Origin of the sequence: Segetibacter sp. (genome assembly GCF_025963695.1) — a bacterium.
In the GTDB taxonomy this organism is placed as follows: domain Bacteria; phylum Bacteroidota; class Bacteroidia; order Chitinophagales; family Chitinophagaceae; genus Segetibacter.
This window is the reverse complement of sequence record NZ_JAOQAH010000119.1, coordinates 1-57,118: the sequence shown is the minus strand read 5'-3', so window position 1 is coordinate 57,118 and position 57,118 is coordinate 1. Positions and strand designations below refer to the sequence as shown.

Below are 57,118 nucleotides of genomic sequence, written 5' to 3'. Positions count from 1 at the left end.
GCGTCTTCTTTCAAGGCCCACGGCCAGCGTTCAGTTGGCGTTCCATAGGTCATACAACCAAGGCAAATGCGGGATACCTGCAGGCCGGTATTTCCAAAACGAATATATTCCATAGTAGAAATTTTATGAAATGAGAAGGAGTGAAATGTTGCCATTAAACCGAAATATGTTTACTCACTAATTTTGTGCCTCTGCAATAACCCAGGTAAAATGACGCATCCTTAGGAAGATTTACAAATCAATTTTTTAAAAGTACTTTTTGGCTCCCAACAGTTGTACGTTGTGTTCATCATTCTTGCGTCGCACTCTTGTACTGTTGTCTTCTAATCATCCAGCGGCACGCATGCATTCTGTTTATAACAATATGACTTATTTTTCCGTTTCGGCAAATACAGACTGACCTGCATTTTCTTCCTGTTGAAAATTGATCCGTTCTTAATTTTCTGCCCAAACTATTTTTCTATGCGTTTACTTGCCTGCCTTCTTGCATCGGCTGTTTTTACAACAAATATTTCCGGTCTGTTTTTATGTAGCCATGGTCGGGTTACAACAAACGCCGGTATCATTTGTTGCTCTCCCGAAATTACGACGTAGGACCTTAGTTCATAAGTCTATCTACAATTCGACCTACAGCTTTTTCTTAGCTGATTTTTTTATTTGTGAGACCGTAACCTACGCAACAATGAAAAAATAGCAATACTGCAGCACGGGGTCAAAAAAATCGAAAAGCTTTAATTATTTCATTATTCATACAGCGTCGGCAATCTGACGTTTAGAAGGTTTTAACAGGTAATTTTACTGTATTAAATACACAATTAGTAATGATCGATCAATTGAAAGCAGAAGAAGTGATGGGTGCACATAATCTTACTAAATTGTTTGCCCAGGCACCTGCCCCTATTGCTATTTACAAAGGAAGAGAACTTAGATATGTGTTGGCCAACGACGCTTACTTACAAATTTTTAATTACCGAGATATAGTAGGAAAAACAGTTAGAGAGGCGTTTCCAGAACTGGAGGGACAACCTTTCTTTGGCATACTTGAAAACGTTTTTGATACTGGTGACCCTTTTTATGGAAATGAAATACCTGCATTAATAGACATGCATAATAACGGTATTCTAATTACCCGGTATTACAACCTGGTTTATACACCTTACCGTAACGATGATGGAGTAATAGAAGGAGTAATGGCTTTTGGACATGACGTGACTGGCCAGGTGGAGGCGCGCAAAAGAGAAATGGAAAGTGATGTAAGGTTTAGAAACATTGTTGAGCAGTCAACCGATCCGATCCTTATTTTAAAAGGAAAGGATATGGTGCTAGATGTGGCCAATACGGCTCTTTTTGAATTATGGAACGTAGGGAAGGAAGCATTACAAAAACCATTTTTAGAAATACTGCCCGAAATGAAAGGCCAGGGCTTCTACGACTTGCTGCTCGATGTGTATTCAAGTGGAACTACTCATTACGGAGTTGAAGTGCCTGCCACCTTTAAAAGAAGGAATGGAGAAATAGAGACCGTGTACTTCAATTTCATATACGAACCTTACCGGGAAGCAGATGGCAATATAAGCGGTGTTTTAATCCTCGCTACTACTGTAACGGAACAAGTGCTGGCAAAGCAAAAAATGAAACAAAGTGACATTAATTTCCAAAATATGATTTTGCAGGCACCAGTTGCTATGTGTGTTCTTAAAGGACCGGATCATGTAGTTGAAATTGCAAACGATAGAATGCACGAGTTGTGGGGCAAGCCGGAAAAGGATATGTTGGGAAAACCAATTTTTGAAGGACTGCCAGAAGTTAAAGAACAGGGGTTTGAAAAGCTATTGTATGATGTTTATACTTTCGGCAATCGTTTTATTGCAAATGAACGCGTAGTAATGCTGCCGAGGAACGGTAAAATTGAAACAACCTATATCAATTTTGTTTATGAGCCCTTTAGAGAGGGTAACAATACGATATCGGGAATAATAGCGGTTGCCACAGAAGTAACAGAACAAGTACTGGCAAGACAGAAAATTGAATATGCAGAAGAGAATGCAAGGCTTGCCATTGAGTTAGCAGACCTTGGGACCTACGAGATTGATTTACTAACTAACGAAATTATAACTTCAGAACGTGTTTATAATATTTGGGGGTTCGACCGGCATGAGCACTCGCGGACCGCATTTGCTATGCTCATTCATCCCGATGATGCTGAAATAAGGGCGCGGGCACATGAGGAAGCACAGATAACCGGCAATGTGTACTACGAAGTACGAGTAAATCGCAAAGATGGAACACAGCGATGGGTTAGGGTGAAAGGAAAAATTGTACACTACCAGGGAAACCCGGTGCGCTTACTGGGGGTTATACAGGATATAACAGAGCAGAAAATTTTTGCGGAAGAGTTGTCCAAACAAGTTGAAGAAAGAACAGTAGAGCTAAAAGAAGCAAATGAAAGACTTGAGCGGTCTAACGAAGAACTTGAACAGTTTGCTTATGTTACTTCGCACGACCTGCAGGAACCGCTAAGAAAAATTCAGATTTTCAGCAACATGCTGCTTGAGCAACATGACAAAAAGGAAGATGTAAAAAAGTATCTCGACAAGGTAAATGCTTCTGCAAAACGGATGTCTGGTTTAATTAAAGATCTTCTCGAATATTCACGACTTTCAAATAAAACATTACAGCTGGAAGCGGTAGACCTAAACTTGATTTTACAGAGTGTGAAGCTTGATTTTGAGTTGCTGATAAACCAGAAGCAAGCAGTTATTAAGAGCGATCGGCTGCCAACGATACATGCAATTTCTCTGCAAATGAATCAATTACTATACAACCTTGTTGGTAATGCCTTGAAATTTACAAAGCAGCACGTACCCCCGGCAATAACCATTACTTCGAATAAGCTGGCCGAGGATCGAAAAAAAGAGTTTCCACAGTTAATCGGAAATAAAGAATACTGGGAAGTAAAAATTGCAGACAACGGTATCGGATTCAACCAGGACTATGCAGATAAGATTTTTACTATTTTTCAGACTCTTAGCGAAAAAAGTTCTTATGGCGGCTATGGAATAGGCCTGGCCCTGTGCCGTAAAATTGTAACTACACACGGCGGTATTATTTATGCCTCCGTTAACGAGCAAGGCGGCGCTTCATTTACTTTTATATTACCTCAGAACCAGTAGTAATATGCTGTAACAAAAGAAAAACGTTACTTATTCTTCGCTAACTTTTTTTACCTGCTTCGATTGCTTTATACGGTAATTCAGCGTAATATTTACCTGCCTTCTCCTTTGTTGCGAGTTTCCTTCTGTAAAAAAATTAGGGCCAGCAGTTATGTACCGGTTGCGGCGCGAATTAAAAACATCGAGCACATTAAACGTAAGTGTGCCGTTTCCCTTAAAAACATCTTTGTTCATAGAGAGGTCAATATAATAAAGCGCTTTTCTTTTGCCCTGTGCAGTTTTCTGAGGCGCTTCATAATTTCCCCTTAGCTGCATGTCGAAATTTTTAGGGAACATAAACCGCGAAGTTTGCCTTGCAAACCAGCTATAAGTACTGGTCTTGTAACTTTTTATAATGTTGCTTCCATCAATGTCGGCATGAAAGAAATTGAAATTGAAATCTAGTTTCCACCAATTGTAAGGAGTATAGCCGCTGGCGAACTCGGTTCCAAATGCTTTTTCAGACAACAAATTTTCCGGCCTGGTGCTGGAGTTACCTTCTGCATTTACCCTCCTGATGCGATCAATTTTGTCTTTTGTACTGCGGTAATAAATTGATGACGAAAGCGAGCCTTTGTCAAAGTATTTTATATGGCCTATCTCGAAAACATTAGTGAATTCAGGATTCAAATCGGGGTTGCCGCTAAAAAAATTTCGGCTGTCAGAAAAAGTCATATAAGGGCTAAGGTCATCATAAACCGGGCGCCTAACCCTGCGGCTGTAACTTAGTTGAATAGCGTTTTGTTTGGCAAGATCGACCGTTACGTGTGTGCTGGGAAAAAAGTTCATATAACTTCTTGGGTTCACCTGGTTAGTTTCAGCCAGGGTGGTCTTTACGTCGGTCCACTCTGCTCTAAGGCCGGCCTGGTAAGAGACCTTTTTAGTTTTATTGCCTAAAATTCCATAGGCTGCATTTATATTTTCCCGATAGAAAAAATTATTGTCAAGCCCTGCAATGGGAAGAAAATCGCCGGAAGCATTCTTTTCCGTTACCAAATAATCATTCTGCATATTTCTCAAGCTGCTTCTAAGTCCCATTTCAAATTTCCCTTCTTTACTAATTGGTTTGGTATAATCTAGCTGAAACAAATACTGCTTTTCATATTCATCGTTCGGCGATTTTTGTATAATGGCTTTGGCAATATTTTCTGTACCGTTAGCCTGAAAAAAGTGTTGGTTAAACACCTGCCGCGAACTTTCCCAATTATCCAGGTACTTAATCTCCCCAACTAATTCATGACCTTTTTGCCCAAATGATTTTTTATAAATTAATGAATATTCCGAGTTTGACTCTACCTCATCTTCATTTTGTGTACGGGTAGATATACTGGTAAGTTTAGATGCATTGTTTAAATAGTCTTCGTACCTGATGTTGGTTTTCCTGTTGGCATCACTTCTGCGGAACAAATATGAACCGGTGAGAATACTTGTCTCGTTGAAATAATAATCGATGCCTCCGCGAATATTATTGCTAAAGCCGGTAAGCATGCCATTATTGGTTTGCTTTAAAATGAAGGTGGTATCCTTACCGTAAACTTCCTGGTACAACCGCCCCTCGTTTGGCTGCCTTCGGTACGAGATACCATAATTGACAAAGAAGTTTACTTTTTTATGGCGGTAATTGAGATTGGCTGCGCCGCCGAGGTTAGTTGGATAACCTGAGGTAACCTCAAAAGAACCGTTGAATCCTTGCCGTTTATCTTTCTTTAAAACAATATTTATTATACCTGCCATTCCCTCTGCCTCGTAACGGGCGGATGGATTCGTTATTATTTCAACGCGGTCAATCATGCTGGCCTGCAGTTGCTGTAGTCCGCTGCCTCCTTTAAAACTAACCAGGCCTGAAGGTTTACCATCTATTAAAATGCGAACGTTTCCACTTCCACGCAGTTTTACACCTCCCTCGGGATCAACAGAAACAGATGGAATATTTGTGAGAATGTCGGAAGCTGAGCCGCCTGCATTTGCCAGGTCTTTTCCAACATTAAAAATTTTCTTGTCCAGAGAAAGTACCATTGAACTCTTTTCAGATTGTACCACAACTTCCTGTAATGTATTTGCTGAAGGGGTTAATTTGATGATGCCGAAATCGTGTGTTGAATGCTCTTTTGAAAGCGTAAACTCGGCGGACTTGTAGGGTTTGTAACCCATAAAATCAATTTGAGCATAAAAACGTCCATAACTTAATTCAACTAAAAAACTTCCAGCCTCGCTGGCTACGCTTTCGTGTTCTAACTTCTTATCGTTGCTTTTAAATATTTTTATGCCCGAAAAACTCAAACCTGCGAGGGACGAAGAATCAGAAATTTTACCTTTCACGATTGCTTGTCCTGCCGGCTGGGCAGCTAGTTGCAGGGAGGTGAATACAAAAGTTAATAAAACGATATAGGGATTGAATGACCAATGCGGCAAGTACATTTTTTTCATATAGTAATTAAGGCATTAAAAATAATGTGTTTTGAAGGTAAGAATTGAAGTGTTTAGCATTCAATTACTAAAAACATCTAAACTTCGAGCTTAAATAACCATCAAAATGGTAGAAAGCGCAGTAGAATAATAAAAGTTGAAGGGTGTGACACAACGATGTTGAAGAAAAAACACATGCTTGTCAAAAAAAAAATTAAAAGTTAAAACAAGCGCAAATAAAAGCCCCTTTTTACAGGGGCAATTATTATTGAAACTGGGGGGGGCGTTTTATTAAATTTTCAGAAATGCTTTGAAAAAGCAAAAGAACTTATGAAAAGTAATATTATATATTGAGGTACACAACATCATTACACAAAGCCATAACAACAATTCTTTCCACACGTTGCTGTGGATAATTACGGTTTTCCTGGCTTTCAATCCAACCAGGAACCCGTTTATGTCGCCCGCTAACACCAATTGAATTTAGAAGTTTTTAATGTAGGGTCTCTTTGGCATTGTATTTTAACGGGTAGTAAAAAATTATAATGAGATGAAATTATTATCAGCTATAGGAGGAGGATTTGCAGGAGCAGCTACACTTACTTTACTGCATGAAACAATAAGGAGACTGACGAAAAAAGCACCCCGAATGGATCAATTGGGAATGGAAGCTATTGGCAAATCGCTTGTAGCCGTAAAGCTTCCTGTACCAGAAGAGCATACTCTTTTTAAAATTACTATGGCGGGTGATATTATATCTAATTCTCTTTATTATAGCGTTGCAGCTATTGGTGATGAGAAGAAAATTATGCTTCGTGGAATACTATTGGGATTAGCCGCCGGACTTGGTGCTGTTTATTTACCGAAGCCAATGGGATTAAGTGAAAGGTTAAGTAACCGTACTTTAGAAACAAAATTGATGACAGTTGGCTTATACCTTACAGGTGGTGTTGTTGCTTCGTTAGCAAGTAAATTAATAGAGAACAGCAATAAAAATAAATCCGAGGGTTTGTAAAGCTTCACATAGTTATCTTGCATTTTCCTGACGCTGCCTGCCTAAATAATCATTCTTAAACCCACCCAAATTTTGCATGCCTGGTGTCGCAAGTTGCGATGCAAACTTCATACAAAATTTATGTCTGCAACGACTATATGACTTCAATAACTTCTAACAGGGCACACAGGATAGCGGTGTCAGCATTCTTTTTTTTATTTGGATTTGTCTTTGCAAGCTGGGCGTCAAGGATCCCTGCAATTCAAAATAAGCTTCGGTTATCAGAAACAGAGCTGGGTCTGGTACTCTTTTCCCTCCCGGTAGGCTTACTTGTATCACTTCCAATTTCAGGATGGCTGGTAGCAAAAAAGGGAAGCAAAACGGTTGCTTGTATTGCTGCTATTGTTTATAGTTGCTTATTGGTAACGCTAGGTATGGCTTCTACCAAAGTTGAACTAATGGCGGCCCTCTTCGTTTTTGGTCTTGCCGGTAATATGGGCAACATTTCTTTTAATACACAGGCTGTAAACGTGGAGGCTCTTTATAAGAGAAATATTATGGCTTCTTTTCATGGCGTGTGGAGCCTTGCTGGTTTTTCCGGCGCTGCGTTAGGAACTTTTATGACCGGTATTGCGGTTGCCCCTACCTATCATTTTGTGATCGTTCTTGCCGTTGCGATTTCCATTTTTTTAGTTGCCTCCCGTTATCTTGTCGTTAGTGATTTGAAGTCAAAAGAGAATGCGCCATTGTTTGTTATGCCCAATAAGTCATTTCTGACACTTGGCTTAATAGCATTTTGCTCGATGCTTTGTGAAGGCGCGATGTTCGATTGGAGCGGCATATATTTCAAAAATGTGGTAATGGCAAAGCCTTTACTTGTTGGGGCAGGCTATACTGCTTTTATGTGCACCATGGCCATCAGCCGTTTTGTAGCTGATTATTTCACCTTCCGCTTCGGGTTTAAACGTGTTGTGCAAGTAAGTGGATTGATCATCATGTCAGGACTATTGATAGCCGTCGTTTTTCCAACTTTTTATGCCTCTGTTCTGGGCTTTTTGCTGGTGGGGGTAGGCGTATCGTCAATAGTTCCGCTGGTATATAGTGCAGCAGGAAAATCTAAGACATTATCTCCCGGAATAGCGCTCGCCTCAGTATCAACTATTAGCTTTTTTGGATTTCTTATCGGCCCCCCTCTAATAGGATTATTAGCGGGTGTCTCTAGCCTTCGACTGTCTTTTGCAGTAATTGCTTTTATGGGTCTCTGTGTAACCATTCTGGCCAGTATAACGAAAGAGAATTACTGATTATTCTTAAAATCTACATGGTTGCCTAAAGCCCCTGAACACGTACAACAATACCAAACGCCATTCTTAACCTTTATTTATCGGCTTGTTGTGCATTCAGGCATTGTTATAAGAGTAATTTTCAACATTAAAAGAACCTGGTAGTACGATAATTATATTTGTATGTCTAACTATAATTTAATGGCGCCCGCATTTAATAGAGAAAAAAACATTAAAGCTGCTACTTACACTTCTGTTGTTTGTGTATTGCTTTTTATTGTTTTCTTTTTTGTGAAATGGACTTTGCCCCAAATTGCACCTCCGGTGATGGAAGAAGGGATTGAAGTAAACCTGGGAAACAGTGATGAAGGATTAGGAGATGTAGCACCAGAAGTACCAGGTGAGCCTGCTGCGGCTAAAGAAGAAGCTTATTCGCCGCCTGCTCAATCTACACCGGCTCCACCTGTTGCACAGGAAGAGAATATCCAGGGGGATGAAAACGAAACCGACGATGCGCCGGTAGTAAACAAAGATCCCAAACCTGTAGTCAGAAAGACGTTACCTACACCTGTACCGGCAAAACCAAGGGAAATTGATAGACCTGTGGCCAACACCACTCCTGTAAGACCCCGTCCAAATACCCAGCCGGTTGCAAACCCTACCCCTGCACCTCCACAACCTAAAGCGATTTATAAAGGTGGCACTAGCAACGGGGCGGGCGGCAATGGTGCCGACACATATAATGGGGTAAGAAACCAGGGAGTGGCAGGTGGCCGAGGCGACCAGGGAAGTCCAAACGGTAACCCAAATTCAGATAGCTACAAGGGCAATGCGGCCAGCGGCAACAGCGGTGTAAGAATTCGCAGTGGATTAAGCGGCAGACGAGTTACAAGGTATCCGTCATTTGAAGATGACTTTAATGAGAATGCCAAGGTAGCGGTTGATATTAAAGTGGATAAAAGCGGAAATGTTGTGTCAGCAACTGTAAACCCACGTGGCACCACCACTACCAATGGAAATATAAGATCTATTGCCACACGCAAAGCTTTACAATTAAAGCTGAATGCAGGCGATGAAGATGATCAGTCTGGCACTATTCTATTTGATTTTAAATTGAAAGGATAAATTTCGAAAGCAATATTCTTACAAATAAATCTCTCATAACCGTAGCTTTGACAGCTACGGTTTTTTTATGCTCAACTACCAACAAACCATCGACTACCTGTTTCATCGGCTGCCTATGTTTAGTCGTTTAGGGACTGCGGCCTTTAAAGCAGACCTAACTAATACAATTAAACTTTGCCAGGCTTTAGGCAGTCCCGAACAAAGTTTTAAGAGCATACATGTAGCAGGTACCAACGGCAAGGGCTCTACCAGTCACATGCTTGCTGCAACATTGCAAACTGCCGGCTACAAAACGGGATTGTATACTTCACCCCACTTAAAAGATTTCCGCGAAAGAATTAAGGTAAATGGCGAAATGGTTGAGGAGTCGTTTGTGATACAATTTACAGAGCAAATAAAACCCCTGATCGAAGAAATAGAACCCTCGTTTTTTGAGATTACTGTGGCTATGGCTTTTACCTGGTTCGCGCAACAAAAGGTTGACATTGCAGTCATCGAGGTGGGATTGGGTGGCCGGCTTGACAGCACTAATATTATCACTCCCGAGCTTGCCATTATTACCAATATTGGTTACGACCATATGAATTTGTTGGGCGATACACTCCATAAAATTGCAGGTGAAAAAGCGGGCATTATTAAACAAGGGATACCGGTAGTCGTCGGTGAAACCTTACCTGAAACGAAACCTGTTTTTGAGGAAAAAGCTTTTGAATTAAATGCTCCAATTTATTATGCCCATGAAAACAAGTGGGTTGCAGACTGGCACCAGGTGAGCAGTCAATTAAAAGTAAATATTGCAGATAAACGCACAGATGAAAGAAAGGAGTATAGCCTGGAATTAACAGGACTATACCAGGTACAAAACCTGTTAACAGTTTTGGAAGCTATTCACCTGCTTACTAAAATGGGTTGGAAGATTCAGGAGAAACATATTAAGTACGCCCTGGAAAATATAAGAAGACTAACGGGGTTGCACGGACGGTGGGAAGTAATCCACGATCGCCCGTATACTGTTTTAGATGTAGCGCATAACGAAGATGGGATCAAACAGGTAGCGGGTCAATTAGAGCATTGCAATTTTCAAAAACTGCGAATTGTTATTGGAATGGTTAAAGACAAAGACATTTCAGCCGTGCTTTCATTGCTGCCGAAATATGCTCAGTATTATTTTACAAAAGCACAAATACCAAGAGCTTTACCAGAACAAGAGCTGGCATTAAATGCAGCGGACTACGACTTAAAAGGTCATGCTTTTGCAACCGTTATCGAAGCAGTGCAGCATGCTATTGATGATGCACACGAAGATGATATGATACTAATATGCGGAAGTGTTTTTGTTGTCGGCGAGGTAGAGGTAGAACAGTTGAAATGGTAGGCTGTGAAGATGGCGAAGAATTGACTTAGTAAATAATATAAAGTTATGGGAACCATGTATGCAGACATAGAATTGATAAATGCAGTTGATTAGGGAATGGTTCGGCGGCACCAAATGGATACAGATGAAGTCAGTAGAATATGGGTATAATGCGGCTCGACAGCGGAGCGTATATGACGGCCATTAATGCAAGTATATTAAGCCAGTTGGACTTACCGTGATTGAAAAACGAAAGGCGCAAATGGCTGACGGAAGCATTGTAGAATATGATATTGCCGCACCAATAGAAGTACACTTTGCCAATAGAAAGGCGGTATGTAATGCCTTTGTTCTTAAGGGTGACGCAGAACCGCTTTTAGGAACAATCCCTATGGAAGAAATGGATGTTCTTATACACTCCGGCGGCAGGAATTACTTGTAAATCCTGATCATCCAAATTACGCTGTGTTAAAAATGAAATAGATTTAATTAAGTGGAACTTGTAGGCTTTACCGCTGCAACTCTCGTCGGGGCTTGGTCTTATTTTATCGCCTTTACCAACCCTACAGTCCACCTGTTCTTCCTCCGTCAACAGGTAAATTGATACCGTTTATATAAGCTGCTGCCGGCGAACAAAGAAATGCCACGGCAGCCCCAAATTCTGCAGGCTCCCCTACCCTTTTGGCTGGTATTGAGGCAATCGTTTTTTGAAATACATCTTCCTTAGTTAGCCCCTGATCTGATGCCTGTTTGGAAAACAAATAATTCAACCGATCAGTGTTGGTATACCCCGGTAATACATTGTTTACTGTTATGCCATAACCAGCCATTTCGTTTGCCAAGGTCTTTGCCCAATTTGCAACTGCGGCTCTAACAAGGTTGGATATGCCTAAACCATCAATAGGTTGTTTTACGGCAGTTGATACGATATTTACAATTCGCCCAAAGCCTGCCTTTATCATTCCTGCAACGAGTAGTTGTGCCAGTACATGGCTGCTGATTACATGAGTACGAAAAGCTTTTTCCATTTCGGCTGGATCTGTATCTATCATTGGGGCTGAAGGTGGGCCACCTGCATTATTAACAAGTATGTGTATTGTATTTCCTTTCGAAATGAAGGCCATCACAGTTTTCTTTACTTCTTCTGGCTGCGCCAGATCTAAAACCAGGAACTCATGCTTTTGCCCTTTTGAAGTATCTAAGTGCTTTACTGCAGATCTTAATTTATCATCACTTCGGCTAGCGATAATAACACTAGCGCCCAATAGGGCAAGTTCAGTTGCGCAGGCTAGTCCGAGTCCTTGCGAGGCGCCACAAACAAGAGCTGTTTTATTGGTTAAATTAAGATCCATATTTAAAATTTATAATCTTCTCTTTCAGGTAAAAAAACATCTAATAACTCGCATGGCGTTACTGCCCTGCCACCATGCTTAACATTAGGAGGAATTACAGCAACTTTTCCAGGTTCCAACAATTGAGTTTCACCATCTACTGTCAGTTCAAATTTTCCTTTTAAAACAGTTGCAACCTGTTCATGCATATGAGCGTGTTCCGGAATTATAGCACCCTCGTCTACTGTCCAATACATGTACGTCATCGTACCAGTATGCATCGCACGGCCGCTGTATCCGGGTATTATTTCTTTTTCGTTTAAATCGCCGATACTTATAAAAGGCATATTAAAGTTTGATTTGGTTTACCATTAAGTCTGCAAAACCTGCTACAAATTTACCAAAAGAGTATGCATAAAAAATGAAATATCAACTCAGGTATTTGCTGATGACGATAACGGAGCATAAGTCTTGATTAAAAAGCACCATTTGGGGTAGCTTTTTAAGGAAAAACAATTAGTAGCGCCCCAAACGCTGGTGTAAGCAATATCGTTGCTAAAAGACTATATACTACTGTTTGATTAATTTTTCGAAGTATACTGCCTTTTTTATTGCAATCACCACCATATATAAGCCTGACGGCATTTTGCTTGTTTCAGAAATCCTTATCAAATTAGCTCCTTTTTGCAGCTCTACGTTTCTTTCTATCACTAGCTTTCCAGACCCATCCAATATTGAAATATCTGCATGCTGATTTTCTATAGAAGAAATATTGATAGTAAAACCACTAACTACAGGATTTGGATAAACCTTAATTGTTATTGCCTCTTTCTGACTCTTTTTAAAGGAGATGATCTTAGAGTAACTCTTCTGACCACTCTTTGTAGTTTGCTGCACGCGGTAATAAACCACATCAGTATTATATGTGCTTATGTCATCGTCATAAGAGTAAGTCGAAGAAGCTGTATACTTTGGTAGAAACTGGTCGATGGGACTAAAATTAATTCCGTTTTTACTTCTTTCGAGTGTATAGTTTCTCACTTCTTCCTCATTCTCTACTTTCCATTTCAACTTCGCAATATTCTTCTCGAGGATACCTGAAAATTCCAGTATGGGTAGTGGCAAAACATAACTTGCCCTCCAATCACGATCCCCTGACGGGAAAGAACGAATTAATTGAACTGCAGAACCACTCGGAGTAGGTCCGCTCCACCCACCATTTGCACCCATTTGGCTGTTTGTGACATTTTTAAACTTATTTGCTACAGTAAGTGAATTGATGTTTAGAAAATCAAATTGGTCCAACATTCCATCGCCATCCGTATCCAAAGAATTGATATTGGATTGATCAATATTGAATATTCTCGACGCTTCATTAATATCAGCTGCACCATCATTATCGGTATCAAAGTCGATATAATCGGGATCTCCATCGTAGTCATGATCATAAGGTGAAATGCCTGCTCCGCCATAACTATTTATGCTGATATCATAGACATTGGCTAACCCGTCATTGTCTGTATCGGCATCATGGGGAACAACATAACTTCCCGTTGGCTGACCTTCTACATTATCGGAAATGCCGTCATCGTCACTATCAATGTCCATAAAGTCGGGCTGCCCCCGCAAATCAGTATTATTAAGGTTTAAAGCTGAAAGTGAGCTTACACTTGTGGCCCAGCCGTTGGTTTGTGCTCCTGATACCATACCATTGCTTACAGCTACAGAGGCCGGCATCCCCGCCTCTATCACATCGGTTAAGCCATCTCCATCAGAGTCAAGATCATAAGGATTTGGCAAACCGATGCCATCGGTGTTTTTATTAGGATAATTCTGAGGCCTTCCGTTACTTAACACGTCTATACTTGTTTTTAACAACGCACCTGCCATCTCAAAGTCATCACTAAATCCATTACCATTGGCATCAAAGAAACCGTCTACCCGTCCGTCATTGTTTACGTCTGGTGCACATACTTCCACGATATCCGAAATACCATCATTATCGCTATCAAGATCAAGGCGGTTTGCAACCCCATCTCCGTCAAAATCCCAGTTACCCAAACCATTTCCCGAGCCGGCTGCGCCTGTATTACTACCATCCACATTCTGAGAAAGTCCATCAGCATCGGTATCAGTATAACTATCTATAATACCGTCTCCATCAGAGTCGGCGCCCCCCGATTCAACAACGTCTGGTATGCCATCATTATCACTATCACTATCCAGGTAATCCGGTGTTCCGTCGCCATCTGCGTCTAGTATCGCAACAGCTCCATTAGAATTGAGTACACCATATTTAAAATCCTGGTAATTTAAAATACCATCATCATCATTATCGGCTGAAGGGTCGGTGGCGCCTGCAAGGCAACCAAAACCGGTTGCTCCATTGCCACAAATCTCAACTACATCTGGTATACCATCGTTGTCGTCATCAATATCCTTTGTATCCTCTATACCGTCACGGTCAAGGTCTGCTAAAAACTTCAGCGTAACTGATCCAGCGGCTGCTGACGACACACCTGCATCATCAACTGTATAGTAGGTAACGATCACCTTTTTTGTTCCATCAATCGGGTCTACAGCTACTGGCATGGTAGGTTGCCCTGTTACTGTAGCAGTAATAACTACTCCCCCGGGAGGAAATGTTGCACCGGTATAAGGAATGCTATTGATTGTAATTGAAGTTGCGTTATTTGGAAAAGTTGCCAAACGAATGTTCTTAATTATACCGGGGGAAGGATCACTACCAATTCCGGTATTAACAAAAGCGATTGGCGGAACGGGGAAACTGATTGTGCTGCCAGGATTTACTGCTGTAAAAGTACCACTACCAGGGCTGGGGGCTTGTTCAATACCAAAATTAACACCCGTAATATTGAGGCTGCCAGTATTTACTGAAATGGATGAAGTAGGAACACCTGTTTTGTTTCCTGTTCCTGCACCATTACTTGTTCCAAAACCATCACCCACGCTTGCCCATCCTACCGGTAAATCAGCAGAAGCAGGCGCTGTAGCATAAAGTGCGACATTACTGGTAGAAAGCACTAGTTTATACTTTTCAAATACATCAGCAAGTGGAAAAGTATATGCACCAGTAGTGTTATTTACTGTTGTTCTAAACGCAACTTTTCCCAATGTGTCAACGAGGTAAGCATAGAGAGTAGCACCAGCGGGAGAACCAAGGGACGTTCCATTAATTACGCCATCTGTTACACCATTCACATCGTGATATAAGGTACCATTAACAGTGATGCTCTTTTTAGCTATACCAAAATCGAATGGATTTAGACAACTTCCTCCTGTAATGGCCGAGAAATTGTGCTTTGTAATAGTGGTGGTATAGTAATTTGGCAAAACCGAAGCATTTGAAATTGCAGTGATATAACAGATAGGATATTTTAAATAGCTGATCGAAATGTTATCGATATAAACAGTATCAGTATTTCCTACCCCCGGATTGGTTAAAAACCGGATATAAGTATTAGAGGTAGCAAAAGCGGTAATGTCCTGGTTGAACACGTTTACATATTTAGCGTCCCGGGTTCCATCTCCTAAAATTGTATAAACTGTTGCAAATACGCTTCCATCTTTAGAAGCCTGTACAATAATATTTTGCCCGGCTGTAAGGGTGGTTGCGGCTCTTCGGTAAGAAAAGCTTAAAAACGCCGCCGAAGCTCCACTAAGGTTAATAATCCTTGTTGCCGACGCACTTGGATTTTTTAACCTGATCGCATAACTATTGCTTATACCGTCCTTTACTAATTCAACGTTTGTGTTTGCATACGTTTGGGCCGGGTCTACACAAAATCCTACAGATGGATCTCCCTTATCTGTCCACGGTCCTACCCATGGCGTATTTCCATCGTTACCGGTAGCACAGGTGGTTCCACCAGCGCCATTATCAAAATCATCAGCAATCGTTCGTTCGGGATAAGTAATAAACTGATACGAACCAGAATTGTCTACAACCACCGAGTCTGTAATCTCGTTTACATCAATCGTGGCATTGCAGTTTGCATCGGTGTACAGATACACTTTTGTGCCCGGTACACCTAAATTGCCGTCGTTGTTTATCCCGTCTTTACTCCTGTCAAGAAATACCATTCCCGAAATAATATTCTGGTTAGCGGGAGTGGGACAAAATGCGACTTTGATAAAGACAGTTGCAATATCACACTTTATAGGAGAAGGGGTTGAGCATACATTATATTCCAAAGTATCTAATCCCACGAATCCAGCCTCCGGTGTGTATAGCAGAGTACCGTTCGCATTTACAGATACCGTTCCGTGTTTCGGTTGCAACAACCCATCGGTAGTAACTGTAGCAGGGTCTAGCACGGCCAGGAACGAAGCATCATTCTTCAAAACCGGAATTGTTACTGATTTATCAACAAGTGTATACCCGTAGTCATCGTTGGCAAAAATTAGTTTAACGGCACAAAAAGGTTGAATAGTAGTACCCACATCCCAACTTGGATTTGCCGGGTTTGCACTGGCAGGATCTTCTCCATACACAGCAGCGATTTTTGTTCCGTCGCAGGTATACACAGCGAGGCCGCTCTGGTCATTATCCGTGTCGAAAAGTTTTCTGTAGTTTAAAGCATTCAAAGTATAAGCAACATCATACTTTAACCCACAAGGACTAGTAAGAGCTCCGTTCTGAATATCGCCGTTATATCTTACATAAACAGTAGTATTATTTGCAGGCGTTACCCATAGAGGATTATCATTTGTTGTTCCATCAGTTGATCCAGGGGCCCATGCAATGGTGGCAAAGGTGGTTAATCGTGCCTCGGCAATCAGGTTAAAGGCCCAATCAAAGGTGGAACCCTCGTTTTGACCCGCGGCACCTGAATAGCCCGGCGTATAGGAGTCTACAATCTCAATTGCAGTGAACGCCTCCTTAGTTGGGTTTACAAATTTATAAGCAGCCGTTGCAGATAGGCCTAGCGGAAAGCGTTTCACCGTTTTCGCCGGTAGATTTATCACTCCCGTGGTATTATTTCCCCGGGTCCAGGTTATGTTAATAGGACGGCTAAGACTATTATACAACATTACAACAGAAGAATCGGGTGACAAAGTTGTCGGTACCGGCGTATAGTAGACATTTGAATACCAGGTTGCAGGATAAATAGGCACTTCCCTTGAAGAAAAGCCATCGATACCACCAAAATGAAGATCGACCCCTACAAGATCTGTACTTACCAATGTTGCACCTGATAATACGTTTCCATTTACAAGGAGAGACTGCCCTTCGCTTAGTGTGTCGGAGGTTTCAAATGTTCCGTCGTTATCCTTGTCAATGTTGATAATATTATTATTCGATGCAGATCGTACAAACAAGGCAGTATAAGCGAAATCCCTGCTTGGAAAATTCTGACCTGCAGGAATGGTAAAAGCCTGACCAAAATCGGATGTAGATGTTACGTTTGTTTTCATCGCCTGCACTCCTAACCTTGAAGGTTCGCCGCAAACCTGGGTCACAGCAATCTGTCCAGACGACTCGATCTTGTCTCTACCATCGTAGAAAATATTTGCAGGATTCCGAGGAAACGAAGGAATTGTATTGTCAAAAACAATACTTCCGCCGGCAGGTATAATGTCATCGGAGTATCCGGGGGCAATACCGTTATAAGGATTACCATCGCCCCAAACCTGGGTTGTATTCTGGCTTGGATTCAATAAATCCGGTTCATACCCGTCCTCCCAATGATCCCACGAAACAATCATGCTTGGATACGGCATTTTTAGACTAATAATCGTACGGATATTATTACTTGGCATGGGAAGAAACCCCGGAGCGCTGGAGGCTATTAATGCCCTTCGTACATCATCTTCAGGATAGGTAATGTAATACAGGTGGCTCAAATTTGCCTCAGAGCACGGATCGATGAAAAGGGGATTTATGGTAACAACAACCTGTGCTGTGGTACACAGTGCGGTTGGCATGGTGCTGTCGCAAATCTGGTAGGTAATGGTATCATTACCAGCATAAGATCCGTTTGGCACGTACACAAGCAAGCCTTTAGAAACGAACACCGTACCGTTTCTGGGTTCGTCTATAACACGAAGAGATGAGACATTGATGTTATTGTTAGGATCATAGTCGTTTGCAAGTACATCAATCTGTAATGGTGCACCGCCTGCTCCTGTAGCAGAGTCATTTATAGCCACGGGCGGACAAGAAGAACAAAGTGCAAAGTTCATGGCCTGCACACTTGATACGGTGTTTTCAAAACCTTGTTTAGCAGTAGCAGCGAGGTTTATATTGCCCGAAATCATTGGAGTAGTCCAAGCATACTCATACGTTTGAGAACAGCCCGAAGTTGCCACAACGGCAGGGGTAACACTACTTCCGGGAGGCGTAATGGCAAGGGTAAAGCCGGTAATGTCATCTAAACCAAAGGGATTACTTACCGTTGTTCTTACGTAAACAGTATTGCCACTTACCTCGCTAATAATAGGCGTACCGCCGGGATTGGGCACTTTGTAAACAGCCATACCGGTAGTTCCTATGAAGCTTGAAACAGGAAAATCAATTTTAGATGGAGCAACTTTACTATCATACTCTACTTTAAACCCTACACCTGCCTGGTTGGTCGTAAGAGTTAATGATATTGCCTGTCCTGCAGCTATTGTTACGTCAGCAGGAAGGCTTCCCACAAATTTCAAAACTCCGGTCTCACTGTTATATGTGGGATTAGGAAGCTCAATAAGAGTCGTTCCATTATATGAAATATTTGCGGTAATAGTTGGATTAGCCGGCATGGTGCCATTAGCAATAACAAGATAGTTTGTTACCGTTATTGTTCCGGCCTTTACTGTAAGCGGACCACATAAAGCAGGTGCCTGGGTAAACGTAGTGGTTGTAACGATTTTAGAAGGCTTGATGGAAATACCGGCAGCAACCCATGCCTTTGATGATTGATTACCGGCCAGGCCAAAGGTAACGTTTGCATTTCCTGCAGCGCCGGGTTGGGTTGTTCCTGCACCATTAATATTTGTCTGCGTGGTTGTCCAAATGTTTGTACCCGTAGTCGACGTTAAAGCTCCGTTGGCTCCTGCTATCGCAAATACTAATTCATTGGCGGCTGAAGGGACAGACAGTGAAGGATTTGTTTGGCTGCTTTGTGAGCTGGCGGAAGCATAGGTACTAAATGGAGTAGCCTGATCTACGCCAGTGTAAGATGTAACGCCCACTACTACACCACTGATAGCTGTCGGAGCCATATTGACCACCACGTTTGCTACGCCGGAGGCCGGACTTAACAACCGGTAGATAGCCACCGTTTCTGTTCCGTCTGATCTTACTGTTCCTACGAGTGATAATGGCACTCCCCCAAATGTAACTGATTGAATTGCGGGGTTATTTGTGTTTGCATATGAAATACCAACGAGCATTAAACGATCCGTACCTGTACCAACAGTATGGGAGACTGTTACCGAAGCGCCACGCCCCGATCCTGAAGTTGTATAGTCTAAGGCAACTGCGGTATTTGTCGTTGATAAGGTACTGGTTTGGGAGGTAGTCAAGTCATTGGTATTTACAGGATCAACTCTGTCTAAAGCCTGGTTGGGGTCCGACAAGTAGAGTGAGGTGGTTACTTGTGTGGGGTTGATATTAACAATGTGCGTCCCCGAAGAAGGGCCGTTACATCCGGTTGCTGTTGCAGTAATATAAGTACTTCCACTCCAGAGGGCATTAAAAGTAACCGCGCCGGTAGTCGAATTGATTGAATTTCCCGCCAATGTGCTGGATGAGTCAAGAGTATAAGATATCCCGGTACTACTTGTAGCCGATGCGGAGTACGTGGTTGTTCCGGATGAAGCTGTTCGGGCAGAAGTTGCACCAAGCGCAAACACTGGTATCCCAACTGTAGGCGTAATGGTAACTGTATGGGTTGCGTTGGAGGGACCGTTACAACCACTGGCCGCAGCAGAAATTTGGGAAGTGCCGCTCCAGGTAGTATTAAAAGTTACCATTCCTGTTGCAGGATCAATGGTGTTGCCCGCAGCAGTGCTTGCAGCATCGAGGCTATAAGTAATACCGGTAGAATTGGTAGCGGAAGCTGTAAAAGTGACAGCGCCCGATGCCTCGCAAATTGTTGATGTTGCTCCTTTTGCAAAAACAGGCGTTCCAACAGTAGGTGTAATTGTAATTGTATGTACACTTGACGAAGGACCATTACAACCCGCAGCTCTTGCCGTTACCGTAGTTGTTCCTTTCCAACTTGCTGCAAAAACAACAGCACCAGTGTTTACATTTATGGTATTGCCGCCTGTAGAACTGGCTGCATCAATCGTGTAAGTAATACCGGTAGTATTCGAAGCCGAAGCAGTATAAGTAACAGGTCCTGCTCCCTGGCACCGTATTGAGGTTGTACCAGAAGCAAACTCAGGCGAGCCGACTGTAGGGGTAACATTTGCTGAGTGATTGGCAGCTGAAGGACCGTTACAGCCGGTGGCTGTTGCAGTAATAACAGTAACCCCGGTGTAGGAAGCAACATAAGTTACTACACCGGTAGCAGCATTAATGGTATTACCGGCAGCAATGCTTGCATTGTCAATACTGTAAGTAATCCCAGTATTCGTAGTGGCAGTTGCAGTGTAAGTAACTGTTCCCGCGCCCTGGCACCTTGTTGAGTTTGCGCCTAAAGTGAATGCCGGCTTTCCTACAGTGGCAGTCACCGTAACAGTGTGGGTAACGGTCTTTGGTCCGTTACAACCTGCAGCACTTGCAGTTATAATAGAAGTTCCGCTCCAATTGCCCGCGTATGTCACATCGCCGGTAGAAGAGACAATAGTATTACCTGCACCCCGGCTGGTTGCATCTAATGTATAAGTGATGCCTGTTGTATTGGTAGCTGATGCTGAATAGGCGACTGTTCCTGCTCCCTGGCATCTTGTAGAAGTTGTTCCGATAGCAAAAACTGGCGTGCCAACTGTTGGAGTAGTTGTAACGGTGTGGGCACTTGTTACTGGTCCGTTACAACCTGTGGCACTTGCTGTAATCGTGGATGTTCCTGACCAGGCAGCTGCATAAGTTACGGCTCCAGTAGCTGCATTTATAGCATTCCCACCTGTTACGCTGGCGGCATCGAGAGTGTAAGTAATACCAGTGTTTGCCGTTGCGGTTGCGGTGTAAGGTACTGTTGTAGCTCCCTGGCAACGAACTGAAGTTGCGCCTAGTGCAAACACGGGTGTACCAACAGTTGCAGTTACAGTTACGGTATGGACGGCAGTTTTAGGTCCATTACAACCGTCGGCGCTCGCTGTAATTCTTGTCGTACCACTCCAGGTGCTGCTGTAAATTACGGTTCCTGTTGCGGGGTCGATAGTATTACCTCCTGCAAGATTTGCAGCGTCCAGGCTATAAGTAATTCCGGTAGTTGTTGTAGCGGTAGCAGTATAGGTTACTGTACCCGGCCCCTGACACCGTGTTGACGTTGCTCCCATGGCAAATACAGGTGTACCAACTGTAGGCGTAATTGTTACTGTATGTGTAGCTGTCTTTGGTCCGTTACAACCTGCTGCACTTGCCGTGATGGTGGATGTTCCACTCCAGCCTGCGGCGTAGGTAACATCGCCCGTGGAAGCATTAATGCTATTGCCTGCTGTTCTGCTTGCTGCATTTAATGTATAAGTAATACCCGTAGTATGGGTTGCTGTTGCCTTATAGCCTACTACGCCTGCTCCCTGGCATCTTACCGATGTAGACCCAATATCAAATACAGGCACACCTACAGTTGGGGTGATGGTAACAGTATGACTGGCTGTTGAAGGTCCATTACAACCTGTGGCTGTTGCAGTAACAACTGAAGTGCCAATCCATGATGCAGCATAAGTTACTGCACCCGTAGAAGCTACAATGGTATTGCCTGCCGCAAGACTCGAATCGTCCAATGTATAAGTAATACCCGTATTGGTGGTTGCTGTTGCGGTATAAGTAACCGACGGAGATGCCTGGCAAATAGTAGAACTGGCACCTTTTGCAAATACAGGGATTCCTACTGTGGCAGTTACCGTTACTGTATGCGTGGCAGTCTTTGGTCCGTTACAACCTGCTGCACTCGCTGTAATAATTGTTGTTCCGCTCCATGTTGGCGAATAAGTTACATCACCTGTGTTTGCATCTATCGTATTTCCCCCGGCAGTACTGGCGGCATTTAAGGTATAAGTGATACCCGTAGTTGTCGTAGCAGTTGAACTATAATTTATAATCCCCGAAGCCTGGCATATGGTTGATGTTGCTCCCTTTGCAAATACAGGTGTACCTACCGTTGGCGTTATCGTAACTGTATGTGTAGAGGTTTGAGGTCCATAACATCCTGCAGCACTTGCTGTAATCGTTGAAGTTCCACTCCAACCTGCTGCATATGTTACAACACCTGTAGATGCATTAATGCTGTTGCCACCCGTAACACTTGCCCCGTCGAGGCTGTAAGTTATACCGGTGGTATTGGATGCAGAAGCTACATAAGTAACAGCTCCTGATGCCTGGCAAATGGTAGAACCCGCTCCTATTGTGAACACCGGCACTGTTACAGGGGCATTGGTCGTAACTGTATGACTGGAGCTTGATGGTCCGTTACAACCTGTTGCTGTAGCTGTGATTGTTGAGGTACCCAACCAGGCTGCATCATAAGTAACTGTACCCGTTGCAGTATCTATCGTATTACCTGCCGCTGTACTGGCAGCATCTAAACTATAAGTGATACCTGTGTTATTGGTAGCCGATGATGTATAGGTAACTGAACTTCCGGCCTGGCAGCGGCTTGACGTTGCTCCCATGGCAAATACAGGTGTACCAACTGTCGGCGTAATTGTTACTGTGTGTGTAGCTGTCTTTGGTCCGTTACAACCTGCTGCACTTGCCGTAATGGTTGATGTTCCACTCCAGCCTGCGGCGTAGGTAACCTCTCCCGTGGAAGCATTAATACTGTTGCCGCCTGTTGTGCTGGCTGCATCTAAGGTATAAGTGATACCCGTAGTATTGGTGGCCGTTGCATTATACATTACTACGCCTGCTCCCTGGCAACGTACTAATGTAGACCCAGTATCAAATACAGGCACACCTACAGTTGGGGTGATCGTAACAGTATGACTGGCTGTTGTAGGTCCATTACAACCTGCGGCTGTTGCAGTAACAACTGAAGTCCCAATCCATGATGCAGCATAAGTTACTGCACCCGTAGAAGCTACAATGGTATTACCTGCCGCAAGACTTGCATCGTCCAATATATAAGTAACACCGGTTGTATAATTGGCTGATGACGTATAAGTGGTTGTTCCTGCTCCCTGGCAACGAGTTGAAGTTCCTCCCAATGCAAAAACCGGAACCGTAACAATTCCATTAGTAGTGACCGTATGCGTAGACGCTTTCGGACCATTACAACCGGTTGCAGTTGCAGTGATGATTGTCGAACCAACCCAGCTAGCCGTAAATGTTACTTCGCCCGTAGCTGCATTAATAGAGTTGCCGCTACTAATACTGGCAGAGTCAAGGCTATAGGTAATTCCGGTATTGGTGCCGGCAGAGGCACTGTACGTAATTATTTCAGCTCCAATACAACGGGTAGAACTTACTCCCGCTGAAAATACAGGCGTACCTACCGTTGGCGTTATCGTAACTGTATGTGTAGAGGTTTGAGGTCCGCTACATCCTGCAGCACTTGCTGTAATCGTTGAAGTTCCACTCCAACCTGCTGCATATGTTACAACACCTGTAGATGCATTAATGCTGTTGCCACCCGTAACACTTGGCCCGTCGAGGCTGTAAGTTATACCGGTGGTATTGGATGCAGAAGCTACATAAGTAACAGCCCCCGATGCCTGGCAAATGGTAGAACCCGCTCCTTTTACAAACACCGGCACTGTTACCGGTGCTATGGTAGTAACAGTATACGTGGCTGTTGTTGGCCCACTACAACCATTGGCCGTTGCGGTAATGACAGATGGACCAAACCAGGTAGCTGAAAAAGTCACATCTCCCGTAACTGCGTTTATCACATTTCCTCCTGTGGTACTTGTAGCGTCCAAACTATAAGTGATGCCGGTACTATTGGCAGCTGTAGCAGGATAACTAAGTGTACCAATTCCTTCACAACGTGTTGAAGTGGCACCTACACCGAAAACAGGCGGGCCGACATTCGGCGTAATCGTTACTGTCCTGCTACCGGCACCTGTGCTCCAAATATTGTAGACTGTATCTAAAGCACGAATGTAATAAGTACCTGAGCTCGTAACCGTACAGGTGGGCTCAGGTTTAGCAGTGCTGGTGCCGGTCGCAGTAGCCTGCCAATACCAAACTTCGTTGCCTGTAGGTACTCCAGTCCGGGTTAAGGTTACTCCGGGATTAGCACACTGAGGAGAGTTTGATGTAGGATTGGCAGGGTTTGAAGGAATTTTAACTACCAATCCGCTTACAGACACATTATCATTCATCCACGTTGTACCTTTTTTATCTATAGTAAAGACATACAAACGAAAAGTGACGTTGCTAATATTTGTAAAAACACCGGCAGGAAGACTGATATTACTAACGGTAGCTGCATCCTTTACAGTGTTACCCGAACTTATATTAGTTGCATAATTGTCGACACTCGACCGTAATACCCATTGTGATAATACGCCGCCGCCTGGGTCTGCACTTGTTTGATGAGTAAATGACAGGGATGATAACCTCAGAAGGTAACCACTGTTTGCTGTTACTGAAAACTGGTTGTAGTCAGCTAACGATATACTCGCTGTTATATTTAAATCTTTATTTACAAACTCCGACAGCGAGGCAACGCAAGTACCTCCGGCGTTTGTAAAATTGCCAAAACTTACATTAGCAACCTGTCCGCTTGCTGTGTTATTATTATTAGGGCAACTAGCTAGAAGTAGCCCTGTAAAAGGGTAATTACCTAATTGTTGTGCCGATGCATTGGAAATGACAAAACCAACAATGACGGCAATTAAAAAAAAGGCTTTAAAACAAGATTTTTTTTTAGCAAAAGCTGTTTTTACGAAATATTGTACGGCTGTATTTCCTTTTGAGAAAGACTTTATTGCAGATGATATAGAAGGATTGAAGAAGTAGCTTTTAGCTTCGGGGGAGCATAGGAGCTTGTTTGGCAGAAGTGTTCTACAGACGTTTCTCATGATTCAAAAGGATATTTCCAGTTTTTGGAAAAACTGAGTTTTTGTAGAAACGTTATTAAGAAAGGGAATATTGTTTATTTACGTCGCAGATAGAATTATTACCCCCGTTTTTCTCAGTTGAGGTTGGACCCGATGCCGTAAAAGAGCTTTTCTTATAGCCTCCTATGTATTTAATAAATACTAATAATGCATTCGGCTTCCCGGGGCTTAGTGCGCGGGGAAAAATAAAAAGCAGGAAAGATTTTAAAGGAGTTTTTGCGTCTTCTAAAGGTTCAAATCGTTTAATTAGTAGCTAGAATTGAACCCCTTTATGAATACGAAAGAAAGTGAGTTGACCAAACATTGTTGTAATGAAAAGCAGGTAAAACTTAAGTTCGGCCTCTGTTGCCGGCCACTGTTCTGTAATAGTATGTAGAGGGCGAAATATTTTGGAGGAAATATTTGCCATTAAACAAGGCTATGCCTGAACTACCTGAAAGCTTTCAGATCAATTGTAAAAATCAAATTAGAGTTTGCAGGTATACCGTCTCTAGCCCCGCTGCCATAGGCAAGAGAAGGGGGCAGATATAAAGTGATACTACCACCGGTACCGATAAGAGGTATCCCCTCCTGCCAGCCAGTGATAAGGTCAGATAGAGAGAAGACAGCACTCGGACTGCTATCAAAGGTTTGTCCGTTAGTAAACTTACCTACATATGCTACTTGCACGGTTTGACATACTGTTGGCCTGGCAGCAGACCCAGGTGTTGTGATAGTATAGAAAAACCCTCTTGGATCAGCAGTTGCACTAATGTTATTTGCATCGAGGTAGGCTTTCAGTGTAGCTACTTCTGTAGCAGGAGCAGAAACATTTACGGACGGGCAAGCTTCCTCTTTTTTGCTGCAACCTACTATTGTAATTACTACGACAACCAGCAAACTCCATATTTTTTTCATTCTTATCACTTTGGTGATGCAATTTAGGTTATACACGAGTTGAACAAACCAAAAACACAAGTTTGTTGAAACTTTTTTACGAGTTCGCTCCCAATACTTGTACTACCGGAGCCTCTGGCCGTTGTACGTTCGTTTCAAATACCCGCCTTTCTTAAGCGGTTCGCGCTCAATGAGCAAATATCAGCTGTGCGCGATGAGTATTGATAACAAAGTACAAGGGAGTGACACAACAAAAGCTGGATTATGGGCATTAGCTCGTTCAAAAACATTGAAAGCAATGAACAAAATTTTGCTTAGACTAAAACTTTAGGATAACAGCTTCAGAAGGGGGCACTTTAATCTCAATTCCATCATCGATATTTTTTACATGGTAGACCTTATGGGTTGTTAAGTTAGTGAGGGTGTAGGGTTGGTTGCTTCTAAGCTGTAATATTTTTGTTAGCCCATGCGGTAGGACAATTTTTGTTTCAATTGCTTTATTTCTATCGAAATTTGCGACAACCAGCACGCGTTGAGTTGATGTATAACGTATATAAGCATAATTTTTATTGCTAAAACCGGGCTGTGGTAACTCATAAAAATTGCCGGAACGAATGGCATTGGTGGTAGCAGAAACATTGAGGAGTTGGGAATAAAAACGGCGAATCTCCTTTTGCTCGTCTGTTAGCCCCGCCCCATCAAATTTTCCATCATTCATCCACTTCTGGTGATTTGGTACACCCCAGTAGTCGAATATAGTAGTGCGATTATTTTCGCCTGCAAAACCCGCCTTTCCCCTACCCGGCTCTCCTACTTCCTGTCCGGAATAAATCATTACCGGACCGCTTCCCAGTGTTGCTGACACTACCATTGCCGGCTTTGCATAACGTGCATCTTTAGCAAACCCGTCTGATGCAATTCGTTCTTCGTCGTGGTTTTCAAGAAAGCGAAGCATTTGAGATGAGAAGCCGCGGCTTTCCTCTTTCCAAACATGTGTTATGTCCTTTACATCTGCATTTGGTTCATCCTTAATTAACCTTTTGAGTGCGTCGTACAAACCCACCTTGTCGTACAGAAAATCAAATTTACCGGCAGTAAAGTAGTTCTTGAATTGAGCGGGATTATATGCTTCGCCGATAAAAACAATTTTTGGATTTATTTTTTTAACCTGCGGAACAACCCAATTCCAAAACTCTACCGGAACCATTTCGGCTACATCACACCTAAATCCGTCGATATTTTTCTTTGCCCAAAAAGCCAGTATATCTCTCATTTTAATCCAGACCGGTGCCACAGGATTGAAATAAGTTTTCTTACCACCCTGGTAGTCTACGCCATAATTGAGCTTAATTGTTTCGTACCAGTCGTTGATAGAAGGTTTTGGAGAAAATACATCGTTGCCTGTTGCTTTAGCAGGGTTTTCATCAAATTTGCCGTCTTTCATCGGATGGCGAAAATTTAGTCCGCCTGCATCTACACCCTCCGGTACTATAAGATGTTGCGGGGCGATGTAATAGAAATCGTTCGTAGGGAAAAACGGTTTTGTCTTATCATCGTCTTCGCCAAAATCTTTTACCCCGGCAGGTCTTGCATCGGAGTTGTAGGTGCGGGCAACGTGATTAGGAACAAAGTCCATTATAACTTTCAACCCATGTGCATGTGTTCGTTTAATTAATGCCTCGTATTCGAACATCCTGTTTTTTACATCGACCGCCAAATCGGGATCAACATCGTAATAATCTTTTACTGCATACGGAGAGCCGGCCCGGCCTTTTACTATATCAGGGTCATCGTACCTAATACCGAAGGCAGTGTAATCGGTCATGGTAGCATGTTCAATAACGCCGGTGTACCAGATATGAGAAGCGCCAAGCTTTTTGAGCTCATCAAGCGCTTTGTCGTCAATGTCATTAAACTTTCCAACTCCGTTTTCTTCTTTAGAACCGTAAAACTTATTTGTGGCGTTTTTATTTCCAAACAGCCTTACCAACATTTGATAAATGACAAGCTTGTTATCGGTTATTACTTCTTCGGTCGTATTGTCTGAAATCATTTTACGGGAAGTTGATTTTTGAGATATACCATTTATTGAAAACAAAAAAACAGGAGCAATAATAGCTGCGAGGTATATTCTTTTATTTGGTGACATTTAGTTTGACTGATTTTATCGATGCTCTTGAAAATAAGACTTTTCACTGTTTTTGGTAAACCCTAACATAATCCACCTCGAACTTGTTTGGAAATTTTGTATTACTTAAATCACCGCCATTTATACCGCCCATTGCTAAATTTAGCAGCATGTAGTGTGGTTGTTTAAACGGGTTAACTCCTGATCCATCTTTGTTTACAAGTTTAGTTAGCTCCACCTTGTTTAACAGTTGGTCATCCAAATAAAGTGCTATTGCATTTTCGTCCCAATCCATTCGCCAGGTATGAAACTTTGAAGCCCATTTATTGCCACCAACTGAGTCGATTGAAAATGTATTGCTATACCACTCTGCTTTTTTGTCAGGACCAATACAGGCTACGTTGGCCAATAATTTTTTTCTGTAATATTCCATGATGTCTATTTCACCGTTGGCAGGCCAACGTCCGGAAACACCCAGCGTCCACCAGGCAGGCCAAAGACCGGCGCTAATGTCTATTCTTCCTCTCATGATAAAACGACCATATTTCCACGAATGCTTACCTGAAGTATTTATACTTGATGAGGTGTATTCGATGTTCCGGCGGTTCCTTCTCCAGTCATTGCTGCCCGCCTCGTACCTGGGATTAGGCTTTAATTCTTTACGACCTTCTATGATTAATATTCCTTTTTCGCAAATAACATTTTGTTCCTGGTACCATTGCATTTCTTCGTTGCGGGTAAACCCTTTTTCGTATCGCCATCGGGTTGTATCGGGTGCGCCCCGTTGATTAAACTCATCGAACCATACAAGTTTATATCCATCTCTTTCACCTGTTTTTCCTAACTGCGATTGTGTTACGCATCCCGTCAAGGCTAACAAGCATGGAAGCATAAAAACAAGCAGAAATGTTTTAACCTGCATAAATCTCTATTTACGAACTAAAGTATTTATTTCTTTTTGTAGCTAAATAAAAAAACAATTGTACAAGTGTGCGACGCAACGAAAGACGACTTTTTTGCTACTGCTGGCTTCAAAAAAAAATGGCGGAAATCAGAGGGCAAATTACTCGCGGCGATTTTATAGATTTCTGATTTTCACCTGGAGTCTTACGGTAGCCCTATCCTCAACCAAAAATTTGTTTTCGTCGTATGTAGGAGCGCCTGCAAAAGGCAGCTTATTTTTAGAAGCGCCGTAACCTTCCTTTGGAATGCCAATAAAATTTTTATCTATCTTATTATTGCTATTTGCGTCGTGAAAAATAAACAGGGCATATGTACCAGCGGGTACATTAAAGACTGCGTTGGCAGTAAGATTTTTGACAGGTATAGCAATACATTTAAAAGGCTCGCCACTCTCGCCCTTAAAAGATGCAGGGTTATTAAAGAGGCATGCCCTGCACACGCCTTTATCATTTTTAAAATTACTAATCTCGGCCACTATCCGGTTTTGACCCACAGCAACAATAGAAACGAGGCAGAGAATGGCAGTAAAGCAAAGGGGTGTCTTCATATTTCAAAAAATCTATTGAAGTCAAATATTCAAACTTTTAAGCATATAATTTGTTATACTTCCTTGTTACAAAATTAATGGTGATATAAAGAGGAATAATGCAGAACGTTCAGCGCTACCCCAAACCCCTGTTACTTGTGTTTCCATACAACGTGATGGCGCACTACCTGAGGTGTCTGCAGCTTTGTAAATATCTAATGCCGCATTTTGATATTCGGTTTGTTTATTCGGCAAGGTTTCATCCATATATTAAAGATGCAGGTTTTGAAACTTTTGATTGTGCGGCTTTAAATGCTGAAAAGGTGCAAAAGTGTATACAATCATTCAACTTCTCGTGGCTGAATGAAAGCGATTTAAATTTTATATACAACGACCAGGTAAAAGTGCTTCGCGAATTACAACCGGCAGCAGTCTTAGGAGACATGGCTCCAACGTTACGAATGGCCGCTGAAAAAACCGGTGTTTATTACTTCTCAATCATCAACGGCTACATGAGCAAGTATTATGCTTATGTGCGACGAATGCCCAAAAAGTACCGGCTTTACAAACTGTTTAATTTATTACCACCCTCCCTGCTTGAATATTTTACTAACATTGGCGAGCAGTTATTTTTTGAGGACATGCACCGTTCCTTTAACAAGATACGCAGACGGGAAAAGCTATTTGCAAAGCGTTCATATATGGAGGAGTTGGAAGGCAATGCAAACCTGGTGTGTGACCTTCCTGATTTGTTTCCCCAAAAGAATTTGCCCTCAAATTATCTGATCGTACCCCCGCTATTTCATGAGGCAACCAATGACTCAGCTGATATAATAGAAAAGCTGATACCTGGCAGAAAGACTTTGTACGTAAGCATGGGAAGTACAGGTAACTGGAACGAAGTGAGTTTCTTAAATAACGAAGAATATAAAAAATACAATATTGTGACGGCCGGCGATATGGAAAAGATCATCAACGGAACGAACGTGTTCTCGTATTCGTTTATTAACAATAAACGACTATTTGACTTTATTGATCTTGTTATTTGCCATGGTGGTAACGGAACCATTTACCAGGCATTGAGTCATGGTATACCTGTTTTATGTAAAACCTCGCATGTGGAGCAGGAATATAACGTGGATGGTGTAGAAAGGGTGGATTTAGGTAAGAGCCTTGATGAGATTCATAATGCCCCAGATTATTTTGCAGTAATAGAGGAATGGATAGAAAAGAAAAACGCCAAGGAGTTCACTGCTATTAAAAATAGAATACTGGAAGCAAACGCACAATTTGAGACAACGATAGCAGATTTGTTAAACATGCAGTTCTATAAAAACAAAACAGCGGAGAAATTGTTAGACGGTGAGCAGGAAAGAACCCGATGTGAGGAGGAAGAGTTGGTGGTGAGGAATGCTTGAAGAAACGTTCTTTTACCATTTCAATTAACTTTACCAATAATGATTATTATGGCGCAAGTTTAAATAATATAGACAATTATGGAGTTGGTCATTAAAAACATACTTATTACACTGGCAGCTTTTATAGCAATGGAAGCAGTTGCATGGTTTACCCATAAATATATTATGCACGGCCTTTTGTGGAAACTCCATAAAGACCATCATAAAAAGGATTCGTACGGTTTCTTTGAAAGGAACGATTTCTTTTTTTTAATTTTTGCTTTACCGGGAATCACTGCTTTATATTTTGGAATGGAGGACAACTATAGTTTTCTTTTCTTTATCGGACTAGGCATCACGTTATACGGCTTCACTTATTTCCTGGTGCACGAAATATTTATTCACCAGCGGTTCAAATATTTTCGTAATACCAACCATACTTATTTTAAAGCTATTCGCCGCGCACATAAGGTGCACCACAAACATTTGGAAAAGGAAGAGGGTGAATGCTTTGGTATGTTGTGGGTGCCCATGAAGTTTTTCCGGGACACAAAGAGTAAGGTTTCTGCTTAGACTTTCTTGTACTTCTTGCCCATTTCTTTACGGTAATTTCTCCGCTACTTTTATGTTTTTGTTGTAATACTATTCCAAGTCTAAAGAATAGAAAGTTTATACTAACTTTTCGGATTAGGAAGAGAGCACCTCTCTTCCTAATCCGGTTGCGGTATTTACTTTTATTTAAACTGTGCTTTCTAATTCTTTTATTCAATGAATAATAAAAAATCTCTCTTGTTGTTGTTACTTGTCTGTCTAAACAGCTTACTCTCTTACAGAGTCATTGGTCAAATTACTGACACAACGCTTCTTTGCCGTGGAGCTTATTTTACTGAAGCTGAAGGAAAAGCCTCCCTTGAAAGGTTTGCTTCAACATACCATAATAAGAAAACATGGGAAACAAGAGCAGAGCGCATCAGGCAAAAAATTATTACCGGTGCCGGACTTAGTAAATTTCCTAAAAACACCCCTTTAAAACCTGTTGCCAATAGTAAGCGAACATATGATGGTTATACTGTTGAAAATGTATCGTTTGAAAGTTTGCCTGGCTTCTTTGTAACAGGCAATTTGTTTCGTCCCGTTGACACACAAACTTCGTATCCTGCTATCCTTGCTGTTCATGGACACTTTCCTGATGCGCGCTACCAGGAATACGTACAAAAGCGTTGCGCCACCTTAGCCCGGATGGGTGCCGTGGTATTGGCGATTGACATGGTTGGATATGGAGATGCTACACAATCTTCTCATAAACATCCTTACAGCCTTTCGTTGCAAACGCATAATAATATGCGTGCAATTGACTACCTACTTTCGTTGCCCGCAGTGGACAAAAGCAGGATTGCTGTAACTGGAGAATCAGGTGGAGGAACGCAAACAATACTGCTTACAGCGCTTGATAAACGAATTGCTGTTTCAGTACCGGTAGTAATGGTTTCGGCCCATTTTTTTGGAGGTTGTGTATGTGAAAGCGGATTAGCTATCCATAAGAGTAAGGATTTTCAAACCAGCAACGTGGAAATAGCTGCATTAGCTGCTCCACGTCCGATGCTGTTAATCTCGGACGGTAAGGATTGGACAAAAAATAATGCGGTTCTAGAATATCCGTATATCAAAAACATCTATCGTTTTTATGGTAAGGACGGAAATATTGAAAACATTCACCTTGCTGATGAAGGACATGATTATGGTATCAATAAAAGAAAGGGCGCATATACTTTCCTGGCGAAGCATCTGAAACTTTCGCTCGGTAAAGTATCAAACGAAAATGGTGAGATAAATGAAAGTTTTGTAACTGTGGAAACACCTGAAAAATTACAGGTTTTTAATAAGGAACATATTCGTCCTGCTTATGCAATTATTGGTGATGAAGCGGTAACTAAGATGGTTGAGAGTATGCCAGCTGAGAAGTAATGTTAAAACAAGATCCGGCCTTTCGTGAAGCTGGGGCCAGGTAAAAGTAAAAAACTGTAAATGGTGTTAAGTGAAGCTGGCCTATACCCCGATGTCATTTAGTTAAGTACCGAATGCACCGTTTTTGCAAGGAGGAACCACGAAGCAACCTGCTTTAGTAAACAAATGAATTATGTAGGCAGTTGATTGCTTTGTTCCTGGCAATGACGCACTACTTCTTTCTTTCTAAACATCTTAACTAAACACCGTTATCCTAAACCCTGTAGCTTCCAGCTTTTTGAGAAAAATTTGAATTACACTCTCAGGAATATTTTCTTTTTATATAGCACATAAAGAAAAAGCCACTTTATCATTACAATGCACACAGCCATTACTACAGCGTTAAAAGGATTTCCTACCAATTGGTCAAGCCATTTAAAAAATCCATTTGTTGTGTAATTCCAGTTAATGAATTTGCCGGAGATGTAAATGAGGATGGAGTTCATTCCGATTACTTTAAAGAAGAAGGCCCAACTTTTATAGCCCAGTACATCGATGACGTAATAAAACACCGATAATAAAAGCAGACTTAGACCTGTGGTATGCAATACAAACGAGCTTGACCACATATTTTTATTGATAGGAAAATCAAGGTTCCAGAGTTGGGCAAGAATTAATGAAATAACTCCAAAGCCAGCTAGCCAGAGCGCCTTTTTTGATCCGTTTACCTGACTATTTTTCAGGAAACTTCCTGCTAATATTCCGGCCAAAGCGGTGCTGATTGCAGGGATATTATTAAAGAAGCCAACTGTGTCGTGGATGCGTAAAGAAAGTTTTCCGGGCAATATTGTTCTGTCAACATAAGAGGCAAAGTTGCCTTCCATGGTAAGATCACCGGGTAGAAAACCAGGTGCCGAAGTAAGCTTCAGAATTAACCAGTAGCCGACTAGTAGTGCAGCAAACCATATTACCTGGGCCCTTTGTTTTGCATAGAGATAAATAATGTTAGCAAGCATATAGGCAATACCAATTCTACCCAACACACTTGAAATACGGAAGTCGGATAGGGGTCTTATTTGTAACCCGTTATTATAGATCATTCCCAGAATGACGAGTATGAGACCACGCTTTATCACCCTCATCATTAACTGCTGGCGGCTCTTGCCTTTTTCCAATTCACGCCCTACGGAGTAAGGTGTAGATACGCCGGCCAGAAAAAGAAAAAGAGGAAAGATTAAATCATAAATGTGAAAGCCGTTCCATGCGGGATGTGTGAACTGGTTTGATATTGCTCCCCAAAAAGGATACCCTGTTGCCTTTGCAAGCTCATGAAAAATTTCTTCTGCGCCCATAATCCATACCATGTCAAAACCCCGGAGGGCGTCTAACGAATAGAGCCGTTGGGTAACGGCAAGCTCAGGCTTATGTGCAACAGCCGAAGTTGATACTTGTACCGTTTTGATTGGTGCATCTAATGATACTGGCATATATTACTATTTATAGCGAAAAGAACTTTTACCGTTGCGATGGGATGAATAAAGAGAAAACTGTACAAGGGTGCGACGCAACGGCTGCCGGTAAAATTAGTTCCTACTGCCAGGCCCCGACTGTTTACCCCCCTACTTGCAACGGTAATACGATCGTTTGCACCAATTATATTTCCATAACTTTTTGGAGCAAAGCCCCGAAGAATAGCTCCGAAAGAAACAGCGGCGCCGCCTTTAGCTGTATTGCTAATAAAATCTCTGTGCGAATTATTCATAGCTATTTTTTAAAAAATAAACTCCAACTAATAATTTACTTTTCAGCTGTACGTACTTTAAAAATCTGTAAGTGTGCCAGGGCTGTACCAAATATAATATTTTGGCTGCTTGTAAATGGGCAATCATTTTTAAAACAGGATCGTTGTTCATTAAAGATCAAAGCCTTCTCACCAATTTTGAATTACATTTAGATCATCTATTACAATACCCTGTTATAACGATAAACTGCATCTATGTTTAAATACTTGTTTTGTGTTTTCATGCTTTTCGCCCTTAATTCTAATAGCCAGAAAACTAATTATGACATCTGTGTATATGGCGGAACTGCTGCTGGTGTCATAGCTGCTTATACTGCCAAAATGATGGGCAAAACAGTCTTACTGATTGAACCTGGCAAACATGTAGGCGGATTAACAACAGGTGGACTAGGATTTACTGATATAGGTAACAAATACGCTATCTCAGGTTTGTCGCTTGATTTTTACAGAAGGATTGGCAAGCATTACGGAAAATTCGAGCAATGGATCTTCGAGCCCCATGTTGCAGAAGCAATTTTGCTCGATTATATAAAGAGGTCTAATACAACTGTTCTGTACGATCATCGTATTGTATCAGCTAAAAAGGACAAAGGATATATACAGACCATCATCGTTGAGAATTCATCTCAGCCTTCATCCGCCACTAACAAAACCATTAGCGCTAAAATGTTTATTGATTGCTCCTACGAGGGTGACCTAATGGTAAGGGCAGGCGTTAAATATGCTGTAGGCAGAGAAGACAATTCGCTTTATAAAGAGACCTATAATGGTGTACAAATGAGAGAGACCCACCAGTTTCCTGATGGCGTTGATCCTTATAAAATACCGGGTGATCCTGCAAGTGGTCTGTTGTGGGGTATTAGTGCTGACACGTTAGCACCAATAGGTACGGGTGATAAAAAGGTACAGACCTATAATTTCAGGATTTGCCTTACCAGCAAAAAGGAAAATATGATACCGATTACCAAACCCGCTAATTATGATCCTTCAAAATTTGAATTACTGTTAAGATACCTGGCAAAAAAGAAACCGGTAAATCTTAATGACCGCGTGTTAAAGATTGATCACATGCCAAATGGAAAAACCGACATCAATAATAACGGACCATTTTCGACTGACATGATTGGCGTAAACTATAAATATCCTGACGGTGATTATGATACAAGGAAAAAAATTTCACAAGAAAACGAAGATTATATAAAAGAGCTTCTATACTTTTTAGGCCACGATGATCGGGTGCCTGCACACCTGCGAAACGAAATGTTGCAATGGGGTTATCCAAAAGATGAATATACCGACAACAATCACTGGACGCCACAAATGTACGTTCGTGAAGCAAGGCGAATGATTGGAGCCTATGTTATGACGCAGCACAATTGCCAGGGCGAAGAAGTTGTACCTGATGGAATTGGTATGGCAGCTTATACCATGGACTCTCACAATTGCCAGCGGATTGTAGTAAATGGCATGGTTAAAAATGAAGGCGATGTGCAGGTGGGCGGGTTTGGACCCTACCCTATTGCCTATCGTTCACTAATCCCCAAAGCGGAAGAGTGCAAAAATTTGTTGGTTCCCGTTTGCTTATCGGCTACGCATATTGCCTACGGTTCCATCAGAATGGAGCCGGTGTTTATGGCACTGGGTCAGTCTTCTGCAGTAGCCGCCGCACTTGCTATAGATACAAAAAAGCCGGTACAGGAAGTTGATGTGAAAAAGGTGCAGCAGTTGCTTAAACAAAATCCTTTGCTTGATGGTAACGGGCCGGAGTTATTAGTTGATAATGATGATAGCAGGATAATTATTAATGGCAATTGGAAAAAGGAAAAATCGGGCAGCTACGGGCCTTCGAGACTTGCAGCCAACGCTTCAGATACCGCCTCGGGTTTTGTACAATTTATACCTGCTATTTCTAAAAGCGGAAAATATACGGTGTATACTTATTACTCCAAGTCCGATAAAACTGCTGCGGAAACAAGCTACCAGGTTTACGACGGACAAAAACTGAATGAGATTAAGGTTGCAAATGCTTCCGTTGCTATAACAGGCCAAACTTCTGGCCAATGGATTCCCTTGGGTACTTTTGAAATTGAAAAGGATAAGAATGCTTATGTGAAAATTACAAATAAAGGCAGAGAAGGATCAGTGCTGGCCGATGCGGTGTTATGGATTAGGGATAGCGCACATTAAATCGCTATTCGCCTTTGCTTGCGACGCTCCATTCAAAAGTTTAAGTACCTGCGGCTTTTTTCTGTGTTTTATTCGTCCCAGCTTAATCTCGGGTTATGCGGCTCCCGTCTTTAAAAACTGGCTAACACATATTAAACCAGCACTAACCTAAACATTAGCGCTCTTTCTTTTTAATCCGTAATATCCTTTTCTTCTGATCCTGAAGAACCTGTTTTAGGTGGATCCCAAACTATTTGATCAGCCTCTTCTACGCTCAGCCCGGTTTCTGCAAGGTCTTCTTCATCCAGGGGCGGATCTGTGTCTTCAATTTCAGCCTGGGCCTTTTCATTTTTTTCAATTACGTCGGGCGAATTTGTTTCTTCTTCCTGGCTGTATTTAGGAGGGTTGCTATTGTTTTGCAATTGCATAATGTTTTTTTGAAACTACATTTGCAACTTTTGCGCCAGCAGAACCAAATGGTTTTCGGATAAAACACGGTAATGGTAACAATCATTTTTATAGCTGAAGACGGTAATCCGGTAAGCCTTCGGTTTAGCCGAAACGAGGATTTGAATACCAGTCATCAATACGGCAAATGGAATTTGGACAATAATGCAATTGAACTAAACGACGCCGGATGGCTGATTTTTGAAATGCACAGAAAGGAAATAAGAAAACTAAAGCCGCTACTCGAATTGTTAGAAAAGTCAGCCGTTTGATTTCTATTTCACTCTGGTTCAGTTTTTTTAGTAAGTCTTTTATTATCATACCATTAATGACAACAAACACGGTAAGACCACGGATCGTAATTGTAGGCGGAGGATTTGGAGGCTTAGAATTAGCAAAGAGTCTAAAAAACCAACCTGTTGAAGTTTTAATGCTCGATAGGCACAACTACCATACTTTTCAACCACTCCTTTACCAGGTGGCAACAGGTGCGCTCGATGCCGAAACAATTACATTCCCTCTCAGAAGAATTTTTCAAAATCAAAAGAACTTCTCTTTTTCACTTGCTGAAGTCTCTAAAATAAATCCTGAGAAGAATAGTATTGAAACAGCCATTGGTGAAATTAGTTACGACTACCTCGTGCTTGCTACCGGGGCTGACACAAACTTTTTTGGAAACAAGCAGCTGGAACACTTTGCTATGGGGATGAAATCGGTGCCGGAAGCCCTGAATATTAGAAGCATGATTTTGCAAAGCTTTGAGGCAGCGTTAAGTGAAAAAGATCCCGTAGAAAAAGAAGAATTGATGACGTTTGTTATCGTAGGCGGAGGTCCGACAGGGGTAGAACTTGCAGGTGCTTTGGCAGAATTTAGAAGTCATATACTAGAGAAAGATTACCCAAAGCTTGATGACTGTGACATGAGGGTTTTTGTTGTTGAAGGCAAGCCGCAAGTGTTAGGCGTTATGTCGGAAGAAGCTTCATCTAAGGCGCAAAAGTATTTGCAGGATATGGGTGTCGTGATTTACAATGACGTGCATGTAAAAAGCTTTGATGGTGAGTTGCTCACTATAGACGATGGAAGGACGTTGCGGACAAGAAATGTATTGTGGGCAGCAGGGGTTGTGGGTCAGTTTCCCGAAGGGATAAGCGCGGAAAATATCGTAAAGGGGCGACGCATACAAACCAATGAAATAAACAAGGTTAAGGGATACTCCAACATTTTTGCAATAGGGGATGTAGCTGCAGTTACTTCAACTGATACTCCCAATGGTTATCCCGGAGTAGCGCAGGTTGCCCTGCAACAAGGCAAACATCTTTCAAAAAACTTAATGGCAATAATTGAGGGTAAAGAAACAAGCCCATTTAAGTATAAAGACATGGGCTCTATGGCAACTATAGGCAGAAATAAAGCAGTTGCAGACTTAGGCAAGTTTAAGTTCTCCGGCTTTTTCGCGTGGTTGTTATGGTGTTTCGTGCATGTGTTTTCCTTAGTGGGCAATCAAAATAAGATCACTGTCTTCATCCGCTGGTCAGGACGATACTTTTCTTATAACGGACCAACGCGAATTATCGTAAGACCCTTTAGCCGTGAGTCAATGACAGAAAATACAGCTGCTAAATAAAAGAAAAGCGCCCCCGCAAACTCCTAACTGCTTTTCTTATAACCGGTACTAAATCGTCAAATTCGTTATTATTGCCTCAAAGCTTTTAAAGCTTCTGTCCATTTTTCCAACTCTTTAAGCATAACTTCTGCTGACTTGACTATAACCTCATCAGCTGTAAATATTCCTTCACCATTAATATACTTTCCAAAAAAAGGTATGTTAACCTGGTCTACTACCGGCATCATGTGAATTGCTGTAACAACTTGTTTTAGCATTTGTGTTGATCGCAAACCTCCCGACACACCGCCATAACTTACAAAAGCTATCGGTTTGTGCATCCATTCGGCATACAAATAATCGATAGCGTTTTTTATCGGAGCCGGAAAACCAAAGTTATATTCTGCTAATACTATAATAAAAGCATCTGCTTCATTTATTGTTGCACTCCACTTTTTTGTATGCTCGTGTTGATACTGTTTAAGACGAGGATGGCTTGGCTCATCCATAAAGGGTAAATTTATTACCGCCAGGTCCAAAAGCTCCACATTATACTTATTGCCCTGCTTAACAAGTTCCGTAATCCAATTTGCAACAGCGATACCCTTTCTTCCCTCTCTTGTAGTGGAGGTGATAATTTTAATGTTATTCATGGCGTTTCTCAATTGCACTTGTGCAAATTTATTTTTGATTGATAGGTGTTTCAATAACAAGGAATTGAGCACCTGCATCACAATGAATAGGCACAGTATTGGCTTCCCAAACACCCATCGCGTCCCGTTCGTTTATATCGGTTCCATCTACGTTTATTTTTCCTTCGATGGTAAAGATGAACAGGCATTTATTGCTGGGGTTAAGCTGATACGTTACTTCTTGTGCAGTATCAAACTGCCCAAGGGAAAGCTTTGCATTCTGATTAATCCAGCAGTGTTCTAATCCTTCTTCATTTGATATGATTGTCTGGAGCTTATTTTTTCTTTTTTCTAATGGAAAGCTTCTTTGTTGGTATCGGGGAGTTATGTTTTGAAGTTTCGGTTGAATCCATATCTGCAGGAAGTTTACTTCATCGTCGCCTATGTTATACTCTTCGTGCCTTAATCCGCTTCCGGCACTCATAATTTGTACACCGCCTTCTTCAATTGTTGTACTATATCCTATGGAGTCTATGTGGTTCATCTTTCCATTTAGAAGTATAGAAACAATTTCCATATTGGTATGAGGGTGAATACCGAAACCTTTACCGGCTTCAACAAAATCGTCATTAAAAGCTAAGAGGGTTCCAAACGCACTTTTTAATGGATGATAATAGTCACTGAAGCTGAAATAAAAATTACTCTTTAACCAACCAATGTTTTTAATACCTCTTTCTTCTTTTCTAAATACCTGTGATTTCATTTGTTTTAATTTTACTGCCCTTGTTATTCATGCAAAATGATAAAAATGGAAATGGTCAGTGTCACCAACGTTAGCCAAAGTGGGCAGCTTTGATGTTCGTTGTAACCCGCCCCAGTCGTTGCGAAAAACAAAGGGATCTGCTTTCCGAATTTAAGGGCCTTTTATTGGTATCGAGCAGATTGCTTCGTCGTTCATCCTCGCAATGACGCGACTTTTGTTAATTAAATTCCAGCTTTAGTTAATGGCATTAGGAATATAGTTATGAGTTAACGATTAAGCCTTGAAAACAAGCTTATTTGCGTTTTCAATTTCGTCCTCGTTAATAGTATGGCCCATGTTGTCGTAAACTTTTTCGGTAACGGAAGCATTCATACCCTTCAAAAACTTCGTTGTGTCATAAACTCTTTCAACCGGAATATGCGGATCAGGATTACTTGAGCCAATAAAAACAGGCGTGTTTTGAAAATCACCTGCATAGCGCTCGTTGTATATCTTATCTCCAATTAATCCACCGGTAAATGCTGCTACTCCGCCATATTTATTGGCATTCCTTGTTACAAACTCTAATGTTAAACACGCGCCCTGGGAAAAACCAGTGAAGTAAATATTTTCGGAAGGGATGCCCTTACTATATAAATCCTCTACCAAGTCCTTCAGCAACTGCAGCGCCGAGGAGAGCCAGGGTTCATTTTGCGAAGGAGGTGCAAGAAAGGAATAAGGATACCATGTATTATTAGTTGCCTGTAAAGCAATCAGTGAAAAATCTTTAACATGTAAGTGAGTGGAGAAATCTAAAATATCCTGAGCCGTTCCGCCCCTGCCATGTAACATGATTAAGACTTTACTTGTTGCACTTAATTCCTTTCCTTCTGTGACTATGTTTTTTTTATGCATAACTGTTATTAATTAAACTAACAAAAATTTACTTGTAATTGCTATTGCAGTAAGGGTAATGCCTGTTCTATCTCCTTTCGGCTTTCTTCATATTGTTTCGGCAGTTTCAAAGATGTGCCCAGTTCAGCCAACGGCTCATCTCTTGTAAAGCCAGGATTATCGGTAGCCAATTCAAATAACACACCACCTGGTTCTCTGAAGTACAATGAGAAAAAATAATCTCTGTCGATTTTGGGAGTAATGCTTAAACCTTTACTTGCTATCTTCTCCCTGAATTCCATTAAGATATTGTCGTCTTTTACACGAAAAGCCACATGATGATTGGTACCTGCAGCACCTTTGCCGGGAGCTAGATTTGACGTTTCTATAATGTCGACAACAGCGGCATTGTCAATTGCATCGGTAATAAACCTGTACCGGTTTCCTTCCTGCTGTAGCAATTTGTAACCAAGTAAGTCTGTAAGAATTTTAGCAGTTGGGGCAACGTTTCTTACCGTTAAGGTAATGCTGTGAAAACCCCTGGTTGCTACCTCAGCGGTCACCTCTTTCGTCTCCCAGCCTTTCCTGTTGTCAGCAGTTGGTGAAACAATAAGGTCAAATTTTAAACCGTCAGGGTCTTGAAAAGAAAGATACTGTTCGCTAAATCTTTGGTCTACGTTTTCGTGTTTTACGTTAAACTGTGTAAAGCGGTCAGCCCAAAAATCCAGACTGCCTTCAGGTACTGAATAACCTATGTTCGTCGCCATGCCACTACCTATCTTGCCCTGCCCTATCCCTTCCCAGGGAAAAAAAGTCAGAATCGTTCCGGCAGCGCCTGTTTCATCGCCGTAGTAAAAATGGTATGTGCCGGGGTCGTCAAAGTTTACCGTCTTTTTTACCAGCCTTAGCCCTAATACTTTAGTGTAGAAATTATAATTACGCTGTGCATTGTCGGCTATTGCGGTAATATGGTGAAGACCTAGTATCCTGTTTTCCATAATATTTATTTAATAACGCAAAGCTACTATAGCAAAGGGGGTGCTACCATTGAGTTAGCGCATTAAATATGCGTGACATACATCACATTATTTACGGTCAGCCAATTGTCTGCGTACCCTGCTAAGTGTTTCGCGGGTAACGCCAAGGTAAGAAGCCACCATATGTTGCGATACGCGTTGTACGCATTCAGGGTAAGTAGCGAGAAACCTGTTATACTTTTCTTCTGCTGTTTCGGCTAAAGATTGTAACAATCTTTTTTGCGTGGCAACAAGGTGATTTTGTATTATAATTCTGAAGTAGTGTTCTAATGCAGGTATTTTTTGCATAGCGTGTTCCCACAAAGGTTTAGTTATAAGCAAAAGTTCCACTTCTTCCAGTGCATCAACATTTAAGAATGATGGTTCATTAGTAAGGTAGCTTGACAGGTCGGCCATCCACCAGCCTTCTGAAGCAAATTGTAGAATATGTTCGCTGCCTTTTTCGTCAACGGTATAAGAACGAAGGAGTCCTTGCTCAACGAAAGCCTGGTATTTGCAAATGTCACCCTCTTGCAAAAAATATTGCCGCTTCCGTAATTTCTTTTGAACGAATAAGGTTTTGAAATAGTCAAAATCTTCTTCGTTGACAGAAGTTACGGCACTAATTTTTTTGTGAAGCAGCTCAAACATCGTAGGGGGTTAGGTGTGAAGGTAATAACTATGGAACTGAATATCCCTGGCTCAACGTCGTTTAGTTAACGTTTAAATTACCACGAAACTGTAAAATTTAATTTCCTATTCAAATGGAAGCCTTCCCGGCTTAAAATCAACTACCACTGTCGCAGGCTGCGGCTTTTGGGATAAACCCATAAGTTATTTCGAGACGAAGACGGGCTGTTGACCAACCTGTTTGCAGAGAAAAATCGCCAACCTAAGATGGCTGGCAGGCACTATATCTATTTCGTCTCTGCCGGAAAGGGATCGTGAGGTCTGATTTATTTTATACCAACATCTCGTTCCCTACGGGACTATTAAAGGCATAGCCGAAATACATAGTTGCGGCCGCGGCGCCGTTTCTAAGTTACACTAAACAAATACCCTTTTAATGTAGCCAAAGTGTAGGACCTGCACCCGATATTTGCCTTTTGCTCGTCTAATACCCATTCTTAACATCCTCTAAACGCTACTTTACTTAATTTGGATATCAATAAGACCAGAGTTTATGAAGAAGATTTGTACGCTAATAACAGGAGTAATTATAGGCCTGTCAGGATATAGCCAAACTATACCAAAATATGTAGAAAAGCAGATCCAGGATCCGCAGCGCAGAGCAAATGCAGGTAAGGCTGATGCAATTATTTCAAAGAAGAAAAACATCTTTGACAGTACTACATTTAATAACAATACTACTGAAGCCAGCAATAATAAAACGGCAAAAGCAAGTATTAGAAAGAAGTATTGCGGTAATAAAACAAAACAAAGTAGTAAATCAGGTGCGTCAAGAAAAAGTGCTTAAACTGTTTTAAGTGGCAAGCCATTCCAGCGTTTTGACTATTGTTCCCTAAATATGTTTTAAAGCTCGCTCCGCGGCTGTTTGATGAGTTTTATTACACCGAACAAAATTATTGATCCTTAGCTAAGAACCGGACCCACTGCCTATGCTGCTATGAAAAACTGCATGAGAACCGAGCGTGGCAACGATGATGCTATGAAAATCCGGAGCGCGTTACATAAAAAATACTATTAAACAAAAGAGGCTGTGCGGCGACAACCTCTTTCGTTTTTATAAAACTCCTTATAATTAATGAAGACCCCTAGTGTCGATTGTTCCTTTAAATTCTCTCTGGGACAGGGTATTGTTAACGGCCTGAATAGCCGGATCTGCACCCACATGCTCGCTGTCGATAGTGCGAAATGCACCCGAAGAGAAGCCATTTAAAATAGAAGATAGAGCCGCCTCGCTTCTATCGCCCCAGTCTTTATCTACTCCGTCAGAGGCTCGATTGGTTGGAGCAAGTCCGTTAAAATAACTGCCTTCACCGTTTTTATTTACAGTACGGAAAGAGACAGGGAATATATACCACTCGCCAACGGGGATAGGAAAGAACCCAACGGGCTTACCGGTTGTATTTGACGGACCCACAAGCCTTACATCCATATATGCTTTTAGGTTATTAATAAGAAGCTCGCTTGCCGAAGCTGTACTGCTACTGGCAATAAAAAATATGCGGTTGAGATTTAAAGATCCCAGTTTTTTAAACCTGGTCGTACTATTATATCCCGAGTTCTTATCGTTGAATTTTTCAGTCATCATCACCTGCCCGTTGTAAGCGGCGTTAACAAGGTAATTGGCAAGCCTTTCCTGTACTGTTACATAGCCGCCTCCGTTATATCGAAGATCAATGATTACCTCGTTCACCCCTTCGCGACTAAAGCGACTGAAGACGCGGCTGAAGTCGTTGTAGATTTGGGTAGTGTCGCCGAGGAAAGAGTTAAAAACAAGGTAGCCCACTTTTTTGCTGCCGGCAGCATAAACAGAGTCAACCACTATGGGGTGCTCGTTATAAGCATTGGCATTTAGTGTAACATTTACAGTTGTGCCATCAGGCTTTTGAAAAGTAAAAGTGCTGCTGGCACTTTCGTACACACCGCTTATAATTTGAGTGGCATTCCCTGTAGTTATGTTGGTGCTGCCGTTAAGCTTTGTGATCCTCCAGCCGCGATGGACGGCGGCTTTGCCTGCTGCGGACTCGGGTTCTACGTTTGCTACCCGAAGGTCGCCTTCTGTACGAAAGAAAACAGTCAGCCCCAGGTCGGCGCTACCTTCTGCCGTCTGCTGCACATGGCCCGAACTCGAATTATCCCATTCTGTTTTCTTCATAGCAAAGCTCCACTTGTCAACCGGGGTAGTGAAAGGTGATTCAATACTATACGCTCTTATTGCCGTCATCGCCTCAACCGGAGTGGCCAACGAATGCGGATCGAAAGTGGAAGGAATCTGGTTGTACCATAAATAAATATCGCGGGTTAACTGCACCACGGAGTCCTTCAATTTATACTCGGCAGAAGGACCATTATTTGTAACCGGGGTTGGCGCAGCAACAGGCTGATCGACAATATTCTTCTGACACGATGAAAGAATACCTACACCTGTAGCAAGCAGGGCCGCTATTATTATGTTTTTACATTCGGAATTATGCAGCATAAAGTAAATTATGCAGCATATTACTTTAAGAAACGACAGGGAAGTTTTAATGAAAAGTGATTTAACAATAAGATTAGAGTTAAGGCAGTAAGAAGCATTTTTCTTTGGTGGCACTTAGCTTTTGTGCTGCTATGTAGCACCGGTTGTGTCACACACTGGTACTTGTATAACTTTATTCAGCAACCTTAACCACGGTGTAGCTGAAGGTGGCGAAACGAGGTAATGCTCCTATTCTCACTTCTTCAGCGAGAAATTTAAATAAAAATCACAATTAATGGCGAGTGAAGAACCTATGCCTGCTTGCAAAAACAATTGCTAATGCAAGCTGCTTTAATAAAAGCTATTTGCATCTTCGTTGTTTAACTGTATAATATCAGGAGGTCTTATATAATTTGTGTTGTACCTGAAACGGATGTCGCCATGGAAAGAAATTTGAAACGCCTGCATATCCTGCGCCTTCCTGGGAAAATACATCAGGCGGAGTTCTGCAGTAGAAAATATAAGGTTTACGTTTCTTGCTCTTATTCCCGCACCTATGCCTGTATAAATATCTGACTTTGAAAAGTGGTCCGCGTGACCGGTTAGTAAAGATGCATCAGCAAACACGAAAGGGGCAAGCTGAAACCCCAGGAATTTGTATTTAGCAAAGAAAAACGTTTCTGCATACATACTCATTCTTTGCGAACCTCGTAGCGAATCGGCATTAAAATATTTCAGGCCTAACGCATTGTCAATTCTAAGCGGGTCATAAATAACCCTGTTGTAAAGCCGGGTATAACTGTACTTGAGGTATTGACGCATTTTAAAGTTCTTAAAGATATACAGGCGACTGTACAAGCTTCCGCCAGCTAGTATACTTGCATCCTGAAATATGCCCTTATTTAAAAACGCCCCCGATCGTATAAAAATCTGCACAAATTTTCCTTTTTCCGTGGCGATATAACGGTTGGCGTTTACACCAAAATAAGGTCTTGCAAGGTCCAATTGTTTGTACCATCCCGCCGTTAAGGCCACATTATAACCGTACGGAACATCCTCTGTAGTACCAAAGCCGTAGATGTAATTTGTCTTATAAAACTCCTGTTTAAAAAAAGTGACCTCGCCGAGAAAAGCGTTCGTATTGTTGAAAAGGTTATTAAAGCTTTCCCCGACTTGAAACGGCTTCTGAACAAACCTATTTTTAATATACCGGGCAGCAAGAAAAGTTCGGTTACGACTGTTATTATTTTTAAGGAGGCTCTTTAGTCCTACGCTGTACCCTGTCCACACGTCGATGGAAGCGTTTTTATAGTCGTAAAAAAGACTATCAGGTTTCATGTATAAGTTATAAGACTGGTTAAACCGAAGATCCAGTCCTCCTGCAAAATGAGAATAAGGGGATACAAGCGGACGACTTAATTGCAAATAGAAAGATGATACATTATCCATTCCGGTCCGATCATTATTGATACGGCTATAGCCCATTGTGGCCGTAATGAAACTATGCAGAATGCTATTTTTCGAATACATAAAATCGTATCCAAACCTGGGTGTTCTGTTTACATCGTGCAAAGCAGTAATTTGTACTTTTTGACCTGCACCAGCCAAATTACTTTCCCCGGCAGTTATTCTTTGTCTATCTACACCGCTAAAGTCAAGCGAACCCGTTATACTAAACAAGTCTTTGGTTATTACAACAATATCAACAGAGTCTTGTGTACCCTCAACCGGTTTAACTACAACCCTTGCATCCTGTATAAACTCCAAAGACCGTAAATAGCGTTCATTATCCGAAAGCAAATAGGGATTAAGATGGCTTCCTTTTTTAATAAACAGGTTATGCCTGATTACCCAATCGTAAGTGTTGGTATGCAAAGCATTTAGAATGCGCGAACCATAATGGTTTATGAAACTGGTTGTATCAGAAAACGATTTTTCAAAACCCAGCTCCTGCGTTGTTACCAACCGTATGACTTTCCCCTGATGTTCTATAAACGGCACCACACTTTTACCATTGGTTGCAACTAGTGCCTTAGTGCTATCAGGAGGCGCTACTGTAACAGAACTTTTTACGCGATTAAATATTCTGCTAAAGAACCCGCTTTTCTTCTGCGAAGTTTTTTTAATATCCTGGCCGTGTATGGGTTGTACCCATAACAAGGCACAGCAAAATGCTAGTATTTGATATAAACGCTTCTTATTCATTCAAGAGCACTTGTATTACAAGGGCACAACTAATTGTTGAAGGTAATAATAAAAGAGATTCTCAAGAGAGGGTTTAATGATTTGAACATTATGACCAACGTTACTCCCTGCAGCATTTACCCCTGGTATTTATAATTCTACTTTATAATTATTTAAGGTTTTTATTGTCTATTTAATTCCAATGTCTATATTTAGTAAATACTTTGCCGATTATTATTAGTGTTTTGCCGAGAAAAATAGATTTAAGAATTATTAACAACAACCAATCAATCCAGATTAAAACAGGTTTCGGCTTTTTCCAACTGTAAAACACCTTGCATGAGTGACCAGTATGATTTAACAATAGTGCTGCCTATGTTCAAGCCCAGGTTGGGCTGGGAGAAAAGTTTAAAAGAGAACATTCAATTAATTGACATCGAGTTCAATTATTCAATCTCTATTCAATACATAGTAGTAAACGACGGAGGCGAAAATGAACATCTCCTAAGCCTCTTTGATGTAATACAAGAATCCGAAAGCAACGTCAAGTTTATCTCTTATCCTGAAAATATGGGCAAAGGTTTCGCCCTCAGAACTGGTGTAGCCGCCGCTTCAGCTCCTGTTGTCATTACTACCGACCTTGATTTCCCATACGAGTCAAAAGACCTTAGAAACGTGTATGCATTACTTCGCTCGGGCAATGAGATTGTAACGGGTAAAAGAAAAGCAGAATACTATGTTGCTACCCCCCTTAAAAGAAAAATAATCTCGAAAGCTTGTATCGCAATGAACAAACATTTGCTCAAACTTTCAATAGCAGATGCGCAGTCGGGGTTAAAAGGATTTAACAAAACAGGAAAAAACCTGTTCCTTCAAACCACCATCAATCGTTTTTTGGTGGATACAGAATTTTTAGTGCTTGCTAACAGGCAAAAATTAGATATAGCCATTATAGAACTAAATCTTAAAAGTGGCATTAAGTTTTCTAGCATGGGATGGAAAGTTTTGCTTGCCGAAGGCCAGAATTTTTTTCGCATCGTTAAAATGAACAAAAGCAGCTACTTTCCTGCTAAAGTAAAAAAATATGCACAGCGGAAAGGTCTTATTAACGTTTGATCTGGAGGAGTTTGATGTACCGAATGAGTATGGTTCAAACCTGCCATGGGAAGAACAGTTGATGATTGGAAGGAAAGGCATGGATGCCGTAACTGAAGTACTCGATACTCATAAAATTCCCGTCACCATTTTTACCACCGCTGCTTACGCCACTGAAAACAGCGAACAAGTACGGGCTTTAGCTCTTAAACACGAAATCGCTTCTCACACTTACTACCACTCCCATTTCGAAAACCAAGATCTGCTACAATCGAAATCTACTTTAGAAGAAATTACCGGGAAGCAAGTGTATGGGCTGCGAATGCCACGAATGAAACCAATAGATATGGCGCTGGTTAACGAGGCTGGATATATTTACGACTCTTCCATTAACCCAACCTTCATTCCCCGAAAATATAACAATTTACACCTACCCAAAACGTTGTACAAACAGCAGCAGGTATATCGTTTGCCATGTTCTGTTTCACCGGCTTTAAGGATCCCTCTGTTTTGGCTTACTTTTAAAAACTTCCCTTATTTTCTTTATAGAAGGCTTGCTTTAAATGCCCTTAAAAAGTACGGTTACTTAAATCTCTACTTCCATCCGTGGGAGTTTACCGATATCAGTAGTTATAATCTACCCAATTATGTTAAAAGACATTCCGGCAATGAACTGGTGGAAAGATTACACAGACTTATAATTGACCTTGGGAAAGAAGGCTCGTTCGAAACAATGAATGATTTTTTACAAAAACAAGTGAATACTGCTAATAATACACCTCACCTGCAAGCGACAACTTAAATAGCTGGATTTTTTATTTAGGAACTTTTTTGTAACAGGCATTTACACTACCATTAAACATCGTTGCCACGCTCGTTTCACCGGTAGTTTTTCATAGCAGCAAAACAAGCTATTCTGTTCGTTCAAGCACCCGCCATACTGTCTGCCGACACGTCCGGCTGCTGGCCAACTACCAGTGGGGTTAATGCCGAATGCAAATCAATATCGGAACAGCTGTTTTCATAAACTTTTTATTCGTCTTTGTCTTTAACCAACACGTTAAGTAAACCTGCAATAATCATTGCTACCCCACCTACAACAAGAGCGTAAATACTTTCATTATTAAAAAGTATTCTTACAAAAAAGCCAAGAATAGCGGCTGCTAAAATCTGAGGAATTACTATAAAAAAATTGAAAACTCCCATATAGAAGCCCATTTTCGTTGCAGGTAGCGCACCTGCAAGAATTGCATAAGGCATGGTTAGAGTAGACGACCAGGCAAGACCGATGCCCACCATTGGAAGCAATAATAAATTTTTGTCTTTAATGTAAAGCATCGAAACAAGACCAATTCCACCAATGATAAGGCAAATCATGTGCGTATACTTTCTTCCTGTCTTTTCGGCAATTATTGGAAGCAGAAAAGCAGTAATGGCTGAAACTCCGTTATACACCATAAACATTACCCCAACCCAGTCGGCAGCGTCCTGGTAAGCTTTTGAAGTAGTATCAGTAGAATTGAAGGCATTTTGAGCTACAGCCGAAGTAGTATAGATCCACATTGAAAACAAGGCAAGCCAGGTAAAGAATTGAACAATAGCTAGCTGAAGCATTGTTGGCGGCATTGTTGTAAACCCTTTTAAAATTTCAGTAAATCCTTTAAAAAGTCCATTACTTTCCCGCATCTCTTTTTTCCATTCTTCTATGTTGTCGGGAGGTAGTTCTTTAGTTGAGAAAACAGTCCATGCTACCGCCGCGAAGAAAACAATGCCTCCTATATAAAACGAGTATTTAACGGAGTCGGGAATAACACCTTCGGGTGCAGTATTGCTGATGTGCAAAACGTTGGTAAAAAAATACGGAAGCAAAGAAGCAACAACAGCACCTACACCTATAAAGAACGTTTGCATAGCAAAACCGGTTGTTCTTTGGTTGCTGCCAAGCTTGTCGCCAACATAAGCCCTGAAGGGCTCCATAGAAATATTGATGGAAGCATCTAACGCCCAAAGTAATATTGCAGCCATCCACAGCACAGTTGCATTCGGCATCAGAAATAAAGCTATTGAGGCTAGTATGGAACCGATGAAGAAGAATGGCCTGCGTCTTCCCCAGTATGGATGCCAGGTTCGATCGCTGATGTAGCCTACAACAGGCTGAACAAGCAAACCTGTTATTGGAGCAGCAATCCACAAAATAGGAATATCGTCAACTTTTGCACCAAGCGTTTGAAAGATTCTGCTAACGTTAGCATTTTGTAAAGCGAAACCAAACTGGATACCGAGAAATCCAAAACTCATATTGAAGATCTCGAAAAGGCTCAGCTTCTGCCTTCTCTTTGGGGAGGCAACTGTTTCAGTAGTTACAAGGGCCATAGCAGTCGGTGGGTTGTTATAATGTGTAACAATTACATAATTACTAAAAGTAGCAAAAAAACATCCTTTTCAGGATGTTTTAAAATTTCTGTTTCGAAAGATTTAGAAGTGCGGTATTAAACAGTCTGTACAGTTAAAATAGTCTCGAATAGAAGCTATAGTTGATTAAAGAGGGGCTGATGAAAGGATTGCGACGCAACGATGAAGCTATGAAAAACGAATGCTGGTATCACACATCCCCAGCACTTTTTCACCGGCCGCGCGGCAAACATTTATTCTGCTCCTATTTTAAATCCATCGGGTAACACTGCATTCTTTTTAACTACTACGATTTCGTCTTTAACCGTGTACAGTTCATGCTCTGTGTTAGCCAGTTTATTTCCACCAATAATTGTTACATCGTTTCCGATACGGCAATTCTTATCTATAATAGCATGTTCAATACGGCATCTTTTTCCAATACCAACAGTAGGCACTCCCTTTTCTTCGTTAGCTAATATCTGGTTGAAGGTTTCATAATAATCGTTACCCATCAGGTAGCTATCAATAATTTCGGTTTCCTCGCCAATTCTTGACCTGATGCCTACTACGCTTCCTCTAATTCTGCTTGCATGAATAATGGAACCTTCTGCAACAATTGATTTCTCCAAAGTACTTCCTGTAAACTTAGCCGGGGGAAGCATGCGTGCACGGGTAAAAACTGTATTTGTATTATCAAATAAATTGAAAGGAGGAAGTGCATCAGTTAACGCCAGGTTAGCCTCGTAAAAAGAATAAATATTTCCTATGTCTGTCCAGTAACCTTCATACTGGTAGCTCGCTACTTTGTACACACCAATAGACTCAGGAAGTATTTGTTTACCGAAATCGGTTGCATCTTTCATTTTGTCTTCAAGCAACTCAAAAAGTAACTTGCGGCTAAATACATAGATACCCATCGAAGCGAGGTAAAGTCTTCCGACGGCCTTCATATCCTCACCTGTATCGCTGATCCAGTCTGGCAAAAGATCCTGCTTTGGCTTTTCGATAAAAGAGGTGATCATGTGCTGATCATCAGACTTCAAAATACCAAATTCGCTTGCTTCGCGTCCATGGACAGGCTGGGTTGCAATGGTTATATCCGCTCCTGTTTTTTTATGCTGCTCAATCATTTCGCAGAAATCCATCTGGTATAACTGGTCACCGCTTAGGATAAGCACATATTCAAAATCAAAAGTCTGCAAGTGACGAAGTGACTGGCGCACCGCATCGGCCGTTCCCTGGAACCAGCTTGGGTTATCGGGAGTTTGTTCGGCAGCAAGTATATCAACAAAGCCGCTGCTAAAAGCACTAAAATGATAAGTGTTCTTTATATGCCTGTTTAAAGAGGCCGAGTTATATTGCGTTAACACAAACATCCTACTAATACCGCTGTTGATACAGTTACTGATTGGTATATCAACCAACCGGTATTTACCGGCAATAGGTACAGCAGGTTTGCTACGACTTGCAGTTAGAGGATGTAATCTTGTACCGGCACCTCCGCCGAGTATTACCGCCACCACTGATTTTGATTGACTATCCATATTATTTATCGTTAGTTTTTAAAATGGTTTTATAGATTTCGGTAAACATCAATGTAATGTTGCGCACTGTTATCCCAACTGTTATCTACCTGCATCATTCGCGTTCGCATGTTGTTAAGTGTACCAGTGTCTTTATAAACAGCAGCGGCACGATGAATGGAATGAATGACATCACCGACTGACGCATGAATAAACCGTATGCCGTAACCACCCTCATCTCCCATATCTATCACTGTATCACGTAAACCGCCGGTACTTCTTACCATTGGAACGGTTCCATAACGCATTGCATACATTTGGTTCAAGCCGCAAGGCTCTACCCTGCTTGGCATTAACAAAAAATCTGCGCCAGCATACATTTGGTGACTTAACTTCTCATTGTACCCAATAACAGCATTGTAACTTCCTGCAAACTGAGAAGTAAGATTATTTAATCTCCATTCCACATCGGGCTCGCCGCTTCCAAGTATTAAAAAGGAGACATTATGTTGTAAACTGTAAATAGATGCAAGAATGCTATCAGGTAAAATGTCTGCTGCTTTCTCGCCTACCAGCCTGCCAATAAAAACGATTAAAGGATTGTCGATATTAAAACCAAACTGTTCACACAAAACTTGCTTATTCAACAATTTACCATGTGCTACATCTTCAAGAGAAAATGGGTTGTCAATATAAGTATCAGTTGCAGGGTCCCATACATCTGTGTCTATTCCGTTTAAAATACCAACGCATTTTCCCCTTTCATATTCAAAAAGATTTTCTAACCCATTTGCGGCATATCGTAATTCTTCAAGGTAACTTGGGCTTACCGTTGTTACCTTATCTGCACACTTTATTCCGCTTGCCAAAGAATTAATATTGTTCTGCCACTCAAGCATTCCGTGCTTCCATCGGTCATAAGAAGGAATATAATAGCTTCTGTCCCAACCTATCCATCCCTGGTATTGAGCGTTGTGAATAGTGATTACTGTTTTCAAATTACCTAGGGCCCAATTGAAGTCATAACAGTACCGCATCATAAATGGGATAAGACCAGCCTGGTGATCGTGGCAATGAACGACGTCAGGTTTTTTAGCCGGCGAATAAGTCAGCCAGTGAACAACTGCAATTTGAAAAGCTGCAAAACGTTCAATGTCGTCATCATAACCATAGATTTTCTCTCTGTCAAGTAGTCCATAAATGTCTACTAAGAAAAGTTCGTATCCAAGTTTGTTTGTTCTTTCCCTGATGATTGTATAATCAAAATTCCGTGAACCGAGATTTGTGTTGCCTTTAAATTCAACATCCCACTCATTGTTATGCAAGAATTTTGTGCGGTACATGGGCATAACAACCTTTGCTACATGTCCCAGCCCGTTTTGATATTTCGGCAATGCACCAACAACATCACCCAAGCCGCCTGCTTTCGCTATTGGGTAACACTCGGCACTAATGTGTAGAATGTCCATTCACAGTTTTTAAAGATTGGTAAAGGAATTTTATAAGACAGTAACCTTCTTTTAGTAAACATATAAATAAATATTTAAAAAAAAGCCACTAATAATTGCACTAAAATAAATGTTCCCAGTAAATAATTTGTCTTTATTTTGATCCCTATTTACTAACCTTACACATTGATTGTTATGCACCAACAAACGAAATGGTCTCAGTTTGGTACTTTGATTTCTGTTTTCTTTTTTTGGGGGTTTGTTGCTGCCAGTAACGATATTCTTATCCCGGTTTTCAAAGAAAAATTACAACTTGAGCAATGGCAGTCACAAATGATATCATTTGCTTTTTACTTTGCCTATACCATCGGAGCTATTCTTTACTTAATCATTAGCAAAACTATCGGCGGCGATATCTTAAACAAGATTGGATACAAAAACGGAATAGCCCTTGGATTGATTATTTCTACAATCGGCGCTTTGCTTTTTTACCCCGCAGCGGAAACGGCATCTTTTACTTTGTTGATCGCCGGTTTGTTTATTATTGGTCTGGGCTATTCTCTACAACAAACTGCGGCAAACCCATTGGCTGTTATTATGGGCGATTCACGCACCGGATCCCAAAGGTTAAGTTTGGCAGGGGGCGTAAATAATTTCGGAACAACAATAGGTCCTGTTTTGGTAAGCATTGCCATCTTCGGTTCGGTTACCAGCGACACTGCAAAAATTGCAGACATTGGTGCCGTCAAAACTCCTTACCTAATTTTAGGAGGCCTCTTTCTAGTAGTTGCTTTAATTTTTAAGTTTTCTTCTATTCCAAACAAAATCGTTTCTGAAGATGATACGAAAATTGTCTCGACTCCCACCGATGTCGCTGATCCTTTAGTTTCAAAAGTCAGAAAGAGTTCTTTAAACTATGGACAGTTAGCGCTGGGAATGGTAGCTATATTTATTTACGTAGGCGTAGAAGTATCCACCGCAAGCAATTTGCCGGAATTTATGAAACAGCACGTAAAAACAGCCGACGGCTTGCCGTTTCCAACCGAAAGTATGGCTCCTTTCATCTCCTTATACTGGGCAAGCTTAATGATGGGAAGATGGACTTCTTCAGTTGGAGCCTTCAACATTAGTAACAGCTTAAAATCTATATTACGCGTTTTGATGCCTTACCTCGCATTTGGGGTTTTTCTTCTTATTAATAAATTGGCTAATCACGATATCACTCCATTCTACATTTATAGTGTAATTATTATTGCTTTAATAATTGGCGATTTTTTAAGCAAGGGCAACCCTGCAACCCAACTCTTCATTTTCTCCGCCTTTGCAATTATTGCATTACTTACCGGCATTTTCTCAACCGGGCTTACAAGTGTATATGCCTTTACAAGCGTCGGTCTTTTCTGCTCTACATTGTGGCCTTGTATTTATACACTTGCCATTGCTGGCCTTGGAAAACATACCGGCGAAGGTTCTAACTACTTAATCATGATGATCATGGGCGGCGGCGTAATTAGCTTGCTACAAGGTTATTTAGCCGATGACAACCTTTTAGGAATTCAATTTTCATACTTTGTAGGTGTTGCGTGTTTTGCATACCTCGCCTTTTATGCAATTCGGGCCAAGGCAATTCTTAAGAGTCAGGGGATCGATTATGATGTAAAGGTTAGCGGAAGTCATTGATCGGTACAGTTTAACTCTTATACTTTACCATATTTCCCGGGTTGATCAATCAAGAATTCGAAGAAGCCAGTATAAATAGCAGGATCATGTTATAAAAAAGAGGCAGTAATACAAACTTCCCTTTTCTTACAATATTCCCGGAGTTCTTTTTTTGATCAGCTATTTATCCGGTTTCGGCTTTTGTTGCGTCGCACACTTGTACTTTATAACCACTCGAATCAACTTTTTTTGTCAGTTGAACTGTGTAATAAAGAGATTTCGACACACTTTTAATAAAATTCATGTTGCCTTTTTCGGAAAAAGAGAAGATTTTTTTGTTGAAATAAAAAGCACTCCTATATTTGCACTCCCAAACGAAAAGAGTTCGCTTAATCATAAGGGAAAAAGAAAGGGAGCATAGCTCAGTTGGTTTAGAGCATCTGCCTTACAAGCAGAGGGTCCGCGGTTCGAACCCGTGTGCTCCCACTTCACAATCAAGCAGTTAAGATAAAACTTAGCTGCTTTTTTTGTTTGCACACATATTTCGATTCACGGTTTGGTAAGAAAAGCTTTTTATTAATTTTCGTATTAAATCTTCTTCCCGGCAAAGGTTGGACTTGCGACAAAGTTTTTATCAAACCACAACTACCTTAAAGAAGTTTCTATTGAAGAAAGACTAACCACAAATTCAATTTTAGCATTGGCTTCTACCACCAATACGCCGCCCAATTATAAGAAGAGGGAATCGCGAATGTTGCCTGGTGAAAAATGAGAACCTTAAAAAGGATCCAAAGTTTGAGCAGATGTATTCTTTAGATAAAGAAAACACAGCGGCCCTGCTACAAAGCACTAACAGAAAAATCGATCTATTCAAAGGGACAATTTACAGACCTGCCTTAGAAGAAATAGCGCTTACCCGTACCGGTAACGCGGCACAAGCACGAAAATTAATTAATTCACTGAGGCTAAAGTCCGCCATGCACATGCTTTTGCCATCGGTATCATTGATGGGTGGTTGGGTCAAAAGCAAAAAGGCGCGGAGTATTTACAGTTGGCGCACCGGCTGTACGATTATAATCTGATAAGTATAAAAGTGAACAAAATTGTTTGATCCCCTTGAGGAACGAAGAGGGTTTCAATGCACTGGTGACAAGAATGGGTTTGTGACAAGAATAATAGCAGCTCTTCAAAAATCATCTTTACTATTTTTCATTCCATGCACTGTATTTCTGCAATACAATCAGTTCAATGAGCTCCGATATTCATTTGGCGACTTCCCCACTCGTTGTTTAAAAAGACGAGCGAAGTGCTGTGGATACTTAAAGCCTAGTTCATATGCTATCTCACTTACTGATTTGCTCTGGTCAAATATTCTCTCTTTTGCCACATCTATCACCTTCATTTGTATGTACTCCTGCGCTGTTTTTCCAGTTTCCTTTTTCACCAGGTCGCCAAAATAGCTGGCGGATAGGTTCAGTTCACTTGCACAATAAGATACAGAAGGCAACCCAATCGTATGAGCTTTGCCGGTTTTAAAATAGTTGTTTAACAGATCCTCAAACCTTTCCAGGATCCCCTTATGTATAGCGTCGCGAGTGATGAATTGTCGGTCGTAAAAACGTACACAATAGTTTAGAAGCAATTC

At 41.4% G+C, this 57,118-nt stretch carries 38 protein-coding genes and 1 tRNA gene; 17 read left to right on the top strand and 22 right to left on the bottom strand.

The genetic code is table 11. The features are described 5' to 3' along the window. Positions 1-821: 821 nt before the first annotated feature. Complete coding sequence (locus JWR87_RS19940; protein ID WP_297823616.1) at positions 822-3,173, top strand: PAS domain-containing protein; 2,352 nt, start codon at positions 822-824, stop codon at positions 3,171-3,173. Positions 3,174-3,203: 30 nt separating this feature from the next. Here the strand turns inward: JWR87_RS19940 and JWR87_RS19935 are convergent, their stop codons facing one another. Further along, positions 3,204-5,639 (bottom strand): outer membrane beta-barrel family protein, encoded by a 2,436-nt coding sequence (locus JWR87_RS19935; RefSeq protein ID WP_297823614.1) that lies wholly within the window; start codon positions 5,637-5,639, stop codon positions 3,204-3,206. 529 nt (positions 5,640-6,168) lie between these two features. On the opposite strand from JWR87_RS19935, the gene JWR87_RS19930 reads away from it, so the two are divergent. The 5 genes from JWR87_RS19930 to JWR87_RS19910 all read left to right on the top strand — a co-directional run bounded on the left by JWR87_RS19930 (position 6,169) and on the right by JWR87_RS19910 (position 10,816). After that, on the top strand, positions 6,169-6,633 hold the full coding sequence (locus JWR87_RS19930) for a hypothetical protein (RefSeq protein WP_297823611.1): 465 nt from the start codon (positions 6,169-6,171) through the stop codon (positions 6,631-6,633). Positions 6,634-6,770: 137 nt separating this feature from the next. After that, the gene (locus tag JWR87_RS19925) at positions 6,771-7,916 is read left to right on the top strand and encodes an MFS transporter (RefSeq protein WP_297823609.1); all 1,146 of its coding nucleotides are present in this window, start codon (positions 6,771-6,773) and stop codon (positions 7,914-7,916) included. A 162-nt stretch (positions 7,917-8,078) separates the two neighbouring features. Continuing rightward, positions 8,079-9,020, top strand: a complete 942-nt coding sequence (locus JWR87_RS19920; protein ID WP_297823607.1) for a hypothetical protein — start codon at positions 8,079-8,081, stop codon at positions 9,018-9,020. Positions 9,021-9,087: 67 nt separating this feature from the next. After that, a complete protein-coding gene (locus JWR87_RS19915; protein WP_297823605.1) occupies positions 9,088-10,395 on the top strand; it encodes a folylpolyglutamate synthase/dihydrofolate synthase family protein in 1,308 nt (435 codons plus the stop codon). Between the two features lie 241 nt (positions 10,396-10,636). Beyond that, positions 10,637-10,816, top strand: a complete 180-nt coding sequence (locus JWR87_RS19910; protein ID WP_297823603.1) for a hypothetical protein — start codon at positions 10,637-10,639, stop codon at positions 10,814-10,816. A 121-nt stretch (positions 10,817-10,937) separates the two neighbouring features. Here the strand turns inward: JWR87_RS19910 and JWR87_RS19905 are convergent, their stop codons facing one another. The 7 genes from JWR87_RS19905 to JWR87_RS19875 all read right to left on the bottom strand — a co-directional run bounded on the left by JWR87_RS19905 (position 10,938) and on the right by JWR87_RS19875 (position 29,404). Beyond that, positions 10,938-11,726 carry an SDR family oxidoreductase gene (locus tag JWR87_RS19905; protein ID WP_297823601.1) on the bottom strand — a complete coding sequence of 263 codons (789 nt, stop codon included), beginning with the start codon at positions 11,724-11,726 and terminating at the stop codon, positions 10,938-10,940. Positions 11,727-11,728: 2 nt separating this feature from the next. Further along, entirely contained in the window at positions 11,729-12,052 is a 324-nt protein-coding gene (locus JWR87_RS19900; protein ID WP_297823599.1) for a cupin domain-containing protein, read from the bottom strand. 223 nt (positions 12,053-12,275) lie between these two features. Further along, entirely contained in the window at positions 12,276-24,851 is a 12,576-nt protein-coding gene (locus JWR87_RS19895; protein WP_297823597.1) for an Ig-like domain-containing protein, read from the bottom strand. 468 nt (positions 24,852-25,319) lie between these two features. Continuing rightward, positions 25,320-25,787, bottom strand: a complete 468-nt coding sequence (locus tag JWR87_RS19890) for an FKBP-type peptidyl-prolyl cis-trans isomerase (protein ID WP_297823595.1) — start codon at positions 25,785-25,787, stop codon at positions 25,320-25,322. A 298-nt stretch (positions 25,788-26,085) separates the two neighbouring features. Then, complete coding sequence (locus JWR87_RS19885; RefSeq protein ID WP_297823593.1) at positions 26,086-27,915, bottom strand: alpha-amylase family protein; 1,830 nt, start codon at positions 27,913-27,915, stop codon at positions 26,086-26,088. A gap of 43 nt (positions 27,916-27,958) precedes the next feature. Then, the gene (locus tag JWR87_RS19880) at positions 27,959-28,816 is read right to left on the bottom strand and encodes a glycoside hydrolase family 16 protein (protein WP_297823591.1); all 858 of its coding nucleotides are present in this window, start codon (positions 28,814-28,816) and stop codon (positions 27,959-27,961) included. 156 nt (positions 28,817-28,972) lie between these two features. Then, on the bottom strand, positions 28,973-29,404 hold the full coding sequence (locus JWR87_RS19875; protein WP_297823589.1) for a DUF2141 domain-containing protein: 432 nt from the start codon (positions 29,402-29,404) through the stop codon (positions 28,973-28,975). Positions 29,405-29,502: 98 nt separating this feature from the next. On the opposite strand from JWR87_RS19875, the gene JWR87_RS19870 reads away from it, so the two are divergent. The 3 genes from JWR87_RS19870 to JWR87_RS19860 all read left to right on the top strand — a co-directional run bounded on the left by JWR87_RS19870 (position 29,503) and on the right by JWR87_RS19860 (position 32,745). Continuing rightward, positions 29,503-30,801, top strand: a complete 1,299-nt coding sequence (locus JWR87_RS19870; protein ID WP_297823586.1) for a glycosyltransferase — start codon at positions 29,503-29,505, stop codon at positions 30,799-30,801. A gap of 78 nt (positions 30,802-30,879) precedes the next feature. After that, positions 30,880-31,353 (top strand): sterol desaturase family protein, encoded by a 474-nt coding sequence (locus tag JWR87_RS19865; RefSeq protein WP_297823584.1) that lies wholly within the window; start codon positions 30,880-30,882, stop codon positions 31,351-31,353. A 195-nt stretch (positions 31,354-31,548) separates the two neighbouring features. Beyond that, complete coding sequence (locus JWR87_RS19860; RefSeq protein WP_297823582.1) at positions 31,549-32,745, top strand: acetylxylan esterase; 1,197 nt, start codon at positions 31,549-31,551, stop codon at positions 32,743-32,745. 293 nt (positions 32,746-33,038) lie between these two features. On the opposite strand, the gene JWR87_RS19855 is transcribed toward JWR87_RS19860, so the two are convergent. Then, positions 33,039-34,211: a DUF5009 domain-containing protein gene (locus JWR87_RS19855; RefSeq protein ID WP_297823580.1), complete on the bottom strand. Its 1,173-nt coding sequence runs from the start codon at positions 34,209-34,211 to the stop codon at positions 33,039-33,041. Then, positions 34,196-34,486: a hypothetical protein gene (locus JWR87_RS19850; RefSeq protein WP_297823578.1), complete on the bottom strand. Its 291-nt coding sequence runs from the start codon at positions 34,484-34,486 to the stop codon at positions 34,196-34,198. The genes JWR87_RS19855 and JWR87_RS19850 overlap by 16 nt, the downstream gene beginning before the upstream one ends. Before the next feature lie 234 nt (positions 34,487-34,720). Here JWR87_RS19850 and JWR87_RS19845 point away from each other — a divergent pair, with 234 nt between their 5' ends. Next, complete coding sequence (locus JWR87_RS19845; RefSeq protein ID WP_297823576.1) at positions 34,721-36,712, top strand: FAD-dependent oxidoreductase; 1,992 nt, start codon at positions 34,721-34,723, stop codon at positions 36,710-36,712. A 170-nt stretch (positions 36,713-36,882) separates the two neighbouring features. On the opposite strand, the gene JWR87_RS19840 is transcribed toward JWR87_RS19845, so the two are convergent. Next, positions 36,883-37,119 carry a hypothetical protein gene (locus tag JWR87_RS19840; protein ID WP_297823574.1) on the bottom strand — a complete coding sequence of 79 codons (237 nt, stop codon included), beginning with the start codon at positions 37,117-37,119 and terminating at the stop codon, positions 36,883-36,885. Positions 37,120-37,191: 72 nt separating this feature from the next. On the opposite strand from JWR87_RS19840, the gene JWR87_RS19835 reads away from it, so the two are divergent. Both JWR87_RS19835 and JWR87_RS19830 read left to right on the top strand, forming a co-directional pair. Further along, positions 37,192-37,410 (top strand): hypothetical protein, encoded by a 219-nt coding sequence (locus JWR87_RS19835; RefSeq protein WP_297823572.1) that lies wholly within the window; start codon positions 37,192-37,194, stop codon positions 37,408-37,410. Positions 37,411-37,466: 56 nt separating this feature from the next. Next, positions 37,467-38,762 (top strand): NAD(P)/FAD-dependent oxidoreductase, encoded by a 1,296-nt coding sequence (locus tag JWR87_RS19830; protein WP_297823570.1) that lies wholly within the window; start codon positions 37,467-37,469, stop codon positions 38,760-38,762. Positions 38,763-38,830: 68 nt separating this feature from the next. Here JWR87_RS19830 and JWR87_RS19825 read toward each other — a convergent pair whose 3' ends face one another. The 5 genes from JWR87_RS19825 to JWR87_RS19805 all read right to left on the bottom strand — a co-directional run bounded on the left by JWR87_RS19825 (position 38,831) and on the right by JWR87_RS19805 (position 42,676). Next, positions 38,831-39,394 carry an NAD(P)H-dependent oxidoreductase gene (locus JWR87_RS19825; RefSeq protein WP_297823569.1) on the bottom strand — a complete coding sequence of 188 codons (564 nt, stop codon included), beginning with the start codon at positions 39,392-39,394 and terminating at the stop codon, positions 38,831-38,833. A gap of 28 nt (positions 39,395-39,422) precedes the next feature. Next, complete coding sequence (locus JWR87_RS19820) at positions 39,423-40,136, bottom strand: pirin family protein (protein ID WP_297823567.1); 714 nt, start codon at positions 40,134-40,136, stop codon at positions 39,423-39,425. Between the two features lie 273 nt (positions 40,137-40,409). Beyond that, positions 40,410-41,030: a dienelactone hydrolase family protein gene (locus JWR87_RS19815; RefSeq protein WP_297823565.1), complete on the bottom strand. Its 621-nt coding sequence runs from the start codon at positions 41,028-41,030 to the stop codon at positions 40,410-40,412. Positions 41,031-41,071: 41 nt separating this feature from the next. Continuing rightward, complete coding sequence (locus tag JWR87_RS19810; protein WP_297823563.1) at positions 41,072-42,007, bottom strand: ring-cleaving dioxygenase; 936 nt, start codon at positions 42,005-42,007, stop codon at positions 41,072-41,074. A gap of 87 nt (positions 42,008-42,094) precedes the next feature. Beyond that, entirely contained in the window at positions 42,095-42,676 is a 582-nt protein-coding gene (locus JWR87_RS19805) for a Crp/Fnr family transcriptional regulator (protein WP_297823561.1), read from the bottom strand. A 532-nt stretch (positions 42,677-43,208) separates the two neighbouring features. On the opposite strand from JWR87_RS19805, the gene JWR87_RS19800 reads away from it, so the two are divergent. Further along, a complete protein-coding gene (locus tag JWR87_RS19800; protein WP_297823559.1) occupies positions 43,209-43,502 on the top strand; it encodes a hypothetical protein in 294 nt (97 codons plus the stop codon). 285 nt (positions 43,503-43,787) lie between these two features. Here JWR87_RS19800 and JWR87_RS19795 read toward each other — a convergent pair whose 3' ends face one another. Together JWR87_RS19795 and JWR87_RS19790 are read right to left on the bottom strand one after the other, a co-directional pair. Next, on the bottom strand, positions 43,788-45,191 hold the full coding sequence (locus JWR87_RS19795) for a S41 family peptidase (RefSeq protein ID WP_297823557.1): 1,404 nt from the start codon (positions 45,189-45,191) through the stop codon (positions 43,788-43,790). A gap of 330 nt (positions 45,192-45,521) precedes the next feature. Further along, positions 45,522-47,375, bottom strand: coding sequence for a hypothetical protein (locus JWR87_RS19790; RefSeq protein ID WP_297823554.1), 1,854 nt, complete (start codon positions 47,373-47,375; stop codon positions 45,522-45,524). A 318-nt stretch (positions 47,376-47,693) separates the two neighbouring features. Here JWR87_RS19790 and JWR87_RS19785 point away from each other — a divergent pair, with 318 nt between their 5' ends. Together JWR87_RS19785 and JWR87_RS19780 are read left to right on the top strand one after the other, a co-directional pair. Further along, entirely contained in the window at positions 47,694-48,470 is a 777-nt protein-coding gene (locus JWR87_RS19785; RefSeq protein WP_297823552.1) for a glycosyltransferase family 2 protein, read from the top strand. Then, the gene (locus tag JWR87_RS19780) at positions 48,439-49,251 is read left to right on the top strand and encodes a polysaccharide deacetylase family protein (RefSeq protein WP_297823551.1); all 813 of its coding nucleotides are present in this window, start codon (positions 48,439-48,441) and stop codon (positions 49,249-49,251) included. The genes JWR87_RS19785 and JWR87_RS19780 overlap by 32 nt, the downstream gene beginning before the upstream one ends. A 230-nt stretch (positions 49,252-49,481) precedes the next feature. Here JWR87_RS19780 and JWR87_RS19775 read toward each other — a convergent pair whose 3' ends face one another. The 3 genes from JWR87_RS19775 to JWR87_RS19765 all read right to left on the bottom strand — a co-directional run bounded on the left by JWR87_RS19775 (position 49,482) and on the right by JWR87_RS19765 (position 53,835). Further along, positions 49,482-50,822, bottom strand: coding sequence for an MFS transporter (locus JWR87_RS19775; RefSeq protein WP_297823549.1), 1,341 nt, complete (start codon positions 50,820-50,822; stop codon positions 49,482-49,484). 272 nt (positions 50,823-51,094) lie between these two features. Further along, the gene (locus JWR87_RS19770; protein WP_297823547.1) at positions 51,095-52,387 is read right to left on the bottom strand and encodes a glucose-1-phosphate adenylyltransferase; all 1,293 of its coding nucleotides are present in this window, start codon (positions 52,385-52,387) and stop codon (positions 51,095-51,097) included. A gap of 29 nt (positions 52,388-52,416) precedes the next feature. After that, a complete protein-coding gene (locus JWR87_RS19765) occupies positions 52,417-53,835 on the bottom strand; it encodes a glycogen synthase (protein WP_297823545.1) in 1,419 nt (472 codons plus the stop codon). Between the two features lie 174 nt (positions 53,836-54,009). Here JWR87_RS19765 and JWR87_RS19760 point away from each other — a divergent pair, with 174 nt between their 5' ends. Both JWR87_RS19760 and JWR87_RS19755 read left to right on the top strand, forming a co-directional pair. After that, on the top strand, positions 54,010-55,494 hold the full coding sequence (locus JWR87_RS19760; RefSeq protein ID WP_297823543.1) for an MFS transporter: 1,485 nt from the start codon (positions 54,010-54,012) through the stop codon (positions 55,492-55,494). Between the two features lie 390 nt (positions 55,495-55,884). Further along, a tRNA-Val gene (locus JWR87_RS19755) sits at positions 55,885-55,959 on the top strand. Between the two features lie 754 nt (positions 55,960-56,713). Here JWR87_RS19755 and JWR87_RS19750 read toward each other — a convergent pair. Next, positions 56,714-57,118 (bottom strand): helix-turn-helix domain-containing protein (locus JWR87_RS19750; protein ID WP_297823541.1); only part of this gene is annotated, 405 nt, incomplete at its 5' end.

What these genes read in the sequence shown, in the direction of transcription:
- JWR87_RS19890 (WP_297823595.1), bottom strand. Translation starts at nt 25,787, where the DNA reads ATGAAAAAAATATGGAGTTTGCTGGTTGTCGTAGTAATTACAATAGTA.
- JWR87_RS19885 (WP_297823593.1), bottom strand. Translation starts at nt 27,915, where the DNA reads ATGTCACCAAATAAAAGAATATACCTCGCAGCTATTATTGCTCCTGTT.
- JWR87_RS19820 (WP_297823567.1), bottom strand. Translation starts at nt 40,136, where the DNA reads ATGAAATCACAGGTATTTAGAAAAGAAGAAAGAGGTATTAAAAACATT.
- JWR87_RS19875 (WP_297823589.1), bottom strand. Translation starts at nt 29,404, where the DNA reads ATGAAGACACCCCTTTGCTTTACTGCCATTCTCTGCCTCGTTTCTATT.
- JWR87_RS19915 (WP_297823605.1), top strand. Translation starts at nt 9,088, where the DNA reads ATGCTCAACTACCAACAAACCATCGACTACCTGTTTCATCGGCTGCCT.
- JWR87_RS19940 (WP_297823616.1), top strand. Translation starts at nt 822, where the DNA reads ATGATCGATCAATTGAAAGCAGAAGAAGTGATGGGTGCACATAATCTT.
- JWR87_RS19775 (WP_297823549.1), bottom strand. Translation starts at nt 50,822, where the DNA reads ATGGCCCTTGTAACTACTGAAACAGTTGCCTCCCCAAAGAGAAGGCAG.
- JWR87_RS19770 (WP_297823547.1), bottom strand. Translation starts at nt 52,387, where the DNA reads ATGGATAGTCAATCAAAATCAGTGGTGGCGGTAATACTCGGCGGAGGT.
- JWR87_RS19905 (WP_297823601.1), bottom strand. Translation starts at nt 11,726, where the DNA reads ATGGATCTTAATTTAACCAATAAAACAGCTCTTGTTTGTGGCGCCTCG.
- JWR87_RS19840 (WP_297823574.1), bottom strand. Translation starts at nt 37,119, where the DNA reads ATGCAATTGCAAAACAATAGCAACCCTCCTAAATACAGCCAGGAAGAA.
- JWR87_RS19805 (WP_297823561.1), bottom strand. Translation starts at nt 42,676, where the DNA reads ATGTTTGAGCTGCTTCACAAAAAAATTAGTGCCGTAACTTCTGTCAAC.
- JWR87_RS19765 (WP_297823545.1), bottom strand. Translation starts at nt 53,835, where the DNA reads ATGGACATTCTACACATTAGTGCCGAGTGTTACCCAATAGCGAAAGCA.
- JWR87_RS19880 (WP_297823591.1), bottom strand. Translation starts at nt 28,816, where the DNA reads ATGCAGGTTAAAACATTTCTGCTTGTTTTTATGCTTCCATGCTTGTTA.
- JWR87_RS19825 (WP_297823569.1), bottom strand. Translation starts at nt 39,394, where the DNA reads ATGAATAACATTAAAATTATCACCTCCACTACAAGAGAGGGAAGAAAG.
- JWR87_RS19925 (WP_297823609.1), top strand. Translation starts at nt 6,771, where the DNA reads ATGACTTCAATAACTTCTAACAGGGCACACAGGATAGCGGTGTCAGCA.
- JWR87_RS19815 (WP_297823565.1), bottom strand. Translation starts at nt 41,030, where the DNA reads ATGCATAAAAAAAACATAGTCACAGAAGGAAAGGAATTAAGTGCAACA.
- JWR87_RS19830 (WP_297823570.1), top strand. Translation starts at nt 37,467, where the DNA reads ATGACAACAAACACGGTAAGACCACGGATCGTAATTGTAGGCGGAGGA.
- JWR87_RS19845 (WP_297823576.1), top strand. Translation starts at nt 34,721, where the DNA reads ATGTTTAAATACTTGTTTTGTGTTTTCATGCTTTTCGCCCTTAATTCT.
- JWR87_RS19850 (WP_297823578.1), bottom strand. Translation starts at nt 34,486, where the DNA reads ATGAATAATTCGCACAGAGATTTTATTAGCAATACAGCTAAAGGCGGC.
- JWR87_RS19810 (WP_297823563.1), bottom strand. Translation starts at nt 42,007, where the DNA reads ATGGAAAACAGGATACTAGGTCTTCACCATATTACCGCAATAGCCGAC.
- JWR87_RS19790 (WP_297823554.1), bottom strand. Translation starts at nt 47,375, where the DNA reads ATGAATAAGAAGCGTTTATATCAAATACTAGCATTTTGCTGTGCCTTG.
- JWR87_RS19855 (WP_297823580.1), bottom strand. Translation starts at nt 34,211, where the DNA reads ATGCCAGTATCATTAGATGCACCAATCAAAACGGTACAAGTATCAACT.
- JWR87_RS19895 (WP_297823597.1), bottom strand. Translation starts at nt 24,851, where the DNA reads ATGAGAAACGTCTGTAGAACACTTCTGCCAAACAAGCTCCTATGCTCC.
- JWR87_RS19800 (WP_297823559.1), top strand. Translation starts at nt 43,209, where the DNA reads ATGAAGAAGATTTGTACGCTAATAACAGGAGTAATTATAGGCCTGTCA.
- JWR87_RS19785 (WP_297823552.1), top strand. Translation starts at nt 47,694, where the DNA reads ATGAGTGACCAGTATGATTTAACAATAGTGCTGCCTATGTTCAAGCCC.
- JWR87_RS19900 (WP_297823599.1), bottom strand. Translation starts at nt 12,052, where the DNA reads ATGCCTTTTATAAGTATCGGCGATTTAAACGAAAAAGAAATAATACCC.
- JWR87_RS19835 (WP_297823572.1), top strand. Translation starts at nt 37,192, where the DNA reads ATGGTAACAATCATTTTTATAGCTGAAGACGGTAATCCGGTAAGCCTT.
- JWR87_RS19930 (WP_297823611.1), top strand. Translation starts at nt 6,169, where the DNA reads ATGAAATTATTATCAGCTATAGGAGGAGGATTTGCAGGAGCAGCTACA.
- JWR87_RS19760 (WP_297823543.1), top strand. Translation starts at nt 54,010, where the DNA reads ATGCACCAACAAACGAAATGGTCTCAGTTTGGTACTTTGATTTCTGTT.
- JWR87_RS19795 (WP_297823557.1), bottom strand. Translation starts at nt 45,191, where the DNA reads ATGCTGCATAATTCCGAATGTAAAAACATAATAATAGCGGCCCTGCTT.
- JWR87_RS19865 (WP_297823584.1), top strand. Translation starts at nt 30,880, where the DNA reads ATGGAGTTGGTCATTAAAAACATACTTATTACACTGGCAGCTTTTATA.
- JWR87_RS19870 (WP_297823586.1), top strand. Translation starts at nt 29,503, where the DNA reads ATGCAGAACGTTCAGCGCTACCCCAAACCCCTGTTACTTGTGTTTCCA.
- JWR87_RS19935 (WP_297823614.1), bottom strand. Translation starts at nt 5,639, where the DNA reads ATGAAAAAAATGTACTTGCCGCATTGGTCATTCAATCCCTATATCGTT.
- JWR87_RS19920 (WP_297823607.1), top strand. Translation starts at nt 8,079, where the DNA reads ATGTCTAACTATAATTTAATGGCGCCCGCATTTAATAGAGAAAAAAAC.
- JWR87_RS19780 (WP_297823551.1), top strand. Translation starts at nt 48,439, where the DNA reads ATGCACAGCGGAAAGGTCTTATTAACGTTTGATCTGGAGGAGTTTGAT.
- JWR87_RS19860 (WP_297823582.1), top strand. Translation starts at nt 31,549, where the DNA reads ATGAATAATAAAAAATCTCTCTTGTTGTTGTTACTTGTCTGTCTAAAC.
- JWR87_RS19910 (WP_297823603.1), top strand. Translation starts at nt 10,637, where the DNA reads ATGGCTGACGGAAGCATTGTAGAATATGATATTGCCGCACCAATAGAA.